Source organism: Bdellovibrio sp. HM001, from assembly GCF_055397275.1.
In genome coordinates this window covers 627,053-684,276 of the sequence record NZ_AP029174.1, presented here as the reverse complement: position 1 = coordinate 684,276, position 57,224 = coordinate 627,053, and the positions used below count along the sequence as shown (strand labels likewise).

54 protein-coding genes and 1 pseudogene (1 of these 55 cut by a window edge) are annotated in these 57,224 nt (G+C 50.0%); 27 read left to right on the top strand and 28 right to left on the bottom strand.

The window, feature by feature from the left end; translation table 11 throughout:
* Positions 1-102 precede the first annotated feature (102 nt).
* The 3 genes from ACZ5ZZ_RS03335 to sfsA form a co-directional block, all read right to left on the bottom strand.
* Entirely contained in the window at positions 103-873 is a 771-nt protein-coding gene (locus ACZ5ZZ_RS03335) for a murein L,D-transpeptidase catalytic domain family protein (RefSeq protein ID WP_464133422.1), read from the bottom strand.
* Positions 874-1,078: 205 nt separating this feature from the next.
* Positions 1,079-2,125 (bottom strand): NAD(P)-dependent alcohol dehydrogenase, encoded by a 1,047-nt coding sequence (locus ACZ5ZZ_RS03330; RefSeq protein WP_464133421.1) that lies wholly within the window; start codon positions 2,123-2,125, stop codon positions 1,079-1,081.
* A gap of 11 nt (positions 2,126-2,136) precedes the next feature.
* Positions 2,137-2,868: a DNA/RNA nuclease SfsA gene (gene sfsA / locus ACZ5ZZ_RS03325; RefSeq protein ID WP_464133419.1), complete on the bottom strand. Its 732-nt coding sequence runs from the start codon at positions 2,866-2,868 to the stop codon at positions 2,137-2,139.
* Positions 2,869-3,196: 328 nt separating this feature from the next.
* Here sfsA and ACZ5ZZ_RS03320 point away from each other — a divergent pair, with 328 nt between their 5' ends.
* The 3 genes from ACZ5ZZ_RS03320 to ACZ5ZZ_RS03310 all read left to right on the top strand — a co-directional run bounded on the left by ACZ5ZZ_RS03320 (position 3,197) and on the right by ACZ5ZZ_RS03310 (position 7,104).
* Positions 3,197-4,813 carry a 2-oxo acid dehydrogenase subunit E2 gene (locus ACZ5ZZ_RS03320; protein ID WP_464141237.1) on the top strand — a complete coding sequence of 539 codons (1,617 nt, stop codon included), beginning with the start codon at positions 3,197-3,199 and terminating at the stop codon, positions 4,811-4,813.
* 64 nt (positions 4,814-4,877) lie between these two features.
* Positions 4,878-6,299: a dihydrolipoyl dehydrogenase gene (lpdA, locus tag ACZ5ZZ_RS03315; protein ID WP_464120184.1), complete on the top strand. Its 1,422-nt coding sequence runs from the start codon at positions 4,878-4,880 to the stop codon at positions 6,297-6,299.
* 79 nt (positions 6,300-6,378) lie between these two features.
* Positions 6,379-7,104, top strand: coding sequence for a substrate-binding periplasmic protein (locus tag ACZ5ZZ_RS03310; protein ID WP_464133412.1), 726 nt, complete (start codon positions 6,379-6,381; stop codon positions 7,102-7,104).
* Positions 7,105-7,137: 33 nt separating this feature from the next.
* Here ACZ5ZZ_RS03310 and ACZ5ZZ_RS03305 read toward each other — a convergent pair whose 3' ends face one another.
* Both ACZ5ZZ_RS03305 and ACZ5ZZ_RS03300 read right to left on the bottom strand, forming a co-directional pair.
* On the bottom strand, positions 7,138-7,872 hold the full coding sequence (locus tag ACZ5ZZ_RS03305) for a hypothetical protein (protein ID WP_464141235.1): 735 nt from the start codon (positions 7,870-7,872) through the stop codon (positions 7,138-7,140).
* 182 nt (positions 7,873-8,054) lie between these two features.
* The gene (locus ACZ5ZZ_RS03300; protein ID WP_464141233.1) at positions 8,055-8,804 is read right to left on the bottom strand and encodes a tyrosine-protein phosphatase; all 750 of its coding nucleotides are present in this window, start codon (positions 8,802-8,804) and stop codon (positions 8,055-8,057) included.
* Between the two features lie 265 nt (positions 8,805-9,069).
* Between ACZ5ZZ_RS03300 and ACZ5ZZ_RS03295 the strand changes: the two genes are divergently transcribed.
* Positions 9,070-10,059 carry an extracellular solute-binding protein gene (locus tag ACZ5ZZ_RS03295; RefSeq protein WP_464141231.1) on the top strand — a complete coding sequence of 330 codons (990 nt, stop codon included), beginning with the start codon at positions 9,070-9,072 and terminating at the stop codon, positions 10,057-10,059.
* A gap of 2 nt (positions 10,060-10,061) precedes the next feature.
* A complete protein-coding gene (locus ACZ5ZZ_RS03290) occupies positions 10,062-12,257 on the top strand; it encodes a TonB-dependent receptor family protein (RefSeq protein ID WP_464141229.1) in 2,196 nt (731 codons plus the stop codon).
* Positions 12,258-12,426: 169 nt separating this feature from the next.
* On the opposite strand, the gene ACZ5ZZ_RS03285 is transcribed toward ACZ5ZZ_RS03290, so the two are convergent.
* Positions 12,427-13,440: a sterol desaturase family protein gene (locus ACZ5ZZ_RS03285; protein ID WP_464141227.1), complete on the bottom strand. Its 1,014-nt coding sequence runs from the start codon at positions 13,438-13,440 to the stop codon at positions 12,427-12,429.
* A gap of 109 nt (positions 13,441-13,549) precedes the next feature.
* Between ACZ5ZZ_RS03285 and ACZ5ZZ_RS03280 the strand changes: the two genes are divergently transcribed.
* Positions 13,550-14,860: an imelysin family protein gene (locus tag ACZ5ZZ_RS03280; RefSeq protein WP_464141225.1), complete on the top strand. Its 1,311-nt coding sequence runs from the start codon at positions 13,550-13,552 to the stop codon at positions 14,858-14,860.
* Between the two features lie 46 nt (positions 14,861-14,906).
* On the opposite strand, the gene ACZ5ZZ_RS03275 is transcribed toward ACZ5ZZ_RS03280, so the two are convergent.
* Together ACZ5ZZ_RS03275 and ACZ5ZZ_RS03270 are read right to left on the bottom strand one after the other, a co-directional pair.
* Positions 14,907-15,635 (bottom strand): Rossmann-fold NAD(P)-binding domain-containing protein, encoded by a 729-nt coding sequence (locus ACZ5ZZ_RS03275; RefSeq protein WP_464141223.1) that lies wholly within the window; start codon positions 15,633-15,635, stop codon positions 14,907-14,909.
* 163 nt (positions 15,636-15,798) lie between these two features.
* The gene (locus ACZ5ZZ_RS03270) at positions 15,799-17,421 is read right to left on the bottom strand and encodes a hypothetical protein (protein ID WP_464141221.1); all 1,623 of its coding nucleotides are present in this window, start codon (positions 17,419-17,421) and stop codon (positions 15,799-15,801) included.
* Positions 17,422-17,598: 177 nt separating this feature from the next.
* Here ACZ5ZZ_RS03270 and lipB point away from each other — a divergent pair, with 177 nt between their 5' ends.
* Entirely contained in the window at positions 17,599-18,288 is a 690-nt protein-coding gene (gene lipB, locus ACZ5ZZ_RS03265; RefSeq protein ID WP_464133394.1) for a lipoyl(octanoyl) transferase LipB, read from the top strand.
* Between the two features lie 140 nt (positions 18,289-18,428).
* Here the strand turns inward: lipB and ACZ5ZZ_RS03260 are convergent, their stop codons facing one another.
* From ACZ5ZZ_RS03260 to ACZ5ZZ_RS03240, 5 genes are all read right to left on the bottom strand, one after another.
* Entirely contained in the window at positions 18,429-18,833 is a 405-nt protein-coding gene (locus tag ACZ5ZZ_RS03260) for a DoxX family protein (RefSeq protein ID WP_464133392.1), read from the bottom strand.
* 94 nt (positions 18,834-18,927) lie between these two features.
* The gene (locus tag ACZ5ZZ_RS03255) at positions 18,928-19,356 is read right to left on the bottom strand and encodes a BLUF domain-containing protein (protein WP_464133390.1); all 429 of its coding nucleotides are present in this window, start codon (positions 19,354-19,356) and stop codon (positions 18,928-18,930) included.
* On the bottom strand, positions 19,353-19,772 hold the full coding sequence (locus ACZ5ZZ_RS03250) for a MaoC family dehydratase (RefSeq protein WP_374034937.1): 420 nt from the start codon (positions 19,770-19,772) through the stop codon (positions 19,353-19,355). Before ACZ5ZZ_RS03250 ends, ACZ5ZZ_RS03255 begins: the two co-directional genes overlap by 4 nt.
* An 18-nt stretch (positions 19,773-19,790) precedes the next feature.
* Positions 19,791-21,134: a PhoH family protein gene (locus ACZ5ZZ_RS03245; RefSeq protein ID WP_464133387.1), complete on the bottom strand. Its 1,344-nt coding sequence runs from the start codon at positions 21,132-21,134 to the stop codon at positions 19,791-19,793.
* Positions 21,135-21,297: 163 nt separating this feature from the next.
* The gene (locus ACZ5ZZ_RS03240; RefSeq protein WP_464120168.1) at positions 21,298-21,807 is read right to left on the bottom strand and encodes a PilZ domain-containing protein; all 510 of its coding nucleotides are present in this window, start codon (positions 21,805-21,807) and stop codon (positions 21,298-21,300) included.
* 92 nt (positions 21,808-21,899) lie between these two features.
* Between ACZ5ZZ_RS03240 and ACZ5ZZ_RS03235 the strand changes: the two genes are divergently transcribed.
* Complete coding sequence (locus ACZ5ZZ_RS03235) at positions 21,900-22,790, top strand: TonB family protein (RefSeq protein WP_464133386.1); 891 nt, start codon at positions 21,900-21,902, stop codon at positions 22,788-22,790.
* On the opposite strand, the gene ACZ5ZZ_RS03230 is transcribed toward ACZ5ZZ_RS03235, so the two are convergent.
* Together ACZ5ZZ_RS03230 and msrB are read right to left on the bottom strand one after the other, a co-directional pair.
* Positions 22,787-23,506: a DUF3750 domain-containing protein gene (locus tag ACZ5ZZ_RS03230; protein WP_464133383.1), complete on the bottom strand. Its 720-nt coding sequence runs from the start codon at positions 23,504-23,506 to the stop codon at positions 22,787-22,789. The genes ACZ5ZZ_RS03235 and ACZ5ZZ_RS03230 overlap by 4 nt on opposite strands.
* Before the next feature lie 63 nt (positions 23,507-23,569).
* Positions 23,570-23,956 (bottom strand): annotated as a pseudogene (msrB, locus tag ACZ5ZZ_RS03225) (peptide-methionine (R)-S-oxide reductase MsrB); the annotation flags it as partial.
* A 119-nt stretch (positions 23,957-24,075) separates the two neighbouring features.
* Between msrB and ACZ5ZZ_RS03220 the strand changes: the two are divergent.
* The 9 genes from ACZ5ZZ_RS03220 (at position 24,076) to ACZ5ZZ_RS03180 (ending at position 34,844) form a co-directional block, all read left to right on the top strand.
* Positions 24,076-24,648, top strand: a complete 573-nt coding sequence (locus ACZ5ZZ_RS03220) for an outer membrane beta-barrel protein (RefSeq protein ID WP_464120164.1) — start codon at positions 24,076-24,078, stop codon at positions 24,646-24,648.
* A complete protein-coding gene (locus ACZ5ZZ_RS03215; RefSeq protein WP_464141219.1) occupies positions 24,636-25,700 on the top strand; it encodes an aminopeptidase in 1,065 nt (354 codons plus the stop codon). The genes ACZ5ZZ_RS03220 and ACZ5ZZ_RS03215 overlap by 13 nt, the downstream gene beginning before the upstream one ends.
* A 251-nt stretch (positions 25,701-25,951) precedes the next feature.
* Positions 25,952-26,488: a protease gene (locus ACZ5ZZ_RS03210; RefSeq protein ID WP_464120162.1), complete on the top strand. Its 537-nt coding sequence runs from the start codon at positions 25,952-25,954 to the stop codon at positions 26,486-26,488.
* 21 nt (positions 26,489-26,509) lie between these two features.
* Positions 26,510-29,218, top strand: a complete 2,709-nt coding sequence (locus ACZ5ZZ_RS03205; RefSeq protein WP_464141217.1) for a hypothetical protein — start codon at positions 26,510-26,512, stop codon at positions 29,216-29,218.
* 3 nt (positions 29,219-29,221) lie between these two features.
* Complete coding sequence (locus ACZ5ZZ_RS03200; RefSeq protein ID WP_464141215.1) at positions 29,222-29,803, top strand: cation-transporting ATPase; 582 nt, start codon at positions 29,222-29,224, stop codon at positions 29,801-29,803.
* Between the two features lie 32 nt (positions 29,804-29,835).
* On the top strand, positions 29,836-30,972 hold the full coding sequence (locus tag ACZ5ZZ_RS03195) for a protease (RefSeq protein WP_464120159.1): 1,137 nt from the start codon (positions 29,836-29,838) through the stop codon (positions 30,970-30,972).
* 32 nt (positions 30,973-31,004) lie between these two features.
* Positions 31,005-32,585, top strand: a complete 1,581-nt coding sequence (locus ACZ5ZZ_RS03190) for a hypothetical protein (protein ID WP_464141213.1) — start codon at positions 31,005-31,007, stop codon at positions 32,583-32,585.
* A 29-nt stretch (positions 32,586-32,614) separates the two neighbouring features.
* On the top strand, positions 32,615-33,622 hold the full coding sequence (locus ACZ5ZZ_RS03185) for a hypothetical protein (RefSeq protein ID WP_464141211.1): 1,008 nt from the start codon (positions 32,615-32,617) through the stop codon (positions 33,620-33,622).
* A 4-nt stretch (positions 33,623-33,626) separates the two neighbouring features.
* Positions 33,627-34,844, top strand: a complete 1,218-nt coding sequence (locus ACZ5ZZ_RS03180; RefSeq protein WP_464141210.1) for a hypothetical protein — start codon at positions 33,627-33,629, stop codon at positions 34,842-34,844.
* Between the two features lies 1 nt (position 34,845).
* On the opposite strand, the gene ACZ5ZZ_RS03175 is transcribed toward ACZ5ZZ_RS03180, so the two are convergent.
* From ACZ5ZZ_RS03175 to ACZ5ZZ_RS03165, 3 genes are read right to left on the bottom strand one after another with little or no spacing between them, the layout of a single operon-like run.
* The gene (locus ACZ5ZZ_RS03175; protein WP_464141208.1) at positions 34,846-35,331 is read right to left on the bottom strand and encodes a hypothetical protein; all 486 of its coding nucleotides are present in this window, start codon (positions 35,329-35,331) and stop codon (positions 34,846-34,848) included.
* 24 nt (positions 35,332-35,355) lie between these two features.
* The gene (locus ACZ5ZZ_RS03170; RefSeq protein ID WP_464120154.1) at positions 35,356-35,835 is read right to left on the bottom strand and encodes a hypothetical protein; all 480 of its coding nucleotides are present in this window, start codon (positions 35,833-35,835) and stop codon (positions 35,356-35,358) included.
* 9 nt (positions 35,836-35,844) lie between these two features.
* Positions 35,845-36,465 (bottom strand): RNA polymerase sigma factor, encoded by a 621-nt coding sequence (locus tag ACZ5ZZ_RS03165; protein WP_464120153.1) that lies wholly within the window; start codon positions 36,463-36,465, stop codon positions 35,845-35,847.
* A 362-nt stretch (positions 36,466-36,827) separates the two neighbouring features.
* Here ACZ5ZZ_RS03165 and ACZ5ZZ_RS03160 point away from each other — a divergent pair, with 362 nt between their 5' ends.
* Positions 36,828-37,178: a hypothetical protein gene (locus ACZ5ZZ_RS03160; RefSeq protein WP_464133365.1), complete on the top strand. Its 351-nt coding sequence runs from the start codon at positions 36,828-36,830 to the stop codon at positions 37,176-37,178.
* 2 nt (positions 37,179-37,180) lie between these two features.
* Here ACZ5ZZ_RS03160 and ACZ5ZZ_RS03155 read toward each other — a convergent pair whose 3' ends face one another.
* The 4 genes from ACZ5ZZ_RS03155 to ACZ5ZZ_RS03140 all read right to left on the bottom strand — a co-directional run bounded on the left by ACZ5ZZ_RS03155 (position 37,181) and on the right by ACZ5ZZ_RS03140 (position 42,076).
* A complete protein-coding gene (locus ACZ5ZZ_RS03155; RefSeq protein WP_464120151.1) occupies positions 37,181-38,113 on the bottom strand; it encodes a diguanylate cyclase in 933 nt (310 codons plus the stop codon).
* Between the two features lie 37 nt (positions 38,114-38,150).
* Entirely contained in the window at positions 38,151-39,368 is a 1,218-nt protein-coding gene (locus tag ACZ5ZZ_RS03150) for a glucose-6-phosphate isomerase (protein ID WP_464141206.1), read from the bottom strand.
* A gap of 223 nt (positions 39,369-39,591) precedes the next feature.
* The gene (locus tag ACZ5ZZ_RS03145) at positions 39,592-40,731 is read right to left on the bottom strand and encodes a hypothetical protein (RefSeq protein ID WP_464120149.1); all 1,140 of its coding nucleotides are present in this window, start codon (positions 40,729-40,731) and stop codon (positions 39,592-39,594) included.
* Between the two features lies 1 nt (position 40,732).
* A complete protein-coding gene (locus tag ACZ5ZZ_RS03140) occupies positions 40,733-42,076 on the bottom strand; it encodes a hypothetical protein (protein WP_464120148.1) in 1,344 nt (447 codons plus the stop codon).
* A 545-nt stretch (positions 42,077-42,621) separates the two neighbouring features.
* Between ACZ5ZZ_RS03140 and ACZ5ZZ_RS03135 the strand changes: the two genes are divergently transcribed.
* Positions 42,622-44,418: an alpha/beta fold hydrolase gene (locus ACZ5ZZ_RS03135; RefSeq protein WP_464141205.1), complete on the top strand. Its 1,797-nt coding sequence runs from the start codon at positions 42,622-42,624 to the stop codon at positions 44,416-44,418.
* Positions 44,419-44,425: 7 nt separating this feature from the next.
* Entirely contained in the window at positions 44,426-46,123 is a 1,698-nt protein-coding gene (locus ACZ5ZZ_RS03130) for a GMC oxidoreductase (RefSeq protein WP_464141203.1), read from the top strand.
* Positions 46,124-46,149: 26 nt separating this feature from the next.
* Here ACZ5ZZ_RS03130 and ACZ5ZZ_RS03125 read toward each other — a convergent pair whose 3' ends face one another.
* The 3 genes from ACZ5ZZ_RS03125 to rlmN all read right to left on the bottom strand — a co-directional run bounded on the left by ACZ5ZZ_RS03125 (position 46,150) and on the right by rlmN (position 49,350).
* The gene (locus tag ACZ5ZZ_RS03125; RefSeq protein ID WP_464141201.1) at positions 46,150-47,058 is read right to left on the bottom strand and encodes a hypothetical protein; all 909 of its coding nucleotides are present in this window, start codon (positions 47,056-47,058) and stop codon (positions 46,150-46,152) included.
* 173 nt (positions 47,059-47,231) lie between these two features.
* A complete protein-coding gene (locus tag ACZ5ZZ_RS03120; protein ID WP_464120144.1) occupies positions 47,232-48,140 on the bottom strand; it encodes a PfkB family carbohydrate kinase in 909 nt (302 codons plus the stop codon).
* Positions 48,141-48,150: 10 nt separating this feature from the next.
* Positions 48,151-49,350, bottom strand: coding sequence for a dual-specificity RNA methyltransferase RlmN (gene rlmN, locus ACZ5ZZ_RS03115; protein ID WP_464120143.1), 1,200 nt, complete (start codon positions 49,348-49,350; stop codon positions 48,151-48,153).
* A 330-nt stretch (positions 49,351-49,680) separates the two neighbouring features.
* Between rlmN and ACZ5ZZ_RS03110 the strand changes: the two genes are divergently transcribed.
* From ACZ5ZZ_RS03110 to ACZ5ZZ_RS03085, 6 genes are all read left to right on the top strand, one after another.
* Positions 49,681-50,856 (top strand): MFS transporter, encoded by a 1,176-nt coding sequence (locus ACZ5ZZ_RS03110; RefSeq protein ID WP_464141199.1) that lies wholly within the window; start codon positions 49,681-49,683, stop codon positions 50,854-50,856.
* 90 nt (positions 50,857-50,946) lie between these two features.
* The gene (locus ACZ5ZZ_RS03105) at positions 50,947-51,702 is read left to right on the top strand and encodes a hypothetical protein (RefSeq protein ID WP_464141197.1); all 756 of its coding nucleotides are present in this window, start codon (positions 50,947-50,949) and stop codon (positions 51,700-51,702) included.
* A 100-nt stretch (positions 51,703-51,802) separates the two neighbouring features.
* A complete protein-coding gene (locus tag ACZ5ZZ_RS03100) occupies positions 51,803-52,105 on the top strand; it encodes a KH domain-containing protein (protein WP_464133352.1) in 303 nt (100 codons plus the stop codon).
* 98 nt (positions 52,106-52,203) lie between these two features.
* Complete coding sequence (locus ACZ5ZZ_RS03095; protein ID WP_464141195.1) at positions 52,204-52,839, top strand: substrate-binding periplasmic protein; 636 nt, start codon at positions 52,204-52,206, stop codon at positions 52,837-52,839.
* A gap of 141 nt (positions 52,840-52,980) precedes the next feature.
* The gene (locus tag ACZ5ZZ_RS03090; protein ID WP_464120138.1) at positions 52,981-53,724 is read left to right on the top strand and encodes a TIGR02147 family protein; all 744 of its coding nucleotides are present in this window, start codon (positions 52,981-52,983) and stop codon (positions 53,722-53,724) included.
* Positions 53,721-54,569: a hypothetical protein gene (locus tag ACZ5ZZ_RS03085; RefSeq protein WP_464141193.1), complete on the top strand. Its 849-nt coding sequence runs from the start codon at positions 53,721-53,723 to the stop codon at positions 54,567-54,569. Before ACZ5ZZ_RS03090 ends, ACZ5ZZ_RS03085 begins: the two co-directional genes overlap by 4 nt.
* Before the next feature lie 31 nt (positions 54,570-54,600).
* Here ACZ5ZZ_RS03085 and ACZ5ZZ_RS03080 read toward each other — a convergent pair whose 3' ends face one another.
* The 3 genes from ACZ5ZZ_RS03080 to rfaE1 form a co-directional block, all read right to left on the bottom strand.
* Complete coding sequence (locus ACZ5ZZ_RS03080; protein ID WP_464141192.1) at positions 54,601-55,080, bottom strand: FKBP-type peptidyl-prolyl cis-trans isomerase; 480 nt, start codon at positions 55,078-55,080, stop codon at positions 54,601-54,603.
* Between the two features lie 202 nt (positions 55,081-55,282).
* Positions 55,283-55,660: a DOPA 4,5-dioxygenase family protein gene (locus ACZ5ZZ_RS03075; RefSeq protein WP_464120135.1), complete on the bottom strand. Its 378-nt coding sequence runs from the start codon at positions 55,658-55,660 to the stop codon at positions 55,283-55,285.
* Positions 55,661-55,676: 16 nt separating this feature from the next.
* Positions 55,677-56,705 (bottom strand): D-glycero-beta-D-manno-heptose-7-phosphate kinase, encoded by a 1,029-nt coding sequence (gene rfaE1 / locus ACZ5ZZ_RS03070; RefSeq protein ID WP_464120134.1) that lies wholly within the window; start codon positions 56,703-56,705, stop codon positions 55,677-55,679.
* 115 nt (positions 56,706-56,820) lie between these two features.
* Between rfaE1 and ACZ5ZZ_RS03065 the strand changes: the two genes are divergently transcribed.
* Positions 56,821-57,224, top strand: partial view of an alpha-ketoglutarate-dependent dioxygenase AlkB gene (locus ACZ5ZZ_RS03065; protein ID WP_464141190.1) — the beginning only. It continues 514 nt past the right edge of the window; only the first 404 of its 918 coding nucleotides appear in the window; the start codon lies at positions 56,821-56,823; its stop codon lies off the right edge, out of view.

Genomic DNA, 57,224 nt, shown 5'->3' with positions numbered 1-57,224 from the left:
TACCATAACTGCTGATCAGTGCTGCATTAATGTGTGGGAACCTCTGAATCTTTATAAATTTTCCCTGTTCTCAAGCTGCGCCGGAACACTGCTCCTGAATGACTATTTGAACGCGTACAGCAGACTGCCGCCCTTGATCAGATTGATAACCTTGTCACGGTTGGATTGGGAGACGGCCGGGCACCCCCAACTGCGCCCTTGGATCACGGCTGAATCCTGAACATAGTTGGCGCCATGAACCACGATCGCCCGAGCGCGGGCATTGGAGTTCGTGGAGGACAAACCATCCAGACGCAATGAATAGCCGTTGCTGCCCTGATAGGTTTCTGCGGTTTTATAAAACCCCAAAGACGAGGCATTGGAACCAGACACGTTACTGAACTTTTCAGCAAAGCCATCATGGTTGCTGTCGGAGCCTTTGCCGTGTGCCACATGAACATTCCACACCGCCCCGGTTCTCATATCGATAAAGTACCAGCGTTTCTGCGTGGACTTCTGACTGAAATCCAGAACCGAAATGACATTCTGATTCTTGAACGAAGTTTTATTCTTATGGAAGTACAAGACCGCCGCCTTCAGCCCCGCTGTCGGCACGATGTGGTTTGGATCCAGATAGTCATATTGCTTTAAAATCGCCTCGTCGCCATCGACGACCTCATCAGGAACTTCTGGCGTTGTGGGTGGGGTCACTTCAGGAGTTTCAACAACCCCGGGTGTTTCCGTACCGCCCTGGGAGCTGTTGTCCTGGCTTGGCATTTCAGCCGCAGGTTCGTTGTTCGGGTCATCAGGCAGCACCGGCAGTCCGGGGCCGCACGCGGCCAGCAAGAACGTCGTCGAAAGTACCAAGAGTGTTTTTGAGTTGATAAATGCCATGGTGATCCTCCGTGATTTTTCACAGAAGCGGATCGGCCACTCATATTTGAAACTTTAAAGACCGTGGAACTGGCTGAAAACTTGCCAGCTTTTCAGAGGGAAACTGTCGAGTTTTCCGACACTTTACGGACCTTGGATAAGGCCTATACAAAAAGAGCGGGGTTTTAATCCGCTCTTGCTAAGACCAGCTAAGAATTCCGCCAACCTACTTCAAGGAGGCAATATCAATCACGAAACGATAGCGCACATCGCCCTTCAGCATTCTTTCATAAGATTCATTGATTTTATCGATGTTGATCAACTCAATGTCCGACGTGATTCCGTGCTCAGCACAGAAATCCAGCATCTCTTGAGTTTCCTTGATACCACCGATCAATGAGCCCGCAAGACTGCGACGTCCCCCGATCAACGGGAAGGCGTGAAGGGCTTCTGGCTTGTCCGGCACACCCAACAACACCATCGTTCCGTCACGTTTCAACAACTGCAAGTGACTGCCCAGATCAATCGGCGCTGACACCGTGTTGATGATCAAATCAAAACTGCGATTGTACTTTTTGAAAGTTTCTTTTTCAGAGGTGGCTGCGTAATTGTGTGCCCCCAAACGATGGGCATCGTCCTTCTTCTTGTTGGAGGAACTGAGCACCGTGACTTCGGCTCCCATGGCGGCGGCCAGCTTCACAGCCATGTGACCCAAGCCCCCCAAACCCATCACCGCCACCTTTTTGCCTGGTCCAACCTTCCAATGACGAAGTGGTGAATACGTCGTGATCCCCGCACACAAAAGCGGAGCCGCCTTGTCCAAAGGAAGCTTCGGGGAAATCTTCAGCACAAAGTCCTCGTTCACCACGATCTGCGTGGAATAACCACCTTGAGTGACCGTCACACCGTCCTTTTCCACCGAGTTGTACGTGCCGACCGAGCCGTTTTCACAGTACTGCTCCAGCCCTTCCCCGCACGAGGGACAAGTACGGCAGGAATCCACCAGACAACCCACACCGACGGAATCGCCCACTTTGAATTTTTTCACCGAGCTTCCGACATGGATGACTTTCCCAACGATTTCGTGACCTGGAACCATCGGGAACTTAGAGCCGCCCCATTCATCACGCACCTGATGCAGATCCGAATGACAAACGCCGCAGAAGTGAATGTCGATCTGTACATCATGAGGCCCCGGATCACGGCGTTCGAACTTGTAGGGCTTCAAAGGCTCTTTGGATTGGTACGCAGCATAGGCATTCACTGGGATCATCGGAACACTCCTTACAGTTTAAGAGGAAGAACTGTCTCTGATAGTTCAATGGATTCCGGGGTTAAGTCCAGAACAAGTGGCGAAATTTTTACGCCTTTTTGATGAGCCTCCCGAAGCAAACGGCCATACTCGGGATCAATGTCATCCGCAGGGGCAAAGGTGCCACAATCGTGACGTTGAACCGTGAATACGATCTCGGCGGTATGCCCCTGATCCATCAAGGCCATAAGTTCGCGCAGATGCTTTTGCCCCCGTTCGGTCACGGCATCCGGGAATTTGGCAACCCCATCTTCCCCCAACGTCACGTTTTTCACCTCGATAAAGTGCAGGGACTCGCTGCCCGACTTTTTCAGGGCAAAATCCAAACGGGTTTCCGCGCTGATCTTGTATTCAGGCTTCACTTCATCAAATCCCGCCCAGTGAGCAAAGGTGCCCACGACGTCCTTTTTTCGACCCACAACATGCTGTAAAGTTTCGCGCACCACGGTGTTCGGCGTGGCGGTGTTAACACCCACCCACGCGCCCGATGGAGATTTAATCATTTCCAGGGTGTACTTCAGCTTTCTTTCGGGATTCGTGCTTTCGGAGAAGAGACAGTGCTGCCCCGGATTATTCACACTTTTAAGGCTGCCTGTGTTTGGCACGTGGGCCGTGATAGTCTGGCCTTTCCACTCAATGTCTGCAAAAAAGCGCTTATAGCGTTTCAGGAAAATACCTTCTTGCAACTTGCTGTGAAACTTCATGAAAACCTCATTTGAAAATCGAATTCTTTCTCATGAAACTAGTCTGTGAGGCGCCCTTTTGTCGATTCCTTTCAAGCCCCGCCCGACACCCTACAGCTTTAGGGCGTCCCTGCAAAAATGACACTGTTGCCTAGCAGCCAGGAAGAGCCCTTCAGATATCCCTTTATGCGGGGTGTTAATGGGTGCAAATACTCTACCGTGAGCATAGAACGGGATGCTGCTCTCAACCCGCCACTTTGATCTTCGCTAAAGTCTCTTCTTTGCGAAAGGCGAGAGCTTTGAATTTGATTTGTTTAAGTTATGCAACAAGGAAAGGAACTTTCTCAACATGGCAACTGATGTAAAACTGCCCGAACTTGGTGAAGGTGTTACTGAAGGTGAATTGGTAAAATGGTTGGTGAAACCCGGCGATTCTGTAAAAGCTGATCAGGCAATCGCAGAGGTATTGACCGACAAGGCAACGGTTGAAGTTCCGTCTCCTGTTGCTGGCGTGGTGAAAGATTTAAAATTCAAAGCCGGCGACGTCGTTAAAGTCGGCTCCACGATGATCACTCTTGATGGCGCGGGTGCGGCTGCAAAACCAGCGGCGCAACCAGCAGCAGCAGCAGCGGCTCCGGCCAAACCTGCGACTGCCGCCCCTGGCAAAGCCCAAGACATTAAGCTTCCTGAACTGGGTGAAGGCGTTACTGAAGGTGAACTGGTTAAATGGTTGGTAAAACCAGGTGACTCTGTCAAAGCAGACCAGGCAATTGCTGAAGTTCTGACTGACAAAGCGACTGTCGAAGTTCCGACTCCAGTTGCAGGTCTTGTCAAAGAATTGAAATTCAAAGCAGGTGAAGTTGTTAAAGTCGGCTCCACCATGATCACTCTTGAGAGTGCAGGCGGCGCAGCTTCGGCTCCAGCTCCGGCAGCTCCAAGTGCTGGTCCAGTGCAGCCTGCGCCTGCACACTCCGCAGCTGCCGCCGCTAAGGCCGCTCCAGTAGCAACTGCCTCCACATCCGCTGGCATCTTCCCGCCTGTGGCTGACTCCAAAGTATTGGCAACTCCGGCGACTCGCCGTCTGGCGCGTGAAATGGGTGTTGATATCAACTCTCTGACCGGTACTGGTCTTGCGGGTCGTGTGACTCGTGAAGACGTGATGGCTTCCGGTGGCGGCACAGCTCCTGCGGCAGCGAAATCTGCTCCGGCAGCAGCGGGCTCCATCTCTATTCCTAAGCCTTCTTACCAAGGCCCTGCAGGTGCCGCGGAAGAGCGCGTTCCTCTGATCGGTATTCGCAAGAAGATCGCTGAAAACATGCAGCGCTCTAAACACGTGATCCCTCACTTCACCATTATGGATGAAGCGAAAGTGGATGCGATGGTGGCCCTTCGTGAAGGTCTGAAAGACCATGCTGAGAAAAACGGAACGAAGATCACTTACCTTCCAATCGTGATGAAGGCTTTGATCGCAACGATCCGCGAATTCCCAATGTTCAACGCGTCCATCGACGATGCGGCTGGCGAAATCGTTTACAAAAAATACTTCAATCTGGGCTTCGCAGCAGACACTCCAAACGGCCTTGTCGTTCCGGTGATCAAAAACGCGGATCAGAAATCCATCCTGGAAATCTCCAAAGAGATTTTGGATCTTTCCAAGCGTGCTCGTGACGGCAAGTTGAAACCGGATGAAATGAAGGGTGCGACTATCACCGTGACGAACATCGGTTCCATCGGTGGAACTTATGCGACTCCGGTGATCAATCACCCTGAAGTTGCGATCCTGGGCATGTACAAAATTGACGAAAAAGTTGTTTTGAAAAACGGTCAGGTTTCTGCAATCAAAGTCATGAACTACTCAATGACTGCGGATCACCGTTTGATCGACGGCGCTGTGGCTGCAAGATTCCTTGCTGCCTTCATCGGCCGCATCGAAAACCCAGGCAAACTTTTGGTGGAACTGGTTTAATCGGCCCCGCCGAAGAGGCTGAAACGCCAGCCGGCGTTTCAGCTGGACTAAATTTGGAGATTATATGCAAAATTTTGACGTAGTAGTTATTGGTGCGGGTCCCGGCGGTTATGTCGCTGCGATCCGTTCTGCACAACTTGGTTTTAAAACAGCAGTTATCGAACGTGAATTCCTGGGTGGCGTGTGCTTGAACGTGGGTTGTATCCCGTCCAAAGCCATGATCACTGCGACTCACCTGTTGCATAAAGCTCAGCACAATTTCAAGGAAATGGGCTTGAACATCAAAGGTGGCATCGACGTGGATATGAAACAGCTTGTGAAATGGAAACAATCCGTTTCCGACAAGATGTCCGGCGGTGTGAATCAGCTTCTTAAAGGTTACGGCGTAACCATCATCAAAGGTGATGCTGAATTCAAATCCTCTAAAGAAATCTCTGTGAAATCCTCTGCAGGCACTGAGTCTGTTCAGGCGAAGTACTTCGTTGTGGCAACAGGCTCCCGCCCGATTGAAATCCCTGGTTTCAAGTTCGACGAAAAAGACATCTGCTCTTCCACTGGCGCGTTGGCGTTTGACTCCATCCCTAAGCGCGTGGCGGTTATCGGTGGTGGTTACATCGGTCTAGAGATCTCTTCTTACCTGCGCAAGCTGGGCACCGAAGTGACTGTGATCGAAGCACAATCGGCTTTGTTGGCGGGTGTGGTTGATCCGGACTGCGCGCAGATCGTGACTCGCAAGCTGACCAAAGCGGGCGTGAATGTTCTTTACGGAGCAAAAGCCAAGGGTCAGAAAAAAGTCAAAGACGGCTATGAAGTGACTGTTGAGATCAATGGCAAAGACGAAGTTGTCAAATGTGACAAAATCCTCGTGACTGTCGGCCGTCGTCCGAATGGCGATCAGGCAAACTTGAAGGCGGCTGGCATTGCCGTGGATGAGCGTGGCTTCGTGAAAGTCGATGCTCAACGCCGCACGAATGTTTCCAACATCTTTGCTATCGGTGATATCGCCGGTCAGCCGATGCTGGCGCACAAAGCATCCCACGAGGGTGTTCTGGTTGCTGAAGTGATCGCGGGCCATAACCGTGTTTACGATGCGAAAACAGTTCCAGCGGTGGTCTTCACCGATCCTGAAATCGCAGCAGCCGGCATGACTGAAGCTGAAGCGAAAGCCAAAGGTCACACCGACCTTCTGATCAGCAAGTTCCCGTTCGCAGCCAATGGCCGCGCGGTGAGCATGATGGAAACAGACGGCTTCGTGAAAATGATCGCTGATAAGAAAACCCACGTTTTGTTGGGCGTTCACATCGTCGGTCCGGAAGCTTCCAACTTGATCTCTGAAGCTGTTTTGGCGATCGAGATGGGTGCACGCATTGAAGACCTGGCGCTTTCCATCCACCCTCACCCAACTTTGGGTGAAACCATGATGGAAGCCGCTGAGGCGACTTTGGGTCACGCGATCCATATCATTCAAAAACCTTTGAAAGCATAAGCTTTCGCACAAAGGCCGGCCGTCAAAAGCCGGCCTTTTTTTTAGCTGCACTCCAACCTCAAGCTGCTATCATCTTTTCATGCGCCATTTTTTGCTGCTGATATCGACATTGCTTCTATGTGGTCCCGCGTGGTCGGCGAAAACCAAAGCTCCGCTCAGGGTGGCTATCCCTTACAGTCTGGCCCCCCCTTTATTGATCACTGACGCGAAAGGCCAGGCCACTGGGATTGTGCGGGACTATATTCATGCCATTGAAAAGCGCGTTGATCGCAAATTCGAATTCATCGTCATTCCCAAGTTCCGTATTCACGAGATGATCAGCAAGGGTTTGGCCGAAATCAACTGCTACACCAGTCCGTCCTGGGTTCCGAACCCTGAAAAATTCACTTGGTCCAAGGTTCTGTTTATAAAAAAAGAAGTGCTGGCCTCACGCAAGAGTGTGCACTCTTATTCCGATATTAGGGGTGAGCGCGTGGGAACAGTTCTGCGCTATATTTACCCGAGTCTTGACCCACTCTTTAAAAATGGCCGGCTGATTCGCGAGGACGTTCCCACCGAAGAACAGAATCTGCGAAAGTTCGTCAATAAACGCATCGACAACGTCGTGGCCGACGAAACTCATCTGGATTATTTCCTGAAGAACGATAAAAACAAAGCCCCTATTTATAAGATGGTTATACAGGAATATCCGATTCACTGCCTGATCGCCGCCAAAGACACTGAGTTGACTGCTTCATTTAACAAAGCCATTGAGGACATCAAAAGCTCAGATGAGCTGGACCGCATTTTTGCTCATTACAAATGATCGGAATCCACGATTCGTAAAGTCGAAAAATCTTTATCGGATTCGAAGCCAGGTCCTTTTCACATTCAGATCCCACAGCCGTTTTCGCAAAGGCTTCTTTCGCGACTCCACTGTGCTGTCAGCGAAGAAAACTTTGGTTGGCGCCGACCGGCTAAGAATGGAGCTGACGTCGGCAAAAATGGCAAAACCACTTTGCCCGGGTTGCACACCACTGTAAAGACCGCCATAACCTGAGACGCCGTTTGAATTAAATCCCGTAAAAAGGTTGGCGATAATCCCGGCACTGATTGCATCTGTGCCCAAGGCATAACCCAGAACCACTTTCGATGCCGCCAGGTCCACATTCAGATAGAGTTTGGAGATACGACTGTCACTAAAGGCGATCGAATACCAATTGTCAGTTTTAACCCCCATCACCGGGAAGAAGGTTCCATTGGGAAGACCTTTTTCCGCCTTCATTGATGGAATCTGCGTCACACGCGTAAAGTTCACCAATAGATCCACTTCTGTGGTTCCGGGAACTGGAGAGTTCACTTGCAGCATACCCAAAATCTCCAGCGGACTGTCAGGGTTATAGATCGGCAATTGGACATTCATAATCTGAATGCTGTTGGAATCCAGATGCGTCTTCAGGCCCACAAACAGGTTTCCCTGCTGGGTTTGGGTTGTCAATTGAGCCCCCTTGATCACACTTTCCTGAGAACAGGCGGCCAAACTGACTATGGCGGCAAGGGCCAAAAACAGATGTTTCAACGGGGATGCAATCATTCGGAGTCTCCTTGTTGGTGCAATTCGCGCACTAAGTTTCGGCAGGCCCGGCCTAGACTTAAGCCCCAGCATCAGAATCTTTGCAGAAAGGAAACAGAGCCAGAATGTGGTTTATGAAGTTCTGGCTCAGAATAAGACGGATTAGGGTCAGTGAGCCCCAATCTCGTGGTGAATCTGAAAAGCTATTCCAGGTATTTATCCTGAAGGGCTTTCAGACGATCTGGTGTTAAATTGAACTCTGCCGCAAAATAGCGATCCATGCTGCCATAGCGCTGATGGATTTCGTGAAAAGCCGCATTCAGGAACTGCTCTTGGACAGACATCAGATAGTGCAAGGTCTCAAGACTTTTACTGGAAAGTTTCTTTTCGTTCTGATTCAGGATCAACTCGCGGAAAGGCTGCAGGGTCTGTTCGGTGCGCAGATAGTCCTCTATGACTGTTTCCTTCTTCACACCCAAAGACATCAACATCAGGGCAGATCCCACACCGGTGCGATCCTTTCCCACGGCACAGTGCTGAACCAGGGCCCCGTTTTGCAAGGGCTCCACCCGCTCAAAAAGACGCTTGTAAGCGTTATTGGAAAACGGCAGCTGCTGATACAGGCTTTCCATAAAATTGCCGGGAATTGCCCGCAAGGATTCTTCGGCATAGAAGTCATGGCCCGCGACATTCACCGCATGAGAGTCCGGATTAGCCGGGCAACATTCATAGTGAGCGCCCTGCCAAATCACGTCCTTATCTTGTTCAGACTCCTTGATGTCGCGATAGTCATGTATGTGGGTGATCGACAAAGCTTCCAACTGAGCACAGTCTTCAGCGGTCAGACGAGAGAGGGAACCTGATCGATATAAGCGGTTCTTCTTCACACGACGGCCATCGGCCGCCAGATATCCACCTAAATCTCGAAAATTAATTCCGCCCTGTAGTTTCATTCCAACTCCTTCCACAAAAGACCATCATAACACGAAGCGCACCTATTTTATTTTCATTTAACTCGGCCCTGATTTGAAAAATACACAAATTCCATCAGTCCACCCGGGTGGCAGATGCAATTAATCGCTATTTGAGGGTCTCTGGCACTTTCATTTGGTTTTCATCTTCAGTCGCTTCTCATTTAGACCCACTTATCAATCATCAGTTGTGAATCGGGCTTCTTTTGAGGTATTTCCTGCGCCATTAACTAAAAGGAGTCTTTCCATGAAAAAGCTTATCGCCGCCGCACTTGTCTCTTTGACGGCTGTTGTTGCTTCTGCAGAAACACTGACAATCTACACGGACCGCCCTACCGCACGTGTTCAACCGATCGCGGATCAGTTTAAAGCACAAACAGGTGGAGATGTTGTGATCGTGGAAAAAGCTTACGCTGACGTTTTGGCGCAGCTCCAGGCTGAAGGCGAAGCAACTCCCGCAGACCTGATCTTCACGAAGGATCTTGTTTTCCTTTCTGACCTGACTCAAAAAGGTTTGTTGCAGCCATTGGCTTCTGCATCCTTGAAATCTCGTGTTGCTCCGGCAATGAAAGATCTGAACGACAACTGGATTGGCATCACTTACCGCGCCCGCACTTTGGTGTATGCACCAGACCGTGTAAATCCGTCTGAGATCTCTGAATACGCAGACCTTGCCGATCCTAAATGGGCTGGCCGTGTGTGCATGAGAACTTCCAAAGGTACTTACAACGTGGCATTGATCGCAAGCCTTGTTCACCACAAAGGTGCTACCGCGGCGAAAGACATCATGGCTGGCATCCTGGACAACCTGGCAGTTGACGTTTATCCGAACGACACAGCGATGATGACAGCGATGGCTAACGGTGTGTGCGATATCGGTATTGCCAACACTTACTACCTGGCGGGCATGTTGGATCAGAATCCAAACTTCCCAATCAAACCATTGTTCGCAAACCAAAACTCCACAGGTGCTCACGTTAACGGCTCCGGTGTTGGTATCGTAAAGTATTCTAAGAAAGCGGCTTTGGCTGAACAGTTTATCTCTTTGATGCTGCAAGAAGATAATCAACTTTGGTTGTCTGGCAGCCACTTGGAATACCCAGCAGCTTTGGGTGTGACTCCAAACACTGTCATCAAAGACTGGGGCACTTTCAAAATTGACCCAACAAACTGGACTGTGCTTGGCGAATCTGTTCCGGCAGCAAAAGAAATCATCAAGGAACTTGACTACAAATAATCATGAACAAGTTTGTTTCCACACTTTTTGTTATTTCCCTCTTCGGCCTGTCTTCACAGGCCGAAGACGTTTCTGAGGTCTCCACTTCAATGTCCGAATTGGGCGCTGTGAAGGTCATTGGCAGTTCTGAAGAGGAGCTGACTCAGCCCAATTCCGCCCACTTTTTCGGCAAAGAAAAACTGGAGCAGCAACAACAGACCGACGTGACCCGCGTACTAAAACAAATTCCCGGCGTTTACGTGCAGGAAGAAGATGGTTTCGGTCTTCGCCCGAACATCGGGTTGCGTGGAACGCATCCTCACCGCAGCCGTAAAGTTGTTATTCTTGAAGACGGCATTCTGATCGGACCCGCGCCCTATTCAGCTCCGGCGGCTTATTATACTCCTTTCATGAGTAAGATTGAGTCCCTGGAGGTCTTTAAAGGGGTCGCCTCTGTTCCTTATGGCCCTAATTCCATCGGGGGCGCGATCAACTACATCACGCGCAGCCTTCCCACGCAAAACCGCGCAGAAGTGGAAGTGGCTGGTGGCAGTTACAACACGCAAAAATATCGAGGCAATCTGGGCTATGTCTGGGACCGCGGTGCCATCATGTTTGAAGGCACACACCTGAAGACAGACGGTTTCAAGAAACTTGATACGGGTCGCAATACCGGCTTTGATAAGAATGACATTCTGATCAAAGGTGAATACAGACTGCCCGGAGACCGCCAGCAGTCCCTTTCTTGGAAGCTTGGTTATGCCGACGAAGCCTCTGACGAAACCTATCTGGGGCTGACCCTGGATGATTTTGCCAGCTCGCCGTTCCGTCGTTATGCCGCTTCTGAAAATGATTTGATGAAGTTCGAACACGAGCAAATGCAGTTGACCTATAAAACCCAAATGACTTCCACTTGGGGCCTGTGGTCCACCGCTTATCGCAACAACTTCCACCGTGACTGGAATCGTTTTAACAACTTCCGTGACACGACCATCGATGTGAACAAAGTTCTGCGTGATCCGACAACGGGTTCTAATCAGCTGTACTATGACGTCATCACAGGCCAAGCGGATTCCTCCAGTGTAGGTGCTGGTGCGGATATCGTGATGGCGAACAACGATCGCTATTTCTACAGCCAAGGTCTGCAATTGGGGTCTTTCTCGGCTCATCAGGCTGGGGAATTCCTGCACCAGGTAAGTCTGGGACTTCGTCTGCATGAAGATCAGATTCGCCGCAATCACACCGAGAACATTTTCTCGATGACCAACGGACGCCTGGTGCGCACCGCCGATGCGGAAAAGAACACCAACAAGATCCAGGACACAACTCAAGCAGTCACTGTCACCGCTTCGGACGAGATTCTGTGGAACTCTTGGAAGTTCACAGCCGCCGGCCGCTTTGAAAGTCTGAACTATGAATCCTACAACGGTCTGACCGGTGTCACCACCGACGGCAGTCAAAGTGTCTTTGTTCCGGGCGTGGGAACGCTGTATCAGTTTAATGAAAACTGGTCCTGGCTTGCCGGGGTCAATCGCGGCATGAGCGCCGTAGGACCTGGCCAGACACAAAGCAATAAGGCGGAAGAAAGTGTGAACTACGAAACGGGCGTGCGTTATTCCAATGCCGATCGCGAGTTCTTTGCTGAAGCCATCGCCTTCCGCGCCGACTACAAGAACATCAAAGACACCTGTTCGTTCTCTTCCGGCTGCACTGGCAATTCATTGGATCAGGAATTCGATGGCGGCAAAGCCTTGATTCAGGGTCTTGAGGCGCGCTTTGCTAAAGGCTTTCAATATAAGAACGTATATATGCCAGTCAGTTTGAATGTGACTGTGACCAAAGCAGAGTTTGCCTCGGACTCTCAGTCTTCCAATCCTGAATGGGGTGTGGGGGACATTCAATCCGGTGATCCATTGCCTTACGTACCGCAAGCCCAGTACAGCCTGAGCTTCGGAACTCAGTACCGCAAGTACACTCAGGAAGTGATCCTGTCCTGGACCGGAAAAATGTACGACCAGACTGTTGAAACTGATCGCTCTGAAATCCCTGCTTACGGGGTCGTGGACTGGACAGCGAAGTATCAATACAACAAACAGGGTAACTTCTATGCCCGTGTTGATAATATCTTCGACAATGACTATCTGGTTTCTTTGCGCCCGTTTGGTGCGCGACCAGGCAAAGCCAGAAGCCTTCTGGTGGGAATCAAACACGTATTCTAAACATGACCATCCACCCGTCGAGGACCCGAAGGGCTGCTTGCAGCACGTCGCTTCGGACAGTCCTCGCGGACGCCCCTCCCCTTGGGAGGGTGCTGCTGTGGAACTTGCGTCGTGCTGCAAGCAGCCCTTCGGGCCCTCGCCGGACGGCGTTCGGTTTCTTTAAGGCTATTTAATTACTTTTTGGGGAAGGCGCGTGGGTTGGACGCTTTTTTGGCAATAGAGCCAGGAATGGGTCTTTGTAGTGGTGCCATAGGGATGTGCGGAAGCGTTCGTTGAGGCCGACTTTGAGTTTTCCTACTTGTTTTGAAAAGATCAGTGTTCCGAAGAGGGCGTCCCAGATTGACAGGCTGACTCCGAAGTTTTTGTCGTAGTGGGCCTCGTCTTTAGAGTGATGCACTTGGTGCTGGATCGGGCTGATCAGAAGTCTTTCCAGGGGGCCGAAGCTTAACGGGATGTGGCTGTGTCTGAGGTTGGCGCCGACTAGGTTAAACAGGAAGCCGAAACCGTTGATTCCCAGTAACGTCCAGATTGAGAAGCTCGAGCCAAACAGGAAGATGAAAACTCCGATGGAGGTTCCCAGGCTTAGACTGTTACGGAAGATGGCTAAGATCGATTCAACCGGATGCGCGCGGTACAGGGTGATTGGCGTCAAGACGCGGGCACTGTGATGGAGTTTGTGGAACTGCCACAAAAACGGAATCTTGTGCATCAACCAGTGGTGGAAGAACCTGAGGAAATCGTCCCAGACGAAGACCCCCAAGGTGAATGCCAGCAAATATCCATTGTTCACCTGAATATTTAAAACATCCCCTTCGCTGAAGCGCACCAGGAAGCGAATCACCACCTGCGAGATCACAAAACTGCACTCAAACAGCGGCACCAGCAGAAAGCTCTTGAACAGAGCATTCAGGAAATAGATCAAATAGTCCTGCTTGGTCGAATGATTCCACCAGTACTTTTTGCGCAGAACCCAGCGGCGCAAAAGAGGCCAAAGCGGAGTCTTTTGCTGGCGCCCCAGAATGAACAGAACCACCAGAATCAGACCCAGGCTGGACAGAATATTGACGTGATAAAGCCTTGATGTGGGCTCATCAAACTGAAAGAGTAATTTTTGCAGCCTTGTCCAATTCTCGGGCATTTCCAGCATGGATTCTTTGTAGCATAAAACGCTGCTGAAGAACACTCGCAAGTCCCGATCCTCATTGGGTTTTCAATTATACAGGGGTCCCTATGAAAACTTGTCATTTCGGGGGTTTTTCAGGCACAAAGAGCCTTTGAAAAGTGAGGAATTCATGATGGCAAAATCTATGATTTTGAAGGTTTCTTTAGGGGCCGCGGCCTGCCTGCTAATGGCATCCTGCTCGGACTTCTTTGACACTGACAAACCCACCACTTCCCGTGGCACTCTACCGGGCAACAACTCTAACAAGCCCCAGGACGGGTCCTTACCTGGTGAGTTCCAAAAACCTAACGACGGTCCTTTCACAGAAGAAAAAATGCTGATTAATATCGGCGTGAATGTTCTTTCCCGTTCAGCTGATAACTTCGCTGCCACAATTCCAGTTCTGAAAAACTCTTTGCGCCAGTACTGTGAAGCTTTGTCCAGTGGTTCTTCCGCGCGCCGAGAAGAAACCCAGGCTCAGTTGGACTGGGAACGCGCCATGCTGGCATTCCACGAGCTGGAAGCCGCCCCATTTGGCCCCTTGATGGATGATGGCCGCTTTCTGAACGATTACATCTATTCCTGGCCTTACCTGAACACCTGTGACATCGACAAAAAGGCTTATGAAAACTCCAACTCATCCATCAGCAGCGATCGCCTGTTGTTCAACGTGCGTGGTCTGAGCGCGATTGAGTATCTTTTGTTTGAAAAGTCCTTGAAGAGCACCTGCAACCTGCGTGCAAACCCAGCGATGAAGGAATGGAATGAACGTCCAGTCTCCCAGAAAAAGCTGGACCGCTGCCTGTGGGCCCAGGAACTGGTGAAGGATGTCGAAGCCAAATCCGCCACTTTGAAATCCCGCTGGTCTGTTGCTGAAGGCAACTTCACCAAAGCGTTGATTGATGGTTCCCGCTACAAAAGTATCAAAGAATCCATCAACGGCTTGACCGATGCTCTGGCCCATATCGAAAAACTCAAAGACGCCAAACTGGGTGCACCCATGGGACGCCACAAAGACTGCGGCGAAGACAAATGCGCTCGCACGGTGGAGCACCTGTACTCAGGACTTTCTTTGGGATCTGCCGAAGCTCAATTGAGAGGCTTCCGTGCGATCTTCACCGGCAGCTTCAGTAACCAACCCGCTTATGGTTTGGATGATCTTCTGGAAAGATCCGGCCGTAGTGACGTGGCTGCCAAGGTTGTATCAGCCCTGGACAAGGCCATTGCCTCTCTTCAAGCGGCTCAGGACAAAGGTTCCCTGTTTGACCAAATCGAAGCCGTGGACCCCGCTCTGTGCAAAGCCACTACAATGACTGACCGTAAAGAGGAAATCTGCGCGGTTCACGCGGATGTCCGCGAAGTGGCCTTCCTGCTAAAAACAGAAGTGCTGGCGGCTTTGGCATTGCGTGCACCGCCGTCTCATCAGGGCGACAACGACTAGCTCCCGGCCCGAACTTCCTGCAAGGGGTCCTTTTCGTGGACCCCTTTTACAGTCTGTCCAACAGCGGACAGCTCCACTGTGTGTGGATACTTGCCAAAACTTCGGATTTCACAAGTTTTGCGTTCCCCGCTTCCTGACGAAATGACATTTCTGCCAACCCCAGCTTCCGGGCCCAACCGGTATAATAATCCATTCTGCTGGGATGAAAAGGCGCCACCGCATTGATCAATGACGGTGGCGATGGCACTTGTGCCACCGCCATGATGATCTTTATCAGATCTTCACGATGAATCAGATTCACCGGAGCAAGCCCGTCGGCCAGCATTTTGCGACCGGCAAGATGATAGACCGGATGCCTTGCTCCACCAATCAAGCCTCCCGGCCGAATGACGATGACTTGATCTTTAAACTTTGCCACAAGCCCCTGCTCGACCTGGCGCAACCATATCTGGGAATCATTCAGAGGCTGCGGCAAGGTGCTCTCGACCACCTCACCCCCCTGGCCACCGTAAACAGAGGTGGAACTGATGAAGATAATCCGTTGTCCTTTTTGAATTGGAATCTTATCGATATAGTCCTCGGGGGACAGGCAAGGAAGTGGTGGCGTGTTCAAGAAAAGAACATCACAGAAATCCCCCGGGAAGCGATCCTTGCCCCAATCAAATTCACCTCGGTGAGTTCCCCAAAAAGGCTGCTCGGCCTGTTCCAGTTCCTGCGCCAAAGCGGATCCCAGCCAGCCCAATCCAATGATTCCCCAAGTCTGTTTTTTTTCCATAACAAAGGCTTACTTTGATTCAAAGTCAGTTTCAAACAAGAAAAACCACCCCTCAAAATCAGAGGTTGGTCAAAAGGGTTCAAGCGCAAGGCGGACAAGGGCCCTCGCAGCGCAGGCGTGCGCCAAGCACGTCGGAGCGAGAAGGCCCTTTTCACCAACCGACCTATTTTAGGCAAGAGTAATAAACTTCGTAGTTACCTTGAGGCAGCATCTGGTCGAACACCAGGTTAAGACCTTCCATTTTTCTTGTTCCATCATACACCTGCCCGTCTTTCAGGACCAGGATCGAGCGCATGGCATCGACCACGGGCGCACAGGACAACGTGATGGACTTCAATGTTTTGCGTACACCTTCTGCGATCCCCTGCACTTGCGCAGCATAGTCTGTCGCACAGACGTCACCAATCACACCGCCAGTAAGTTTGGAAATCTGCTCATAGCGGAAGCCGGCAGAATAACCTTCACCCTTCAGACATGCCTGGTCCCCAGGACGTGCAATGATGGAATGGAAGCTCATGGCCTTCTGGGAGCCAAAGCTGTCCTGCACGAACTTCACAAAGTTGGCTGGATCATTCTTAGCTCCATTGGCGGATTCGTCTTCATCTGAAATAACCACCACAGCCAGCTGCGAGTCATTGCGGATAAAGTTGGCATTGCCACCGGTGGCGCTCAGGGATCTTTCTATCGCTCGATAGGCGGCATAGATGCCCTGTTCACTTCCGCTGCCTGTTTCACTTCTTTGCAGAGTGTTGCTCAAAGTGTTTCTGGCATCTGTGTCATTCATGGAAGATGTCAGAATGTACTGACCCGGCTTGTTGGCAAGTTGCACCAGACGACCGTCACCCAAAGTCTTATGAACCGGATCTGTGGTCGTCACAGCAATCTGCCAATCAAGACCCTTCACCACATCCAGGAAGTTGCGTACACGCGACGCCATGCTTTTTTGTTCATATTCCATCGAACCGGAGTTATCGACCACGAACAAAATATCCACTTTCTGATACTCGTTCACACGCACATTGTTCACCATCTGTTTGTACATGGACGACACTTTAAAGCTGACTGATTTTTCTGAAGCATTCCCCAGCTTGTCTTTGGCGGCCACCTTCAATGTATAGTCGCCACCGGCCATTTTCGGGAACGTGATCTTGTTCGTTCCCGCAGCACAGGACTTCGTGGTCGTGCCGAACGAGCATGTCACACTCGCCACCCCGGCTGGCACGTCAGAAACGGTGAAGACAATCTCCACATCCAACCCCTCTTCCACCGGAGCAGATGGATACTTGGCAAAAATGATTTCCGGACCTGCCTGGTCAATATAAATGCTTCGGGTATAACAAGAACTGGTTCTGCCGTCATGGTCGCGGAACTGCGCACTGACTGGAACATTCTGATTGATCTTAGAGCTGTTCAGAACGCCGGAATCCACATAGTCCACCCAGGTTCCTTTGGCGCAGGTATCACCTTCAGAAACTTTCACATAAGCTGCAACAAACGGAGAGTAGAAATCCAGAGTCAACTTGGCGGACCCTGTCAACGTAGCACCTTTGTTTATTTCAAGCCCTTCAGTCACCGGCACAGGAGGAGTCGTTGGAGTGGAACCACCCCCGGCGCTGCCCTCGTCGGTATTGCCGCCAGAGTTGCCGCCACCATCTTCCGGATCTGTAACAACACTGAAGTCTCCGTTATTGAGGTCTTGTTTGACCTCGGAGCCACCACCGTTATCAAGACACCCTGTCAATGCGATCATCGCCACCAAGATGCCCATCAGTCCTAGATTTTTCATAAGATCCTCTCCCTGCTCTATGTGATCCTGAATTCATTGTGACGGCATCTTTTGGGGCTTTTCAAACGAATCTCATTTTGAAATTTTTGTGACCAAACCCTTTACACACTCAAAAACATTGCTGTCTAAAGATTTCTCACTCCCCTCTGAATTGGACCTTCGAAGAGAATACATGACATGTCCAAAGATCAGTGGCACAAAGAATTCATGGCAGATCTGATTTTTCAGGATTGGGGTCTCATCGACTATGAAGAGGCTCTAAAAAAACAAAATGAGCTGGTGGAAAAGGTCCATAACAACGACCTTCCCGGCTATCTTGTTTTCTGCTCTCACCCACCGGTTGTGACCGTGGGCAGAGCCACCAAGCCTGATGATGTTTTCGCGTGGGAGGGCCGCATCGTTGAAGTCACACGCGGAGGCCGCGCCACTTATCACGGCCCCAGCCAATTGGTTGTGTATCCAATTTTGAATCTGACAATGAATCGTAAGGGACGCCAGGAACGCGACATTTCCGCCTACCTGCGCGTTTTGGAAGAAGCGATTGTTGACGTGGTCAGAAGCTATGGTCTAACAGGCGTGGAAAGCCGTTCGTCGGCAAAACATGTCCAGGCTCCGGGTGAAGCCGACGAAACCGGCGTGTGGGCTCAGGGGAAAAAATTGGCGTCCGTCGGTGTGGGCGTGCGCAAATGGGTGAGCCTTCATGGCGCCGCCATCAACATCACTCACGACCCCAAAGCCTTCCAGGGACTTCACCCCTGCGGCTTCAGTTCAGACACCATGATCAGCCTGGAAGAGCTGCTGAAACAATCCGTTCAACTGCCAGAGTTGAAGGAAAAACTAAAAAGACGTCTTCTCGACGTCCTTTAAAAAATCCTCACACCTTAAATCCGTAAAAAAGATTCCAATGCAAGGCGGAGCGAACAGACCCTCCGACAAGAATAGCAGGAAGCTATTCTTGTGCGTCAGCGCGAGGCACAACGCAGTCAGGTGGGCCTTTTTAGCGTTTTTTACTTAGAGGTAAGTTTGTGATCGATGGACCAGCGACCAGCACCGTGAATTACGAAGAACAAGCTGGCGAACAGATACAAAAGCGACATTTCCTTTTTAATAAACGGATCGGCCGCGTGGACCCCAAAAGCTGCAACGGCCATCGTGAACACCACAAACGCTGCTGCAGGACGAGTCAGAAGACCCAACGCCAACAAGATTCCACCGACAAACTCAGCTAGGCCCGCACACCAAGCGAAAAACTCTGGCATAGGGAACCCCAGAGAAGCGACCCCACTCACCAGCATCTCTGGCGGGGGCAACTTACCCAAACCGTGAGAGAACGCCATCGCCAGACCGATGAACACACGTAAAATCGTCAGTGCCATATCGTCATACTTGGTGTTGAAATTTCTTGAAGACATGATTTTTTTAAATAGAGATGTCATGAGGAAAACCTTTCTTTCGATGTTTAACTAATGATGCATTGGCGATCCCAAAAAAGAACCAGGAACCTTTTTACTTCAAATCAGGGGCAGAGGCGCGGAATTTTCTCAGAATCGGCATAATCAGATTTTTCTTAGTCATGCCACCTTCCAAAACCGCTTCAAACAAATCCACCAAATGCTGCGTGGAGTTCGTCGAAATGTCTCCGTCGTAAAAGGCCATGGACCAACCCTCAAAAAGGCGGTCGGCACTTTCTGTTTCAATCATCACGCGGATAGAGTAATTGCGATCATCTTCACGGATTCTGTTTAATATATCCCGAACGTCTTTTTCTGCGCCTTCCAGAAGCTGCAAAAAGAATCCATCCCGAAAAATCAGCAGGCCGGTAATGCCCAGGGCGGTGTTGTTCCGCCGGGACACATCGAGGATCTCACGGATGTCCGTGTAACTAAGATCCTCGGCTGCCTTGCTGTAGTAGACAAGATGGAAAACGGAACTCATATGCCTGCAGGACCAGTGGATGACATCATGATAACAGCATCACCCTTCACCACAACATCGCCATTCAGCTTCGCGACGTTGGTTTCAACAGTGGCGATGCCTTTTTCTTTTCGAAGACCTGTGATTTTGATGGTGATCACAATCGTATCATCAACAAAAACAGGATTTACGAATTTCATGTTTTGCGCCAGATAAATGCCACCCTGACCGATGCCATCAACAAGCGCTCTGGAAATCAGAGCGCCGACGATCATACCGTGTGCGATACGACGACCAAAACGTGTCTTTGATGCATATTCATCGTTCAAATGAATAGGATTGTGGTCTCCGGATAGCTCCGCAAATTGCTGGATCATTTTGTCCGTCACTTGCACAGTTACCTTTGCTTCGAATCCTACATCAATCACTTCAGCCATGAAAAAACTCCTAAAAAACTACAAGATATTAGCTGCCAGTTCAGCCAGCTCAGATCTTTCACCTTTCGTCAGAGTCACATGGGCAGCAATTGGATGCCCTTTGAATCTTTCGACCGCGTAAGTCAAACCACTGTTCGCGGAATCCACGTAAGGATTGTCGATCTGATAAACGTCACCCGTGAGGACAACCTTCGTCCCACGACCGGCACGCGTAACAATTGTCTTGATCTCGTGCGGAGTCAAGTTTTGTGCTTCGTCGACGATCAGGTATTGCTTCGGAATGCTGCGACCGCGAATGTAAGTCAGCGGCTCAATGTTCAACATCCCTTGATTGATCAATTCCTGTGCACGGCCCGCAGCTTTTTTGTCCGCACCCATCAAGAACTCAACGTTATCAAAGATAGGTTGCATCCAAGGATTCAATTTCTGCTCGATGTCACCCGGAAGGTAACCGATATCGCGACCCATCGGGAAGATCGGACGAGAAACCAACAATCTTTGGAACTGACCTTGATCCAAAGTTTTATGAAGACCCGCCGCGATTGCCATCAAGGTTTTACCTGTACCGGCTTTACCCACCAGCGATACGAACATAATTTCATCATTCAACAAACAGTCTAATGCGAAGGCTTGCTCGACATTTCGTGCATGAATACCCCAGATCGAATCGGCCGCCTGCATCAAAGGCACAATCGCTTTTTCAGCCAGGCTGTAACGACCAATCGCCGAGTGATTCGGATTCGCCGTGTCCTTCATGATCACGTACTGATTACCGTAAAGTTTCACATCCGTGACGAAACGTTTTTCTTTGTAGAAAGCATCAATCTGGTCAGGTGACACCATGATTTCTTGATAACCTTCATACAGATCATCACGGTTGATGTCGTTGGCATCGTAGTCATTGGCGATGACTCCATAAACGTCAGCCTTGATACGAAGATTGATGTCCTTGGTGATCAGCTCCACCTTATAGCGCGGATGCTGCTTCTGCAAAGCCAACGCCGTATTCAGAATACGGTTGTCCGCTTTTTGGTGATCCAGTTCTGATGGCATACCTGCCAACATCAGATCCGTGTTGATGTAGACCATCGTTTCTGAATTGTCGATCTGAACACCACTGGCCAAGGAACCCTTGGAGCGCAAAACGTCGATAAAGCGGCTGAACTGACGGGCATTGCGTCCGTTCTCACCCTGATCTCTTTTGAACTTGTCCACTTCCTCGATAACAGAGATAGGGATATGAACATCTGCCTCTCCAAATCTCAAGATTGCCTGAGAATCGAAAAGGATTACGTTCGTATCGACCACGATTTTTCTGCGTTTTGCTTTACTCAATGGACACCCTCCGTAGTTATAGTCCATGTGATCTGCCGCTTGAGAGCTGCAGATACTCCACAGCTAAATTGCAACAAATCGCAGGACCAAAGTCCACGTAAAAAGCATCACTAAGCAGACAGGTCAAAATCACCGTCTGAAAAATAAAAAAGCGAGGGGACTGTGATCCCCTCGCCAGTTATCAAAATTTTTAGGAAATATGAGATACGAGCACGTCGCCCGTGTCGGTTTTCAGACTTGCACTGACGTTTTCAATGAACTTCACAAAATGATGAAGTGCAACATCATTCATCGTGCCCTTTACAAAGCCCGCACCATGACGAACAACGCCTTCGTCTTCAATCGCACGGCTGTTGGACACAACAATCGTGAATGGGAAGTACGTTGAATGATTCAGGTACACGCGCATTGCCACTTCATCCCCTGGCGCAAAACCACCATCGGCCAACTCCAGGTCAAAGGCCATCCCGTTTTCTGAGATGTCATACAAAGCGGCCTTCAAAAGACCCCTTTCAGGCAATACGACAAAAGCTCCTACAAATTCAGTTAAAATGGTTCTTTTTACATCACGGCGATCGCGGCTCAGAATCTCTTGACGAGCCTCCGTAATGTCGAGCACCTCCGCACGAGCCTCAATTCCCTTTTTTTCTGAAGAATTTTGAGATCTTAGGCGTGGTGTGATATCCAGAATTTTCCCCATTTGTCCCCCTGTGACCTAATTCTTATCGGCAGGATGTGTTTCAACTTTAGCCGTCTTGCCCTTAGGTCTAGTTTCGGCTTAAAATGAGACACATGGCGGTTGTCAGGGCGATTCTATGCAGTTTTATGTTCCATTTGCTGGTTATCATCGGCCTGATCTGGCTTGCGCCCAAACTGCAAATGCCCGAACCCGAAGTGATCGAAGTCACTCTTTCCCCAGAACAGGAAATCCTGCAGGCGCTCAAACCCAAAGATCGCAGCGTGGTTCGTCAGGCTTTGGTTCCCGAAAAGGTGAAACTTCCCGAAGACGACACGCTGGCGCGATTTCTCTCTGAAAAAAATCAGCGCGTGAAAGAAGAAACTCAAGCTGCGAAAACCGGGATGACTCAAAACCGCAGCAACCGTGACAGCAGCGTTCCACAACAAGACCCCAACAAAGCTCCTCAAGTGGCCGAACAAAAACGCGAGCAGCTCAAGACTGAAGAAACCGACAAAGATGGCTATCGCAATGTGGATATCAGCAAAGAACTGGCTGAAATGAAGCGCTTCAATGATGGTTATTCCTCCGTCGGTGAATCTCTTCCCACGGACGTCAAGGTGGGCTCGTTCACGGCCCTGAACACGGACCGCTATTTGTTCTACACATTCTATGCACGCGTGGAAGAGCTGATTCGCTTCCGTTGGGAGACCCGGGTCCAGCAGGCCATCGACAGTTTCGATCGCATTGATCGTATCAACGCTGGCAACCGCAACTGGGTGACTCAGGCCGAGTTCATTCTGGATAAAAATGGAAACCTAAGATCGGCTTTGATCATGAAAAGTTCAGGCATTAAAAACTTTGATATGGCCGCGATCAATGCCTTTAAAGAGGCCCGCATCTTCCCCAATCCCCCGCAAGAGATGGTCAAAGAAGATGGCTTTATTCATCTGGTGTTTTCATTCACAGTGCGCTACAGCCCCCCAGCTCTGGTGAACCGCAACTAAGGCTTGTCGGTCATTCCCACCCTGCCGACCATCGGAAGCTTCAAGGCCGGACGCCAGAAGTCGACACCGAAATTCAGACCCAGCAAATTAATCTCCACGCCTTCATGCAGCCCCACGGTCAACCCCAGCATTCCCAGCAGTGAAAACTGCACGCCAGTTCCGGACTCACTCCAACCCACGACATCAGCATCGTTGATCCAGTCCTTGCCGATGGCGTTGGGAGGAAGCTCCACCGTCAACTCGGGAACATTGCGAATGATATGTGAAATGAAAGTGTTGCTGTTCGGACCCGGATAAGCCCGGTAGGTGTTTTTATAAACATAGTTCCGCGCCAGTTCGTCAATCTTGGGAATGGCCGCCTCGGCCCTTTCGCCACGCAGATCCTCGATAAGTTCGGGCTTGGCTCCAAACCAGTGACGGTCCGGGATGTCGTTTTCGATTCTGACGGACTCCAGCCCCCGCTTCACGCGCCAGCCGATCACGTGATAGGTGGTGTATTGGGAAGCGTCTTTGGCTTTGGTTGCAATCCAGGAGTGAACGGAAAAGTACCCGCGCCAGCTGAAGGTGCGTGCCGCATAGACCTGCACCACGGCCTGCTTTTCTTCCTGAGGGGTCGGCGCCAGATGAGCGCTTTCACGCGTGGCGGTTCGCCAATCCTGAGCAAAAACTTGAGAACCCCAAACGAACAAAGAAAGAAAAAGTCCGAACATTTTCATCGTCACATTATGGACGATTTTCCCTTCCTTGCGGAAAAAAAATGCTGAGCCCGCCTCAGCACATCAGGACTTCTTGGGAATAAAACGCAAAGACGCCGAATTGATACAATAGCGCAAACCTGTCGGGCCGGGGCCATCGTCAAACACATGCCCCAAATGCGAATTGGAATCCCTGGAGCGCACTTCAATCCGGGTCATACCATGGGAATGATCCACAATTTCCTGCACAGCCGCCTTGTCAATAGGGCGTGTGAAGCTGGGCCACCCCGTTCCGGAATCAAACTTGTCCTGACTTGAAAAAAGGGGCGTGCCAGAAATCGCATCGACATAAACCCCTTCCTCATGATGATTCCAATAAGCATTTTGAAAAGGTCTTTCCGTGCCGTTTTGGACCATGATTTGAAATTGCTCAGGGGTCAGTAGTTTTCGCAGTTCCGCCTCATCCGAGGGCAATCCGCATTTTAAAGTCTTTCCATCCATACTTTGGTTTTACCCGGTCCAGCAGCTTTAGTCCAGAGTGTGAATGAGGACATGTCGTTCGCCATTCAACCTTGCTAAGATCTAAGGATATGAAGAAGTTTTTATCTCTGACCACTCTGGCCGTTTTACTGTCAACTTCCCTGCCCGCACACGCCCTGTTTACTGAACTCGGGCTTTCCTACGGAAGAAAAACCACCACGTTCGACCAAGACAACTCCTTCGACTCTGAGTCCATCACCGGCTCGCTTTCTCTTTACTTCCTAGAGCGAATGGCGCTGGAGCTCAGCTACACCGATGCCAAAGGTGTGCGCGAAGAAAAAGCCAGTGCAAGTGATGCTCGTCGTACCACGACTCAAAAATCACAAATCCTGGGGGCCGACTTGATTCTGACCTTTGCCGACCGTAAAGCGCTTTTCCAGCCCTACATCAAAGGCGGCGGAGCCCAGATCAGTCGATTCCAACAAATCAAGATCGAAGGGCAGGACACCTATACCATTGAACCTGAAAGCGTCACTGTGCCCAGCTACGGAGCCGGTTTGAAAATTCAAGTGACCGAGTCACTGGGAATCAAGTTGAGCTATGATGTCTGGAAAACGCCCATCGGTGGCGGCCTGCAAACGGATGACAGCTCCGTGCGTGCGGGTGTGACTTGGGCTCTGTAAAACAGCTCCTTCCTGTGACTCTGCTGGCAATGGCCCTGCTCAATAGTGGCTGCCAGATGGGCTATCTGATGAAGTCAGGGTACGGCCAGATGAAACTTCTTGGCAGTCGCGTTCCTCTGAACGAAGCACTGGAAGATCCGAACCTGGACGAAGCAAAGAAAAGAAAATTGCGTCTGGCCGAGGAAGCCCGCGTGTTTGCCGAGCGGGAGCTGCATCTGGCCACCTCTAAGAATTACACCGCTTATGTCGAACTCGGGCGCCCCTACGTCACCTACGTCGTCAGTGCCGCTCCGAAGTGGGAACTGAAGCACTATCAGTGGTCGTATCCCTTTATGGGGAAAATGCCCTACAAGGGTTTCTTCAATGAAGCCGATGCTGTGGAAGAGGAAAGATCCCTGCAGCAAGAAGGGCTGGACACCTACATGCGCGGTGTTTCTGCCTATAGCACCCTGGGATGGTTCAACGACCCTATTCTGAGTTCGATGCTTCGCTATGACGACTATGATCTGGTCAACACCATCATTCATGAAACCGTGCACGCCACTTTGTACATCAAACATGCTGCGGACTTCAACGAACGCCTGGCGACTTTTCTGGGTAACAAGGGGGCCGAACTGTTCTATCTGAAAAAAGAAGGAGCTGACTCAAAAACCCTGAAGCAGATACAGCTGGAAAATGAAGACAATAAACTGTTTTCCACCTTCATTTCCTCTGAGCTAAAACTACTGGAACAATGGTACAAAGAACTTCCACCCGACGAGCGAAAAGAAGAAAAACGCAGCGAACGCATTCGTGAAATCCAAAAGAAATTTGCCGCAGAAGTCATTCCGCAACTGAAGACCGACAACTACAAAAAATTCGGCGAGGCCCGCCTCAACAACGCCCGCCTTCTGGTTTATAAGACCTACCTTCAGGATCTCAGTGACTTTGAATCTCTCTACAACCTGGTAGGACAAGACTACTCAAAATTCATTGAAAGTTGCCGCAGCCTTGAAAAAACTCAAGATCCAGCCTCCGCCCTCAAGGCTATCCTTGCAAAAATGCAACAATAGAGACCATTTTCCGTGTCTAAAAATGGTCAAACATTCACATTCTCCTGTGAAAATTTAAACAAATAAAAGTTTCTAAAACGACGTAGCCCATTCGGGCTACTCCATGCGGTAAAAAATTCTTTACACTCGCCAAGTTTACAGTGGCGAAACGTGAGGATTAGGACTAAAACCCAACCACTTTTTAAAAACCTGTCAGGAATCAAAGGTACGTGCACGGCACCTGACGGATCACAAAAAAATCGGAGAGCAATATGAAATTGAAGTTCCTTGCTGCAGGCCTTGTCGCCTTGGCAATGTCCCTGAACGTTCACGCAGATGAATTCGACGGTGGCAGCCCAGATTACGATCCTCGTCCCAACCCACACTACTCTGAAGCCGAGATTCAACGAAAGATCGAAAACGAAATGGCCGTTGCTTGCCGAGGCAACCTTTGCTCTATCGTGGGCACCGATGGTCACGGCGAAGGTTGGACTGTCAGCTTCCAGGTTGGCTACGGTAACAACCCAAACTCCGGCGGCAACAACTTCTACATCGGTGATGGCAAAGGCTCTCAACAGCAGGATGGCTCCGATTACTACGCGGGCATCACTGTGACTTACAAGAACTACTCCTGTAACTCCACCCTGCGTGTGACTCCATCCGTTTATCGCTTCGTGAACACCTACATGTACAACATGGTGAACTCTGACGGCTCTACAAAACGCAATTTCTCTCCGGCTGATCAGACTGTGATCCTGTTCTACACAACGATGTTGAACAAAGTCGATAACTGCAAAGCACTAAACTAATTGCTCACTGACTGAGGACTCATGAAGATCACTGCAAAGATCTCAATTCTAATTTCCGGATTTATTCTGGCAGGATTCGTCCCTGGAATGGCGCTGGCACAGGTGCCAGCGCACCAGACGACACTTCTGAGTCCTCTGAATTTCACCAACAGAGCGCAATGTGCCTTGGATGCTGACAAACCGACTTCGTCAGTTTTGGTGATGATCGATGGTTACAACGCTGGGAAACTGGCTAACTCCGTCGCAAAACTTCAGGGCTTTGCCCCGGAAGAGTACAGTAACAAGGCCATGAAAGAATTCCGTCTTTCTGTGGCTTACATGACCCTGAATATCATGAACAAAATGATTCGTGGCCATTTGCCGGTTTTGCCAACGAATCTGAAAACGGCCCAGCTTCCCAAGTATGTGGGCGCCTCCCAACGATGTGAAAAAGCCGGCAACAACTGCAGCGATATGAACGACTATCTGGCGGGCATCTGGGCCCGAGCTGGCAAACGTGCGGACCTGACCGCTTATGATCGCTTCACTCAGGACAACTTCCCTCTGCATGCCTCCAAGGACCGCCTGGGCTGCTACTACATTAAAAAATTCTCGGCCCTGCAAGGGCATCTTCACAACTCAGAGGTCAACAAAGCCAATTTGCAGGATATCGCCTTGGCGTATCTTAACGAGGCGGACTATCTGACGGGCTGCTTTGATTCTGACGACAAACTGCCGAATCGTTTTGTGACTTTGCAAATCGACTGGGAAACCAACAAAAACTCTCTTGAAATTCAGGGATTCGATTTCTGGAACAGTCTGAAGATCTACCTGTCCTGGGCATGGCGCAACACCAATGAAGTGGAAATGCTAAGCCCTTCCTTTGGTCGTTTGTTCCGTTCTATCGCGCTGGAAGAATCCATCATGTTCTCTCCAAACGGCTGCAAGAGCATGACCAAGCCTTCCTGTGACAGCGAATATCTTTCCGTCAACAGTGTTCGTGAACTGGCCAAACTCAGTGACTCCGTGACTCCGGAACAATTCGACAATGTCCCGGTGGGCACCGAGCTGGAGCTTCTTGAAAAAGGAGTTCGTGGCGTCAACAACGACTTCCTGGGCACGCAGTCTCATGACACAGCTCAGGGCTGGCTTTCAAACTTCCGCAAGAACCTGATTCAGTCTCGTGCGCTGATCAAAACCAAATACCAGGCGGCCACCATGCATCTGAATCTGTTGCAGGATCAGTTGGGCGTGGACCTCTTGACCCATGGATTAAACAAAGAACTGGCCTCCAACGCTTCATCGGAAAATCTGATGAACGAGCTTTATTATCTGTGCACGGAAGTGCGCCTGGCCGGTGATAACTCTTTGGATTTCCTGAAATCCAATATCGACCGTATTGCTGAACTTAAAAACATGACTCAGATGCAGTATTCCGAAAGAAGACCCATCAAAGAGCACATTGATTTCTTCAACAAGCTTGCCGCTCCGATTCTGGCGACCTGCAATCAGCTTGAAAAACAAAATTTCTGGAATAAACCCGGCTACACCGTCAGCAAAAACGGTTTTTCCGCCTGGGCCAAAGAAATGCTGCAAATCGGTCCAGATCCCGAGGCCGCTCCGTTTGTGCCAGCCACATTCTCTGGAAAGCCAACTCTTTCCTGGAGCAGTCAGACTGTCGGCGGCGCTCAAGCCCTCTGCAGCAGCTCCATTGACTGCGCCCGTTTGGCCGTGAAAAGCGTTGTCGATCTTTATGCGGTTTCCGTCTATGCGGATGCGTTGATCCCACTGGCTGGTAAATCCTCAGATCCCAATCTGTTCAACCCGTATGCGGAACTGACGACTTGCAAAATGTATGATCCGTGGTTCCAAACCCAGCGCATGAACAAGGTCTTCATGATCGATCTTGCCAACACAGCCCTTTTCGGCTGGAACATCCTTCCCATCTATCTGGATGTGAATTTCACCGCACCCAAAGTGGTGTCGTTCAATCAATTGATGAAGAATGGGGTTCTGAAGTTTGATCCTCGCCTTGAAAAATCCAAAGCACAAACTTCGCTGGTTGCTGATTTCGGTCCTTTGCTGGGAGCCCCTTGTGCGGTGTCCTTGAACACCAACGGGATCAAGCACTATAACTTCTATTCATTCACAGGTCTGACCGTGAACTACTGCGATTCCAAACAAAAAAGCGAAGTCATCTCGTTGAAAGCAACAGACTTCGCCAACGGGGCCAGCACCGAGCGTTCTTTCTGCGGAGGCTGCACCTTGAATTTCACTGCGGTGGCAGCGGCCTCTACGGCGAGCTGGAGTGGTGGCGTGAACCCTGCCAAGTTCATCGTTTATCTGTTCCGCACCTTCCAGAAGTACTTCAAGGCAAAAAAAGACAAGGTCAACATTCCGCGTGGATGGACAGTGAACCCGGCTTATGCCGCCGAGGTTTACAAAAAGTATGGCGAGATCCCTACTCACTGCGTGGACATGCTGGGAAAAGGTCTCAACTGCTTCGCGGACACGTGTGCCGCCAAAGCCGCGCAATACTTTGAGCAGACCTATAATGCCAAGGTTCACAGCGCCTACATCCACAATGACGGGGACTATCAAGGTTTGAGCACAGACACTGTCCTAAGAACCAATCTTTGCGAAGGTGATATTTCTATCACCGCATACTGCAACGAAAACCGTCTTGAGAAGTTCCGGGTCACAAGTGTTTACGGCTGGAGCAAAAGCTGCCGCAGAGCTTTGGGGAAATAGACTATGAAGCATTTTTTGACCGCCCTTATTCTGCTAGGAACCATAAACGCCCAGGCTTGGACTATTGAATCCAAAGTTCAAGTCGGCCCCAAAGGGGAGTTCATCGACACCGTGACTTTGTTCTGCCGGGCTGATGAAAGCCTGTGTGAAACCGTCTGCAGTGACAAAAACGCCTGCCACAAAGAACAGGAGCTTTGCTTCAACTGCCTGGGCACAGCCAACCCGGTTTTGCGCACAGTCTTCACTGAGGTGGACCGTCTTTATCGCAACACCCTTCAGGCTGTTCCGGTGCAGGATACGGCCAAAGTTTTTAAAAGCAGTCACGTCTTTATTGCGGCTCGAAGCATTTATAACTTCTATTCGGCTATCGACAGCGTTGAAGTACAGACTCGTTTCCAGAATCTGTGCCCCAACCCTTCCGCGCAGCCGTTGCTGGTTCTGGAAAAGAACCTCAACAATGAGCCGACTCGTATCAAGTACGTCATCTGTGACGGTACGGGTCCTTATAATCAGGAAATGCAGGTGCTGGAATACTCACCCCGAGTCGAATCTAGTGCCCAAGAAATTAAGTTAAACAAACCTTAAAAACAGAACGTTAGATCAACAAGGAGAAAACAATGACTAACATTATGAAATTCGCAGCAGTAGCTATGCTATTGATCTCTGCACAAAGCGCGAACGCAATTTCTTTGCGTTTCAAATTCAAAACTTTCAGCTCTGGTCCAAGCATCTATGCTTGTAACGCGGGTATCCGTGCAGCAGCTCAAACTGGCAAAGTTTGCTACAACCAAACAACAGGTGCTTCCTGTACTCCAACTGCGTGTGACACAGCCAAAGAAATCTGTGACACTCAGTGCGTGTGCTCTGGCACAAACGGCGGCGACACTTTGATGAACTACATGAAAGTTAGCTATGCTCCTTGGACAGATCACCCTTCTGCTGGTTCCGCTGGTCAAGCTTTCACTAACACTGTAACTAGATCTTCTGAAGACGGTGGTGCATGGAACGCCTTGTTCAACGGCAGCAACGGTGAAAACGAAGCCTATGGCAACCGCATCGGTGACCTTTCTTTCAACTTGGGTTCTGAGCTTTATATTGCTGAGTACTTCGTTGATATCTGCTACCGTGGACCACAGATCGAGTACAATGCTGACAATGTTGTTGCTAACTTCAACATCATCGCTCAGGTTTCTGCAACTGACTTCCTGAACTCTGCAGTTGGTCACGCACAAGACGGCACTGGCGCAGTAGGTACTCCTGGTTTGGAGCAAGCTACCGCTGAAGCTTTGAAATACACTAAGCTTTCCGGTCTTCAAGTTAAAGCTCACGTAGTTTGTGACCAACAAGGTTTGGGCAGCTTGCAAAATGCGGCTAACAACCAAGGTTACTATGACACTACTATCAACGAAGCGACATTCCAGTTCAACGCTTCCAAAGCAACTGAGAAACTTGCTGGTGACTTGTTCGCAACTGCAACACCTGCTTCTTCCTCTTCCTTTGGGACAACTGATTTTGGCAGCAGCGCTTTGAACCTGAACTTCTCCGGACTTCAGTCTGTTGGTGGAAACAACGGTCAATGGTTGAACGTAAACAACACAAAAACTCCACGTTTCTGCAAAGTTAGATACGTATTCACAGAGACTAACGGTCGCCAGACTTTGAACTCTGCAAATGCATTGAAATTCAACTTGAGAAAATGGCAGCGTCACGGCGCTGAGCTTTGCACTCACACAACTATTGAAGAAGTTCACTAGTCTCTGACACCGGATAGCTCCAAGAGGATGTTATGAAATCAAATGTTTTTAAAATATTTATCTTCGCGACTCTTCTTGGGGTTCTGGTCTCTGCATCGTCGGCCTTTGCGGTCTGCAAAATGCAGAATCTCGGTGCCTTGAACATCTTTTTGAATTCCGAAACAGGTGCCGTTGGACGATTCTCCAACGGTGCCAAGACTTCCCAAGTTCCCTCTCTTGTTGAACACTGTGCTGCTACTGACGGTCCTTTCCTGATGTTGGCAGTCGGCATTGTTTCACCTCAGGTGGATGCCAACTTTTCCGATTTGGTGTTTGACGGTAAAATGGAAGCACCCCGCTGCTCCTTTAAATACTCTCCGTTCCAGCTTAAGGAACCGATTTATCCCACAGCCAGTCTGGTGGCACGACAGCATCAGATCCTGAAATCATGCACCTATCTTTCGGTTGCTGATCTCGAAGGCCGCGCTTTAAATTTCAAAGTTGATCAAAAAGCCTGCAAAGTCACCAATGACAACCGCGGCTACATTCGCATGGAAGGCGACTATTGCTTCCTAAGACTAAGACCCTTCAACCGAGTTTCCATCAGTGTGGCTCTGAAGGATGAATGTCGAAGTCCTGAGTTCCTCAAAACTCATGGCATCAATCCCCAGGACATACCCTTTGCACTTAACTCTTATCTTTCCGGGGACGACTCCGGTCTGAGCCCTGATTTGACGGCCCTGGGTACACGCCAAGGACGTCTTTATATTCAACCCTCTGAGCAACTTATGGCGTTGACCGAAGACAATGGTGAAGAGAATCCACGTTTCCCAACCGACTTCATGGTTGACACACACATGGGCAACATCAGCATCACGGGGCAAAACAACACCTACACTATCATCACATCTTTGGCGGCTTCAAACCTTGGCCAGAACAGCTGCAAGCAAGGCAACTGCTCGACCCCAAATAACTTCATGGCTCCGGTTGCGGCAGAGATGGAACTGTATCGCATTGCAACCAACGGCAAAAAAGAACTTGTCGATTCATGGTGGTATGCTGACTTTATCTTCCCACAATGGCAGGGCCTATTAAAAACGGTCCCTCATAATCTGCAAGAAACTCACATCGAAGCCGGTGACGAATACGAATTAGTCACTCTGTTCGTTGACCCCCTTGACGACTTTACCATGGCAACTCAAGACTTCTTCCAGTTCCTGATCAATATCCAGGGAACGCTGGGAACTGCGGGCATCGACCCTATCAGTTCTTTGCCGGGTTTCACGAGCAGTCGCGGCTTAAGACCGGTTGCAGGTTTGCCCTCTTTGAGTTCAGGCGATGCCAATCAAATCGTAGAGCAGGCTATTCAGTCCCTGCGCATGTTTGGCGACAACAACCAATGGCCGTCTTATTACAAAAAAGTCTGCAATCCGTCCAAGTCATCCTGTGCTGATGCCGGGAAAACTAAATTCTACTCCAAGCTAACAACGCGCTTTAAGGTTCTGGAGGCAGACGCGTCATCTGGGGCCCTGAAACTGGGTCAGTATACTTACAAACGTGAATCTCCAGTGCTGGGCAACTATACACAATCTTTCCAACAAGACCCTGCTGTAAACTGTGAGGCCCCAAAATGATTCGTCTTTTTACTGCTATACTCTTGACCTTGGGAGTAAGCCTGCAGGCCTTTTCCAAGGTGAATATCAAAAATAAAAAAGACGAACCCCTTCCAAATGGAACATATTCGGAAGATATTTACTTGTGCAATCTGGGAATTTCTCACCCACGGCAACCGGCTCAGAATTCCGAGGCCTGCGAAAACCCCCTTTGCCAGTCAGAAGTCATCACCAACCCGATGGCGGGAAGTGACTCCCTGACCTTCGAACTTTCTGATCGTCACAACAATCCGATCGATAAAGATGTACTGGTGTCTTCGTCGGAGCCTCAAGTTTATTCCCCTCCACAAACCCAGTGGTTTAACAACATTACCGAGCTGACTGTGAACTTGGCCAGTGAGCACTATGGAGCCACCTACCACCTTGATTTCTGCTATCTGGGGCCGGTGTATGAAACGCCTTCCAAAAATGGAATTTGCGACAAGGGACTTAAAAAAAGCAATGGCAATTGCTATGGCCAGTTCAAGAATCCTGACCATGCCAACGACCCTGAAAGTGTCGACAATGAAAACCCTGGAAATGGAAACGGCCCCGGGGGCAATGGCAATGGCAATGGCAATGGCAATGGCAATGGCAATGGCAATGGTGGTTCCAATCCGTTGGAAGACTTGTCAATTGGTAAATACAGCATCCAAACTCTTTTGGGGGCAACGAACCGCAAATACATTCAGAATTCGGGCCTGCAAGTTCGCTCTTACTATGTTTGTGAATACCGCAGCAACGGCGGGCCGCGTGAGTTGAACGAAGTGTCCGCTCCGGGCCTGATGTTGGGTAATTCCAGCGCGCCTTTCATGAACTTCCCTTCTCTGCAAGTGACATTCTATCGTCTGCTTTTGAATTCAAACCCGATGAATGTGCCTCGTTTCTGCCTGATTCGTTTCGAATTCCAGGAAACCAGCCAGGCCCCCCGCAAGAACACAGAAGATCAGGTTGAATTCACCGTCGGCACCGACATCATCAAAGAGGCCACGGAATCCTCCTGGCCCGGATTGAACTAACACGATGAAACAGCTGGTTCTTTGGTCGTTGTTTCTTCTGCTGCCGTCGTGGGGACATGCTGCCGTGTGGAGCATCCAGCAATCGTGGACTCCACAGCATGAAGTGGCCTTTTCAGTTTTCATTGAAAAAGATTTTCACGCCGAGATCTTTTCATCCCCCACTTCGCCATTCTATGGTCTGAAAACTGACTGTGCAGATGCCGTCTATGCCGCGCGAATTATCTTTGCGGCGAAAAATGGTCTGCCGGTTCAATTTGCCGACCCGACTAAAAGTGGCAGCTACATCACGCAGAAGATGTCTCGCTGGGATCATCTGCCCGAGGCACAGCGCCTGCGCGGCTTTCTGGAATATGTCAGCGATCTCAGCTCCACCTACACGCTGGAGCTGGACACCTATCACGTGCAGATTTCCAAAGAAGGCTTCCGCCCAGGTGTGATCTTCCTAAGCCCCCACCTGTCGGACGAGGAAAAGCGCCGCACGGGCTTTAATGGCGGACATGCAGAGTATGTCAAATCCATCACCGACACCGGTTTTGTGGAGGTGATTTCATCAACCTCTCCGAGGCTGGTGCGCACTTTGAGTCAGAGCAAAAATCCGTATATGGCACCGCTTTTAAAAAGAGCCGGTTACAGAATCTGGAAGCAACCTGGTCACTATGGCCAGCGCCCGGAAAATCTGCCCAATTTCGGTTTGAATCAGTTTGAGCTTGCAGACTGGGCACCGCTAAAACTGATCAACCGCCGTCAGATCTTTCAATGGCACGAAGAAATCCGCCGGCTGCTGCGCACGCGCATCCCGACTTTTGAAGAACGTGTGGATGTCGTCGTGGAAAGTATCTGTGGCCTGCTAAAAACTCGCGCCAAACTGGTTCATCAGGGATGGAGCCAAGTCGCCAGCAATGGCAACCGCTGCCTGTCGGGTGACTTGCGCGACGAGTTCTCAACCGACAGCCGCGACAAACGCATCCGGGATGCTTACCTGCAAGTGCGCGATCTTTATGACTGGAAGAAAAGAACTGATGGCGATGCCGATCTGGCTGGTGATATCAGCGATGGCCAGGCTCTACTGGAACAGTGCCGCTTTGAGCACTGGCCCGGCCGACAGACATCCGCCTGGGAAATGGCCTCCAGATCCCTTCAAGGGGAACTGGTTTCTTCAGCAGACTATGCCCCCGCCGTACGCTGGGGGGATCGACGTCCTGCCGGGAAAGACTGCCGCTAGTTTATTTTTCCTCGATCAGCTTGGGTGAAGGCAGCGGCTTGGTGGCCTTGGGGCTGCCTTCAGGATTGGTCAGCATCGTCTTGATTCGATTGGTAAGATCCTGCTTGATTTGCAGATACTGCACCATGCGCTCTGGCCCCAGCAGAGTCTTAAGCTTGTCGAACTCTTCTTCGCTCATACGACCATAACTCTGCAAGGATTTGCGATAAGAGGTCAGCTCCTCCTCTTTGGCTTTGGCCGTCGCCGCTTTATTCATCCTTTCAACAGAAACCTGAAGCTCCTGGTTGAATTGGGCTTTCTTTTTATTGATCTCCCGGACGATGTCGGAAAACTTCTTTTCCTCAGCGGTGTTGAGCTTTAGCTCATCGCTCAGTTTCCAGATTAATAGTTCCTCGAGTTGGTTGCGTTTCTCCGCAGCGTGGGCCGCCACGGAGAAAGCCGAATTTAGACAGAAAATTGAAAGTAAGAACAGAGTCAGTCTGCGCACGTCTTATCACCCGAAGTCAGGGTGTTAGCGTCCGCTTTCACCCATGATTTTATTGAATTTATCTACAGATAAATTTTCGAATGATTCGCGAGCTACGTCCATAAAAAAGTCAGATTCGCTCTGCGTGGAGATCAAGGTCTGGGAAATTTCCTCTGGGGACAAAAGGGCCTCAGAGACAATTCTTTCATGGCCATCACTCAGCAGGCCGGCGCGGGTCATCGTCTGGTTTACTTTTGACACCTGAGGGATCAAAAGTGACGCCAGTACGAACAGGGATGCTACGCCGCTGACGGGATAAAGCCATCCTCGCCAGTGCGAGCGCAGCAAGTTTCTGGGGGTCATCAACACGGGGGTGGGTTGAATCACGGTTTGTTCAACCTCAGCCATGATCTTGTCGTGCAAACGATCGAAGAAATCATCGTTCATGGGCAGTTCAAGATCATCGGCTGACTTCAACCCCTTTCGCACTTTATCCATGCGATCCATACGGTCCACTTTGTCCATGTGCTATTCCTATCCTTCTGCTTCCGCAAATCTCTGGTTTACTTCGAGGAAGAAGCCACCTACTTCTTCCGTCCAGTTTTTGAGCTCTGATTGTTGCTCAAAAGTCTGACGAAGTTTCATCAACGCATGTCTGTAATTCGCCTTCGCTGTGTCGTATGGACATTCCATGATATCAGCGATCTCGTTAAAGCTGAGATCCTCGTAAACACGAAGAACCAGGGCTGTTTTCTGTTTAAATGGCAACTTTTCTACTTCATTCTTAAGAATGTCAGAAACCGCCGTATGAACCAGTGTCGTTTCAGCTTCCGCATCCACTGCCAACTGAACATCATCGATATCCACGGTGTCTCTTTTCCACTCGCGAATTTTGTTCCTGGCAGTGTTCACTGCAATCTGGAACAACCAGCTCTTGAAAGAAGCGCGACCTTCAAAGGTATTGAGCTTCTCGTAAGCTTTGATGAACGCTTCTTGCGTCACATCCTCCGCTGTGTCCATGTCCTTTACAAACCTCAAACTCAACCGCAGCACACTTCTTTGATGTCGTTTCACGAGTTCGGAAAAAGAACGTCTGTCCCCAGACTTAACTTTTTCTACCAGTTCAAGATCCGTCACGTTTAGATCTCTCTCCATACTTTGACTCGTTTCTGTCTAAATTCGGTTAACGTCCTGAATTTTTTTCCCAGAAGAGCCATTCTGCCCCCCTCAGCCCCCGGTAAATTCGCCCCCAAACCCGCGGTGCCTACACTCTTTCACTACTGCAACGATGATGCCTAAATGACAGGAGTCAAAGTGGCTCTAAATATATGAAATATCTTAGAAATTACGCATTTTGTTATGACGCCCATAAGCATCACTTATGGGCTGGACCAAGGTCTATAACGTTGCATTCTGCTTTCTGCGCAGCAGTGTCTGACCCGTCCTCTATATAATATGTTAAAGCCGCCGGCTTTCTTGGATAGAGTTTCAGGGAGCCCTTAAAAACAGGAGGCCTCGTGAAACACCTGTCTGTCTGCCTTTTACTGATTCTGCTTTCTTCGCTGAGCCATGCCACCAGTGTGCGCGCTTTCCGCATTTATTCTGTGCGGGAGCTGACCCCTGTTGTGGATCGCTATTACGGTCAGGATGGTTCTGCCTTTGCGACCTTGTTCTGCAATGACAAAACGTCTGAGGTCATGTTTGTGGACAGCCGTTATTCTGATCTGGATGGCAAAGTGTTTTATTTCAGTTCGCAGGAAGCCTGTGCAGAGGCCCGCCGAGTTGCCAAAACCAGCCGCTGTGGCGCAGATCTGGTTTTGAATACAACAACCACCGGAGCCGCCATTACAGCAGCCCGATGCAAATAGTTTTATGAAACAATCGTGGTGCGGTTACGGCCGCCCTGTTTGGATTGGTACAAGGCCTTATCGGCACGGTCGTATACTTGAGTCCACTCGGTCTCGTTCGGAAGTTTTGTGGCAACCCCAACAGAGATTGTCACCGGAATCTTCTTCCCTTCAAAAACAAAGTCATGGGCCTCAATAGTCTGGCGAATACGCTCGCCGACTTCGCCAGCAGTCTTTGACGGAGATCCGGACAACAGCAAGACGAACTCTTCTCCGCCATAACGGGCAAAGAAGTCATTGGAACGAATCAGTTTCGTGATCACGATACGGCACAGCTCTTTGAGAACATAGTCACCGCCCGGGTGACCAAAGCTGTCGTTGATTTTCTTAAAGTGATCAATATCAAAAGTCACAAGGCTGAAGGGTTCATTCAGAACTTCGGCGCGCTTCATGGCCTCAGGTCCCTTATCCAAAAGAGCCCCTTTGGAATGAGCCCCGGTCAAAGCATCCTTCTGCGCACGATCGTACATCGCCGCGTTGGTCATGGCTTCAATACTGCCTTTTTCCAGGAACTTGAAAATCACGTTACCAGTTTTGATCTGATCATTGTTTTTCAGAAGACAAGAGGCCAAAGGCGGAATCACCTGTCCATTCACGATAGTTTTATTGGTGGAGCCCAAATCAATGACAGACACTTCACTTCCGTTCACGGCAAATTTCGCGTGAGAACGGCTTAAACTTTTATCATCAATGTAAACCTGGCTTTCAACAGAGCGGCCAATCACAATGTCACTGGCCGTGATGGGATATTGTTTTCCGACGTAACCCGGAGGTCCAATCAATACAACAATTGCCGGAGGCACATCATCGGCCTCCTTCAAACGACCTTTGAAGGTGTCGCTGGCAACAATACTGGTTTTTTCTAAGTTGTCTGAATTGTCATCATTGTGAGCCATAGGAAAAAGTATAAGTCCCCGAGGCGACGAATGACAATCATGCTTTCTTCAATTTCTCTTTCGCTAGTCTCTTGCCCAGCTCGACACCGGGTTGATTGAAAGCGTCGATCTGCAGATATTCCCCCAGACCCGCAACAACCAGCTGCCAGTACATGAACATGTACCCCAGACTGTGTTCGTCTAGGACCTTCGTCTTAAGAGTCATCGTTGAAATCCCATTTTGACTCAAAGCCTCTTGCGTGGCCAAACATTCTGCCCGCAGAAGCTCACCCATCGTACGACCTTGAAGATCCTGCGTTTCTTTAAATTGAGCCCGATGAATTCGCTGAGAGCCGCCTTCGGATTCCTCCACACGTTGGAAGATCACAAACTTGTCTTTCGTGCCTTCCATCACCTGCTGCAAAATGGAGTGCTGATCTGAAGCCCCCACCGCACACATCGGAGTGCTGACGCGTGCTGCTGGTTTCCCGTCACGTGTGACAGGCTTCCCCAAAGACTCTGCCCAAAGTTGCTGATACCAAGCTCCGAATGATTTCATACGGGAATTATAGATCCACAACAACGTGATCCATTCATCCCGCTGATAACTTTGCACCACTTGCGCCATGGTCTGAGTAATCACCGCCGTATCGTTCAGGGCCCGCATCGCGCCCACACGGAATTTTTCCAGGTCCAAGCCCAGGAAAGCCGCCGGCATCATTCCCACAGGAGAGAGCACAGAAAAACGCCCTCCGATATCCAGTGGGATTTCACAAATAGCCACAGAATTATCACGCGCCCACTTGGTCAGACTGCTGTCTTTGGTTTCAGAAATAACAACACTGTTGCGTGCAAGGGACAGCCCTTCCTCCTGATAGATCTGATCCACCAGTTCCAGAGCACACAAGGATTCAATCGTCGTTCCGCTTTTGGAGATAAACGCCCAGGCGACATCTTTCAGATCGCCCAGTTCCTCGATCATGGCTTCAAAATCCAAAGCATCGACATTATCAACAAAGTACATGTTGCGAGCGCGAAAAACCTCGACAATCACACGAGTGCCCAGAGAACTTCCGCCAAGACCGACAATCACCAGTTTCTTAAACTTCTCTGCCAGCTCCGTACCCACTTTATAGGACTGCTGCCACAAAGAAACCCGCTCCATCAGTTGCGGAAATCCAATCTCTTTGCGCTGTAAAAACAACTTCAAAGACTCCTGACACTTCCCCAAAACAACTGGATCCACCTTATGCAGCCCCTGAGTAATCTCCAACATACCAATGTCTCTTTTCTGAAATATTAAAATCCTGTTTTAAAAAAAGGGATTATACCCAAAGCTGAAGGTCAATCAAAACGGTCCAAGCGCACAAAAATGCCCTGGCATTTTTGAGGCGAAGCCCACGCGGAGGGAAACCCTCGCAGCGCAGGCGTGCTCAAAGCACGTCGGAGCGAGAAGGTTTTCCGACAACGCAGTCGATCGGGCTGTTTTCATCGGCCGGTTAGGAAATGGCTACGTCTTCTTCGATTTTGTGATAACCCTTCCACTCCTTCAAACGCCCTCGCGGTCGTCCTCCGTCCTCCGGGTACTCGATAAGAACATAGGTCAGCTTCGTGATTTTTCCCAAAGACACGATATCCAAAGATGTGACTTCAGTCCATGTTCCTGTGTTGAAATATTCTTTATTCTCTGACCACTGGCGATACTGATAGACGTGCGTGTGGCCAAAAACCACAGTGTGGACACGTTCATCGTTCAGAATCTTGCGGGCGGATTCACTCAGATCAGGGAAAATGGCACTTTCGGCGATCACCTGGATGATCCGCTTTAAGGGCCAATGGCGTCGAGGATCCTTCACAAAGGCACTTTTAATAAAGTATCCCACGGCCATAAAGAAGGCCTTGATCATGGTCCCTGTTTCATTCAGGAAAGCCCAGCGCAACATCTTTCCGAATGGACGAATCTTGTCCACATGCGGATAGTGCTGCTTGATCTTCAGCACGACCTCCAGGAAAAAGTGAGATCCAAAAGGCAGATTCAAGATGGGCTCCACCAGATCCTTTTTCAGGAAGAATTTCTTGGGGTCCATGCGATTGGCAGCCTCGTGCATGTGACCATGCTCGATGTGCACGCCATCAAAGAAGTACACGATATTTTTAAAACGAATCGGCGTGCCAATAACCTGATTCAGGTAAGCACGACAAGCGGGCCACAACATGCCTTGGTCATGATTGCCAACGATATAGGTGATGGTGTTCCCGGGTTTGGCGGCAAATTCGGCCAGCGCGGCGAAAACATTGCGATGACCGTTCACGCAGTCTTTCAGAATTTCAAGAGTGACCGCTTCTGTGATCACAGAAAGAAAATGCCCTTTGTAGTCGCACTGCAGGAAATTCAGGAAGTCGCCGTTGATAATCAATTCAACTTCGTAGTCACGATAGATACCGGTGGAATAGTAGTGGATGAACTCCACCAGTTTTTCACCATAGTAGAATTCTTCCAGCGAGTTGATCCCGCCCTGTTCCAATAGGCGACCCTTCCCCAAATGGAGATCACTGATAATGACCTTAACCTTTTTAATGGGAGCGGGCTTCGCGACGGCGGTGCCTTCGCTACTCTCAACCTGGGAAGTGGCTTCCATACTACTCAGCTTTCTTCAACGGAACGAGATTCTCTTCCTTCGCCTCCAGGTTCGTCAAAGCCAAACGCAGTGCGCGCTCGGTTCGTTTGACCTGATCCTGATTGGCCTCGATCGTCTTGTTAAGCTCAAGACATTTCTTACGGTAATTATCGAGTTCCTGAGAGAGCTGATCAATCTTTCTTTTCTGTTCTAAAATATACTCATCTTTGGACCGAACAAGGGCGGACTTTTCCGCACGGAGCAATTCCAGGCGGTTTTCCAGCTCCCGTTCGCGAACGCGGATCTTCTTGAAGTCGGATTTTAGTCTAGCTTCAAGCTCTTCCACCTTGATGCGGGCCTTGGCCACTTCATTTTCTTTGTACTGAAGGTTGCCCTTCAGAATCAGAATCTCGCTTTGTGCGGATTCCTGCATTTCAATTTTTTCTTTTTCAATCTCGGAAATACGGACGGTCAGGTCATCCGTGCGGGAGCGGATGATTTCGCCGGCAGAAGCCAGTTCTTCATTTTCCGCACGCAGGAATTCCACTTCCTTTTCCAGTTCCAGAATGCGCTGCTGCGCCAGCTTCAGGTTTTCAGCCTGAGCCAGACTGGCATCCACGGACGTCATCACGTTGGCAGAGCCACGGCTGCCGCGGAAATTACCCACGCTGACCTTAACATCCACTTCCGGAGCCTTGCGGGCACCGACACGGGCATTGGCAAAACCTTCGACCGCCACAGTCTTGTCGGCATCAGTGCCTACCACAGAACTGGTCGCACCAAAATCCTGCTGTATGGAAACTGTTTTATCTTCCCCCGCCGGAGCCGGAGAACTAAAGACCGGACGAGTGGAGTCATCATCCATCGTCGGAGTCGGAGGGGACGCAAGATCCTCTGCGGACTGATAGCCCGCATCTGCGGAAGGACCGTCAAAACGCTCCTCCTCACCCACGGACGGGCCCACCATGAAGCGCTCGGAGGCTGGTATATCACCAAACCCTTCGGGCATTTCAAAGTCACCAACATCCTCTGAATCTTCAGAGCTTTCAAGAACGGCCTCTTTGAAAGAGCCCTCGTAAGAACTTGCTTCGGGATCTGCCGAATAGTCTGCCCCACCAATAAATTCTGAGGCATCCAGTTCCTTGCTGGGATCTTTGCCGATATCTTTTTCAAGACTGTCCCAAAGATTCCCGGCCGAGGTTTTCTCCAGACGGTGTTCATCAGCATCAAGACCCGGCAAGCCGGCAAAATCATCATCAGAGCCGCCCGCACGATACGAGGACTCGGATTGAATATCCTTGAGGTCATCCATCAATGACTCAATGAGATTCTCAGCAGCTGAAGATTTCTTTTTCTTTTTGCTCATGTCTAAGGGAAATATCGGAATTTTCCGGACTTCCCTTTAAGCCTAAAACAAAGCCGGATCAATATCAGGATCTAGGTCGAGCCTGTTTCATTCCGAGACATCCGGAGGCTAGTCCACATCCTTCTTCTTCTTCTTTTGCAAATAATCCAGAATGAAAAACGCTGAAACCAGCACAACCAGAGGGATAAGAATAACCAAAAGGTTCACGAACTTCTGAGGAAGATCCATGGGCACTCCTTATGATGGCGACCCTACCATCCATAAACTTCCGGAACCTAGTGCCCCGGAACCCAAAGATTCCTTTACTGATGTAAAAATAGATTAACAAATAAACCACCTCATGTCCGCATCAATCGGCTTTTTTCAAGCTGCGTCTTTTTCAATAATTACAACTTTCCATGTCGTTTGATCGGCTGGTGCGTTGTGAACAGTATTTCTTTTTGCGTCCGCGAAATCATCGCTGCGTCCATGAAACCTAGGCTTGTGACGTATTTACTGACCGGCGAAAAATACGTAATTTGAATCAACAAACAAAGGATTGTTGTATGCCCAAGCAAGCCACAGCACTCGAGTTTCAAGAAAGAATGTCTGGATTCTTTGTCTCGAAGAAGTTCACTCTGTCGCCATCTTCTCCCCTCTCACAAAATGAGTTTGAACAAGAAGCTGAACGTTTTGACCGCCTGCCTTTCGAGTTCAGTTTAACCATTCAAGTTCCGAATCTGGAAAAATTCTTCGACGACAACAGCGCTCCTTCGACTGTTGCGGGCACTGTCACAGACATTCGTTTTGGTGATTCCTTGTCTATTGAAGAAGGATATTTTCATCTCTTTACCCGCCCCGCGGCCAGCCCGGACCGCAATACAGCCAAAGAAATGCACTACACCCTCTTTTTCACAGACCGAGAGAAAAAAAAGTGGACCTTGTTCGGATACAAGAACCTGCTGAAGGAAAGTACAGCGGACATCTGGTCCCAAACCACAACATTGTACTTCTATCTGTGGGAAGGACATTCGCTTTATGAAAACTTCAGTAACAAGGCCATCGCCGGTGTCGGCGTTCTAAAAATCAATCCCGCTGATTTCTTAAAGCAGCTTACGACTTTCAGAACCAACGCCGCATCCGCCATTAAAGACAAGCAGTTGATCCTGAAATACTTCAAAGCTTTTCTGGGAAATCTGTGGGAGGTCTACGCACCCTTCATCTTCAGCACAACCACGCAACGCTGGAATGAACACTTTTTCCCGCCCCAGACCATTCAAGGTGTGCATCAAGGTGAATGCACTCTGCACCCTCTGGACACCCGCGACGGGCTGAGTATTTCGATCCAGCGCTTTAAAACCCAACCCGGTCAGGATGTGGTGCTCTTAATTCACGGACTGACGTCTTCCACAGACATGTTCATCATGCCCGAGCATGAAAATCTAGTGAATCACCTGCATAAATCCGGCTTTGGTGATGTCTGGTCGCTGGACTGGCGAGGCAGCGGCCGCTTTACTTACAATCTGACCCCCCATCGCTACACGATCGATGATATTGCAAAGTACGACATTCCCCGCAGCCTTCAGTACATCCGAGAGCAATGCGGAAGGGAGGTGCGTATTCATGTGATCGCCCACTGCGTGGGATCGCTGGCGTTCATGGCCTCCTATGCCGCTGGGTATGTGGATAACATTGGCAGTATCACGGCCAACAGTGTTTCTCTGACTCCTCAGGTTCATCGGCCCGCGATGATGAAGATGATGGTCGGGCCCGAACTGCTTGAGAATATTCTGGGATATCCTTATATCAGTCCACGCATTCCCTACATGCCCGGGACCACCTTCGGAAAATGGATTCCCGCCATGGAGCGATCATTGCGTCGCGAATGCAAAGAGCCGGCCTGCCATATGATCAGCTTCATGTGGGGCTGGGGCTTCCCGGCAGTTTTTAACCATCGCAATATCCATCCAACCACCCATCGCAGACTGTCAGATCTTTTTGGTGGCACCAGCTTTCACTACCACAAGCATATTCGAAAGATGTTGCTGCAAAAACAATCGGTTTCTTGGGACGGGCGGATCAACTATCTGGAAGAATTAAAAAAACGGAAGCTCCCCCCGACTCTTTTAATTTCCGGTGCCGAAAATCATATCTTCCCCCAGTCCAACAGACTCACCTTTGAAGCCTTCAAGGGAACTCTGAACGAAGCGCAAGTGCAGTACCGGGAGTTCCCTCAATATGGCCATCAGGATATATTCATGGGGCAGTTCTGCGATCAGGAGATCTTCCCGGAACTTGTTCAATTTCTAAAACAACACTCTGTTCAACAACCTCAGACAAAGGCACGCTTGCGCATTGCCTAGGATTCTTATGAACTTGGACTTTGACTATATCGTGATTGGTTCGGGATTCGGCGGCTCTGTCATGACCTGCCGTCTGGTGGAAAAAGGATATAAAGTCTGCCTGCTAGAGCGCGGTCGACAGTGGAGGATGAATGAATTTCCCCGCCGCCCCCACGACATCCAACAACGGATGTTTTGGGACCCGGAAGATCAGAAGTTCGGTTTGATGGAAATTCGTGACAACCCTGACAGCGATGTTCTGACTTTGACCGCCAGTGGCCTTGGGGGCGGCAGCCTTATTTATGCCAATGTCCTGTATCGCATGCCGGACCGGTTCTTCAAAGGTTGGCCGCAGATTTACCGCCGATCTTCCCTGGACAAATACTATGACCGAGTTCAGCAGATGATGGAAGCCAAACCCTACCCCTTCGAAAGTCAGAACTACTATCGCAACACTCCAAAGACGGCTTTGCTCAAACGTCTTTCTGAAGAAATGCCGGCGCCAGAAGGCAGCACAGAACCGCCTCGTTTTGCTCTGCCCGCCTTGGCGGTGCGTTTTGAGGGAAGCTTCCCCGGCCATCAAACACATAACATTCACGGAGCTTTGCAAAGTAAATGCAACAAATGCGGCGACTGCGACATTGGCTGCAACATCCAGGCTAAGAACACATTGGATTTAAACTATCTGTTCCGAGCGCGCCATCTTCGCAGCGGCCCGGACGCTCTGGATATTCGAACTCACGCCCAGGTCACACGCATTGAATCCGTAGGCGATCACTATAAAGTGACTTATGTGATCCCGGAGTTTCCACAGCAGGAAAACAGCTTCACCTCCCGCAAAGTCATTCTGGCGGCGGGATCTGTCGGCTCCACATCATTGCTTCTTAAAATGAAGAAACACGGTCACCTGCCACATCTGAATCGCTGGCTGGGAAAAAAATGGAGCGGCAACGGGGACCTTCTGGGGCTGATTTTTGGTTCCAAAGAAGATGTAGATGCAACCAACGGTCCGGTGATCACAAGCGCCATTGAATACAACTTTCAAGACTATGCCGATGGCTATCCGCACGGTATGTATCTGCAAGAGGCTGGTTTCCCCGTGGGCTTTGCGTGGTACTTGTCGGGAAAAATCCCGCAACTGCACGGACTGGCTGGACTGACCAATTTGATAACACAAAGTCTAAAGAAATACGCCTTGAGAATCCTTGGCGCCAAAGATACCGGCCCCGTCAATGTCGGAGAAGAGTTCGCCCGCGCCATTGATCGCGCCGAGTTCACGAAAAGATGCTTCGTTCTTTTGGGAATGGGACGCGATAAACCCGATGGTGAAATGCAGCTACGCGAGGACAACCAGGCGGTGATCAAATGGAAAATGGAAGGCAGCCAGGAACACTTTGATCGTCTCAGAACACAGATGAAAAAGATCGCAGAAAGAATTGGCGGATTCTTTGTTGATAACCCTTTGACCTACTTAAACAAGGTCGTGGCCGTTCATCCCCTGGGGGGCTGCCCGATGGGAGAGACCCCCGACACGGGCTTGGTCAGTCCCTGGGGTGAGGTTTATGGACACCCCGGCTTGTACGTAGTCGACGGCAGCATTCTGCCCACTTCCACAGGCCCGAATCCCTCGCTGACCATTGCCGCCATTGCAGAGTACATCGCCGAACAAATCCCCACAAAGGCTGTTGCCACAAACAAAGAGACCCTGGAAGCCCAGAGTCTCTGAAAATTTCATAGCTTTTGAATCCAATTCTAGTTGTTCACACCCGGCCAGTCCGGGTACTGATCCAAGCCACCTGTCGGATCTTCATTTTCATCCGAGATCATGACTTTGATGCTGAAGACAGGTTCAGCCCAGAATGTTTCACACCACACATAGTAGTCATTAAAGGTGCCACCAACGCGCTCTCGGGAGGCCGCTAGATCCGCCGGAGCATTCGCATTCGCAGCGCGATCAGGAGTCGGAAGGTCATTGGTCACCAAATAGTTCACGCCAGCGCCATAATAAGAGCGCAATTTATTTTCTGAATCCAAGTTGTAGCTGGATTCCGGTGTCACCTGAGGCAGGAAGTAGCGACCCGTATTTTCCGGGAATCCCTCCACCATGTGAGGAGCGGCACCACCAAAACACAGAGCCTCTTTGCCATCAGCGCAAGACAACTCGGTGTCAGAGCCCGAAGGTGTATAACCCGGAGCAGTTTCATCGCCCGGTGTTCCCGGATCATCCGCCACCGGCGAGGCCGCTGACTTCTGATAGTAATACGGACGGAACTTCAAAATCGGGCAAGAGGCTGCCGCTTTACTTCCCATTCTAAACTGAAGAGTGCTGTAGTAGAGCTGCCCCTCTGGAACCGTGAAGCTGCAGGTGATATCCGGTGTGACAGACGTCACAACACAGTCCCCACTTTCGGCGCGACTCAGATTCGTAAAGGCGGAATCTTCAGCAGCCGATTCCCATTTGATCCCCAGACGGAAATACAAGCCGGTGCCATCCGGAACTGTCGCATCCAAATCTGTCCCTGTGTCTGTTCCCGGATCGGTTCCCGGATCTGTGCTTGGAGTGTCCGTCACGGACGGAAATGCCGCTTCGTCTCCCGAACAGGAGATCGTTCCAAACATAGTAAGACAGAGAACCCATGCTAAGATATGCTGTGTTTTCATATACACATCTATCGGCAGAAGTTCGCATCTTATTGATACGTCAGAATATTTTTACCTAAATTTTGTTTCGTTTGCCTGACCAAGCCAGACCAAGGATCAGAAAAGAGGGGGAATTGTCGCGCAAGAACCAGACCAAGGGCCTTCTGGACAGAAGACCCCCGACTTTACAGACATTAAACTGTGATGACTTTCTTGTATTCAGCCAATCGTTTTTCAAGATCACCCAGCGTGACATTCGCCAGCGCCTTCACAGAGAAATCCTGAATCGTGTGAGAGGCCATCATGGAACCCATGATGCAGGCCTGCTTCAGATGCGCAATCGTTGGAACTTCTTTTTGAGCTGCCAAGTAGCCAAAGAATCCACCGGCGAAGGTGTCCCCAGCGCCTGTTGGATCTACAACGGTTGGAATCGGCATTGCCGGAAGGATGAAGTAACCTTCGTCCTTAGAGTACATGGCAAAACCGTACTCACCGCGTTTAATCACAACAGCCTTAGGGCCCAACGCCGTGATCAAAGGAGCCGCCGAGATCGCATTGGCCGCGCCCGTCAACATCTTCGCTTCACCTTCATTGATCAGAACCAGATCCACCTTCTTCAAAACTTCCACAAGCTTGTCTTTCTTGATGGAGATCCAGAAGTTCATGGTGTCCATGCCGACAAATTTCGGGGACTTCACCTGTTCCAAGACCTGCAACTGCAGTTCCGGCGCAATATTCGCCAAGAACACAAAGGAAGAATCTTTGAAATGCTCTGGCAACTGTGGATTGAAATCCGCAAAGACGTTCAGATCGGTTTTCAAAGTCTTGGCTTCGTTCAGGTCCCCTTCATAAGAACCTGCCCAGTGGAAGGTCTTCCCCGGAACCTTGGACAAACCCGCCAGATCCACACCACGGTTGTTCAGAAGATCATAGTCCTTCTGGTCATAGTCCTCACCCACAACACCGACAACACGAACTTTAGAAAACAAAGACGCTGCCAAAGAGAAATAGTTCGCGGAACCACCCAAAGCGCGGTCCACTTTGCCGGATGGAGTTTCAATGGAATCGTAAGCAAGACTGCCGACAACAAGAATTTCAGACATAATGTTACCTCTAGTGTTGATTGTTTTGTTCTGCTTCCTGCGCAGCCAAAAGTTCACGTTTATATTTAGGAAGACCCGCCAGACGAGAGTTGGAAATATCCATCGTCTGAGGACGCTCTTTCACTGTGGTCAACTGACCGCAAGCTGCAAAGATGTCACGACCCATGGAGCGACGAAGAAGAACATGCGCCCCCAGGTTCATCAGCTCGGTGTGGAACGCCTGGATCGTGTCATCGTCAGGACGCTCGTAACCAGAGCCCGGATGTTCATTGAACGGAATGATATTGATTTTGCACGGAACGTCTTTCACCAGTTTCACCAACTGACGTGCATGTTCCAGTTGATCGGTCACGCCTTTAAGCAAAACGTACTCGAATGTGATCTTGTCTTTGGAAACACGGTAGTGCTCTTTACAAGCATCCAGAAGTTCTTTGATGTTCCAGCGTTTATTGATTGGCATCACCTGAGAACGGATTTCGTCGTTCGGACCATTCAAGCTGACTGCCAAACGAACTTTCGCATCCGCCACACGCCACATTTCAGGCACGATACCGGATGTCGAAACCGTGATCTTCTTGCGGGACAGATTGATACCCCAAGGGGAATGGATCACGTCGATGGTTTTAAAGACCGCTTCTGGATTGTCCAGCGGTTCACCCATACCCATGAACACGATATTGGTGATACGCTGACCTTCACCCAAGCGATCATGCACCTGCATGAACTGACCAACGATGTCTTCAGTGCGCAAACGGCGTTTTAGTTTTTGTTTGCCGGTGAAGCAGAACTTGCAGGCCATGTTACAGCCCACTTCAGAGGAAATACACAAAGTCAGACGGTCTTCGGAAGGAATGACCACGGCCTCAACAGACATGCCGTCTTTCATGTCGAACAGGAACTTCTGAGTGCCATCGACAGATTTCAAGTGCTGAAGCACCGGAGGAAGATCAAAGGACAACAAACTTGGCAACGCCTGACGGAATTCTTTGGACAGATTGGTCATCTGTTCCGGATCGGTCACACGCTGTTCATAGACCCATTTGAAAATCTGCTGAGCACGAAACTGCTCTTTGCCTTTGCTTTTGATATAGGCTTTCAGATCTTCCAAAGTCAGGGAATAGAAATTGACCGGTTGATTTTCAAGGGGTTTGGCGACGTTGTCGTCAGAATAATTAACGGGCGCAAGAATGCTGCCGGCGTTTGCTTCCATCTTCGGGCTCCTTGGCTTGTTACAGCCGTGCTTGTTACAGCTGGGATCTTCACCGATCTGTCGGCCGACCCCGTTTGGTTAAAGGATTATGTGTGCAGGGTTTGTAGCATAAGCCCCCTTCATTTCCTAGGGATTTCATATAATTGAGACATCAAGAAGGGGGTTTTTGAGGGCTTTTCGGGAAAACTTACAAGGAATCAAAGCCATCTATAGCCTTAAAGCCACGCCCAATATGAGGGCTCGGTCACAAGCCGGTCGGCACCTATGGAAAGAATCCAGTTGCAAACTTCCTCTCTTGTTTTTCCCAGGCGCATCTCTATATTGAAGGGCATGATTTGGCCCTTTATTTTCCTGTCCTATGCCAGCCTTTTTGTTTTCGGTCTGACCGACAATATCCGAGGGCCCCTCTTCCCAGAAATCCTTAAGCAGTTCGCCGTCAGTGACGGCATGGGCTCTTTGATGTTCGCTCTCAGCAATATCTCGGGCTTGATCTCCAGCTATGCCTGCCGCTATCTTTTGCGCCGTTATGATCGCCTGACCGTTCTAAAAGGTGGCACCATCGGACTGGTTGTTTCACTTTTGGGCCTGGCGGCTTCACCCATCTTCCCGGTCTTTTTGATCTTCAGTTTTGGCTTTGGATTCAGCATGGGAATCCTGGGATTGGTGCCGAACGTTCTGGTCCCGATGGGCTCCAGCCCCGAACGCAAGCAGCGGATGCTGGCCGGACTTCACACCATGTATGGACTAGCAAGTCTGATGGCGCCTTTGCTGGCGGCTTCCATCGAATATCTGACCGGCAGCTGGCGCTGGACTTTTGCGATCGCCTCGGTGGGGCCTTTGTGCCTGCTGGCGTATACCTATCACCCCAGTCACAAGTCCCTGCATTCCCGCTCGACCGTGACGGACGATGAACATCGCGCCAATAAGAAAAAGAATCTCAAGCCGCAGCTGTTTCTGGCCATCATGCTCAGCTTCGCCGTCGCGGCAGAGATTATGATCTCCTCGCGCCTGGCTCTGTACATGCAACGCACCTGGAGTTTCTCGATGGAAGCTTCCAGCCTGTATGTGACTTACTTCTTCGTGTGCATGATGGTGGGGCGCCTGATTTTCGCGGTGATTCACTTTCACCAGTCTGCACGCTTTCTGCTGTCCGCGTCTCTGGTCGGAAGCCTGATCCTGATGCTGGCGGGGCTTTACATTCATCCTCTTTTCCTGGCGGGATCGGGTTTGGCCGTGGCTCCTTTTTATCCGTTGGCAATCTCTTGGATATCTTCCGAGTTCCCGCAGGATCTGGACACCGCCGTCACTTATATGATGACCACAGATTCCTTGATGCTGATTCTGATGCATCTGGCGATCGGAAAACTGACAGACTTTATCGGAATCCAGAATGCCATTTTGGCAGGGTCCTTCTTCCTGATAGCCTCCCTCGTCATGGTCAACAGCTACGCTTGGTTTTTCAAAAAACCTTCCCTGCTGGCGCAAGCCTCCACACTGGCCCGTTAATATTTACAATTTCCATGATTTCAGAGGAAATTCGCACCCATTTTATTTAAAAACAAGCCCATGCGCTCAGGGCTTTTTTTAATCCTTATTTTGATTTCGCAATTTGCACAAGCCACTCTGGTGAACTTGCCACCCGAGGCTCAACTGCCGGTCTTGATGCTCAACCAAAACGACGAACAGCTTTACCTGCGCGGAATCATCCCAGGGAAAGGACCCAGCTCTTTGTGCGGTCCCGCCAGTGCCATCAACTGGTTGCAACTTGAATACGGTAACTTTAATAAGGACCAGCAGATTCGACTGCTTCAGCAGGCCGAACAACTCAGTCGAACTCAAGGAGTCGATATTCACCGCGGGCTGATCGAACCGCAATTGATTCAATACATGCAAAATTTGGATGCACTGCTTGGAAGAATACACCGCTATGCAGGCAAGGGGCGTTACTTTTCCGACAGCGAGCTGACTCTGAACGATCTCTTGGTTCCAGAACCACAGATTCTTTTGCTGCGCTATGATTCTCGCCCATCACCGCCTCCCCCTATGGGACGCCGTGATCGCGGGCCTCGTGGAGGCGATCCGATGATTCCTATTCTTGACGAAAGTGAAATCCGCGGATTCCATTTTGTCCTAAAAGTGACGGCTGATTCAAACGCTCAGGAAATTCTGTTTTTAGACCCCGAAAACCCTTCCCGCTATTCACGAGCCCGACTGGAAATGCGCTTAAATCCCCGCAATCAAAAGCCGGAGCTGCGCCTGCTGCCACTGTCGCGTGAAGACCTTGCCAGCTTTACCGGTGGCGGCCCCCTGCTTTGGACTGCGCTTTCAGCGATCGAAAAAGATCTTCCATAGCTCGAGGCTTTTGCACAAAGCCCCAGTTTCAATTGTTCGATAGTCGCGTTCTTTTGCACACCATCTGCACATCCTCGGGGAACTTGCGTAAGCTGATGGCATGAATACACCAAAGATTGTTGCCAGCTCGGATGACTCAAGTCTTTCACAACACCGGGAAGACGGACGCCAACTTCTTTATGATCTTGTGAAAGAACTTGTGACCGACAGTTCCAGCATTCAAGTCAGCCTCGAGGTGGGGGAGCGCACCACAGTTTACCATGTGGCATGCAGCAAAGACTGTATCGGTCAAATTTTGGGATCCAAAGGAAAAAACATCTCTGCGGTCAGAACACTTATTGGTTCTATCTCTGCCCGGAAAGGATTTCGCGCCATAGTTGAAATTCCCTTCTTTCAAGACTAAGATGGCGCGTGCCTATTTGGAGAATTTTATTTCTTTTATTTTGTCTGAATCAGACTGCGCAGGCCGCATCGTCGCTAAAAACGGTGATCGGCGAAAACATGTCGGCGCCATGGTATATTGCCAACTCTCAAGGGACCCCCAAAGGAATTACCGCAGAATATTTGCTTGCTCTGAGTAAGGAAATAAACCAAAAGATCGAGATTCTGGTGCTGCCAAAATTTCGCATTAAGGAATACTCACAAAAAAATAAAATTGATCTGAACTGCTACACCTCCCGAGAATGGGCCCACATCAGCGATGAAGACGTCTTCTGGTCCGAGCCTCTTTTCGTTTCAAAAAATCTTATTGTTTCAAAGACGACGCCGCCAAAATCCCTTGATCAACTGACGGGAGAAAGGATCGGCACTGTATTAAAGTACAATTATCCAACTCTGCAAGACAGGTTCGATTCCGGAAAACTGATTCGAGACGACTCTTCCAACGAAGAAACGAATTTGCAGAAACTCGAAAGCTCCCGCTTCAACTATGCCTTGGCAGAGGCCGTTCATCTGGCCTATTACCTCAGTCACCACAAAAATTCCAAAATTCAAAGCCGGGGCTTGGTTGTGGAAGAAGTACCCGTGCGCTGTTGGTTGCGCAAAGGCGCCCCTCTGTCCATCGGGGAACTTAATGCCGCCATCCGCAAACTGAAGACCGACGGAAGCCTCGAAAGAATCTTTGCCAAGTACCGCTAAGATCACAAATTTTAAGCCCCCCCAAGACTGACTCTGAACCTTGTCAGACCTACCGCAATGCGCCATGTGGCTTTGACTCAAGCCACATTTCCTATGGGCGCCGCACTTTTTTGTTTAAATGCAAGGTGGAGTCATGAATTAATGAACTCCATGACTGTACAGAAATTCATGCAATCTCAGCTGAAGAAACGCCAAGAGAAGAATCCCAAGTTCTCTCTAAGATCCTTCGCCCGCCTGCTTAAAACGGACCCCAGCTCTCTGTCAAAGATCCTCAATGGCCTGCGCATACCTTCGGACGAAACGGTGGCCAAGTGGGTGGATTGTCTGAAGCTTTCTGCGGAGGAAGCCGACGCCTTAAAAAATGCCGTTGCCGAAACCCACTCCTTCAATCCGTTGAACGCAGAGTTCTTTGAGTCCACCTACAGCTGGGTCCATCCCATTTTGTTGGAAGCCCTGAAGCTTCCGAACACTTCCCGCAACCTTCCGATGCTGGCTGAACTTTTTGGCATGTCCATTGGTGAGGTTGAGCAGACTATTGCATTCCTGGAAAACCATCAAATTCTGCAAAAGAACACTCAAGGAACGGGATATACGCCTTCAAATCTGACCACGGTCCAAATCCCCTACACAAGTGATCTGCGCCGCAACCTGCAAAAGAAGTATCTGGAGATGGCCCAAAAAGCGCTGGACGAAGTTCCCTTGGAAAAACGCGACAACAGCACACTCACCGTTGCAATTCACACCGATGACATCCCGGCGATGAAGGACATTATCCGTGAAGCGCGTCTTAAAATTCATCGTCTGGCTGAAAAAAGAAAAAGCCAACTGAACGCAGTCTATAACTTTAGCAGCGCCTTTTACCCCGTCAAAGAGGACGGTCTATGAAACTGACACTGACAGCTTTACTAATCTGTATTCTGAGTTTCTCAACCCACGCATCAGCCATAAATGACGGTCAGGAAACCAACGGCGGTGACCCCTTTGTGGCTGAGTTCTTGCTCGTTTTAGACTCGACGCTGGACCGCCTGCCTTGGACGTTACCTCTTGAAAACGGCGCCTCTATCCACCGCGAAGTTTTGGAGCGTGCCAAAACCACGGTGGTCTTTTCTTCGGTCGATAAACTTGTGCTGGAAGGTCGAGAAGTGGCGGCCATCAATCAGCCTCTGGCCGTTCCTCCCCGAATTGTGGTTTCACGAACCGCCTGGAAAAATCTCAGCGAAAAACAGAAAACTCTTCTGGTTCTGCATGAGCTTCTGCCCATCGTTGGAATCTTTGACGAAGACTACAAGAACTCCATCGCACTTTGGCAGCTGCTGCAACCGGACAGTCCCCTTTCTTTTGCTACAATGGAAACTGCAATCATGCAGTGCAATCGCGAGCAGCTAGAGTCCGTGCCTGAACAACGATTTAAAAGAATGATAACCCCATCTCAGATCGAATCTTTGATCTTCCGCGCTCTGGATTACGAGTGCCCGGCCTTTATCGGCAAAATGAAGGACTGGAACATCAATATGGATCTTTGCGTCGGCTCAATCAGCCTGACCAACTGGTTTTTACGAAGCGACATCCAAAGTGCCCCAGCCGCCCTTGAAATTCTGCAAACACTGCGAAGCCAGGGCGTTCCGACATCCAAGATATGTGCACATAAGGTCAATGATAGCTGCGAACAAGTCAAAAAGACGAAGCTTCCATTTCAGTCTGAGCTCCGCACCGTCATGGGTTGTGAATAAAAAGGGCGTTTGAGGCCCTTTTTATCATTCATCAGTGCAAGACAATACCTTCATCCTCTTCAGGAAGTGACTCCCGGATCTCTTCCGGCGTGGCCTCCCGAACCTCCAAAGCCTCGATTTCAAAAATCAGATCCTGGCCGGCCAAAGGGTGATTGCCATCCAAAGTGATTCGGTCCTGCGACAGATCGGTCACTCTGAACTTTTCCACCTTTTTGCCTTCACGGGCAAAAAGAACACTTTCCCCCACTTTTAATTGAGAGCCTCCGACCAAAGATTCCCGCGCCACCTCCAACACCTTGCTGGTGTCGTAGAACCCGTAGGCTTCTCCAGCGCTCAGTTCAATCTGGCGCTTTTCACCTTTGCGGATATTTTTTAAACCAACGGATAAACCCGGCAGAGAGTGATCTGCACCCGGCAAAGAGGTCAGAACATCGCGGTTGTAGGTCGAACTGATGACCTGACCCAGCCTGTTTTTAAGAACACAGTGAAACGATACAATCTGAACGTTCATAGCATGTCCTTTGTTGGCGAAACATTGTTGGGTTCAAAACCCTGATGCATTTGCGGTTCAGTATCTAAAAAAACAGCTAACAAGTATCAATTTGAGTCACGTGGATCACATGGGCGACCTGGCAAGAACTGCGGTCTTGCTTGCCAGTATAACATCCTATCGGCATCTGGCCAGTCCAAATAAAGAAAAAATAACACGAAGATTACTTAAATCTATCGTATTTGAGCTCTACGGCCGGGCCCAGCCACAAGGCCGCCTGAGTATGGTCATACAAATCATCCCCGGTCAACTCATGCACCAGGACCGAAAGCTCGCCGCGCTCATGCATCAGCCACAGAACAACTTCCGTAAAATGCTCTTTGGGGAAATTGATTTCAAACATAGGTACGGGGTGAGGTCCGATGGCTTCGGGAATCATCTCACCCACAAAAACTTTTTTACCTTCAAACATCCGAATGGCTTCATCACGCAAGTGAGCCGCCTTTTCGCGATGAGCTTCATCAAAGTAAATGTGCGCATCAAATTCACGGGGAAAACCTGCTGGCAAAAGCTTGCTGTTCACAGTGTAGGTCTTTTGCATCGCTCCCCCCGATCGCTTAGTGAGCTGTTTGGATATACTCTTTTAGCTCAGGAATTTCACACGGAACACAGCCCACTTTGCCAACAACCACACCTGCGGCGTAGTTTGCCAACATACAAGAGTGAACCAAAGAAAGGCCCGACATCAAGCCCAACGCCAATGTGGCAATGACGGTGTCACCGGCTCCGGTCACATCGAACACCTTGCGGGCGTAGGTCGGAACTTCCGTGATCTCGTCACCGGACACGATGGTCATTCCATCTTTTCCGCGAGTCAGAACAACTTCCTTCGCACCGGTGATTTTTTGCAGTTCACGCGCCACTTCGATCACCTTATTTGGATTGTCGCGCAGATCATTGAAGTCCTTGCCCGTCAACACAACAGCTTCATCGTAATTGGGCTTGATCAAATCCACACCCTGATAGAATGAGCCATGATTGTTGCGGTGTGGATCGACCATCAGCTTTTTGCCGTGCTTTTTGCAAATTGCAGACACTTTTTCCACCACATTGCGAGAGATCACACCCTTGGCGTAGTCTTCGATCACCACACAGTCTGCTTTGGCCACATTCTTTTCCACAGCCTCAATCAAGCGGGCTTCGGCTTCGGCAGAAAGATATTTTTTTAGCTCGTAATCCACCCGCACCAGGTGATGGTGTTTGGCCATCACACGCGTCTTGCGGGTTGTCGGACGGGCTTTATCCACGATCATGTATTCCCAGCTGACGCCATTTTTTTCAAACAATTCACGCAGCAGATTCGCCCCGGTGTCGTCGCCGACAACAGAAATCAACATGGCTTCCCCACCCAGGCTGGCGACGTTCTGAGCGACATTGGCCGCCAACCCCAAACGCATGTCTTCTTCTTCCACCTCAAGCACCGGAACCGGAGCCTCGGGGCTGATACGACGAACCTGACCCATGACGTATTCGTCCAGACCGACGTCGCCAATAATCAGGATCTTTTTACCCTTCAGAAAGGGGATCTGATTTAAAAGAAGCTCTTTTTCCTGAGGGCCTACGGTGGCCTTTACGGGTGTTGTCATTTTTTCAATCTCCGGAAGCTGATATGGCTCTTTTGTAGCCCATGGGGACGGGACTGTCACCCCTAAAACCCCGGACTTGGCTCTGGGGCGGGCCTCGTGATAGAACCTGCAGCCTATGTTCAAACCCAAAGGCAAGTTTCAAGGCAAATCCCCCGCCCACAAAGGCGCCCCTGTTCGCAACCACGGGACCGAGCGCTCCTCGGAAAAAAACCTGCCCTATGGTTTGATCTATAAACAAAATTACATCTCTGCCCGGGAAAAAGCCGAGATCATGGAATACCTGCGAACACTTTATCCGATCTGGGAAATGCGCTATTCCAAAAACAACCCGCCTCCGGAAAACCAAAAGCAGAGGCCACTTCTGCGCCCGGTGTACTGGCTGGGGAACTGGCAGTTTGCCTGCCTGAACTACTATCACCCTCCCAAAGGAATTTATAACCGCTGTGTCACTGCGGAAGGTTACCCGCCGATCCTGGAATACCTGATTCAGAAAATTGAAGCTCTGATACACGACACCTA

Coding starts and splice junctions, on each gene's coding strand:
- ACZ5ZZ_RS03335 (WP_464133422.1), bottom strand. CDS start 873: ATGGCATTTATCAACTCAAAAACACTCTTGGTACTTTCGACGACGTTC.
- ACZ5ZZ_RS03330 (WP_464133421.1), bottom strand. CDS start 2,125: ATGATCCCAGTGAATGCCTATGCTGCGTACCAATCCAAAGAGCCTTTG.
- sfsA (WP_464133419.1), bottom strand. CDS start 2,868: ATGAAGTTTCACAGCAAGTTGCAAGAAGGTATTTTCCTGAAACGCTAT.
- ACZ5ZZ_RS03320 (WP_464141237.1), top strand. CDS start 3,197: ATGGCAACTGATGTAAAACTGCCCGAACTTGGTGAAGGTGTTACTGAA.
- lpdA (WP_464120184.1), top strand. CDS start 4,878: ATGCAAAATTTTGACGTAGTAGTTATTGGTGCGGGTCCCGGCGGTTAT.
- ACZ5ZZ_RS03310 (WP_464133412.1), top strand. CDS start 6,379: ATGCGCCATTTTTTGCTGCTGATATCGACATTGCTTCTATGTGGTCCC.
- ACZ5ZZ_RS03305 (WP_464141235.1), bottom strand. CDS start 7,872: ATGATTGCATCCCCGTTGAAACATCTGTTTTTGGCCCTTGCCGCCATA.
- ACZ5ZZ_RS03300 (WP_464141233.1), bottom strand. CDS start 8,804: ATGAAACTACAGGGCGGAATTAATTTTCGAGATTTAGGTGGATATCTG.
- ACZ5ZZ_RS03295 (WP_464141231.1), top strand. CDS start 9,070: ATGAAAAAGCTTATCGCCGCCGCACTTGTCTCTTTGACGGCTGTTGTT.
- ACZ5ZZ_RS03290 (WP_464141229.1), top strand. CDS start 10,062: ATGAACAAGTTTGTTTCCACACTTTTTGTTATTTCCCTCTTCGGCCTG.
- ACZ5ZZ_RS03280 (WP_464141225.1), top strand. CDS start 13,550: ATGATGGCAAAATCTATGATTTTGAAGGTTTCTTTAGGGGCCGCGGCC.
- ACZ5ZZ_RS03275 (WP_464141223.1), bottom strand. CDS start 15,635: ATGGAAAAAAAACAGACTTGGGGAATCATTGGATTGGGCTGGCTGGGA.
- ACZ5ZZ_RS03270 (WP_464141221.1), bottom strand. CDS start 17,421: ATGAAAAATCTAGGACTGATGGGCATCTTGGTGGCGATGATCGCATTG.
- lipB (WP_464133394.1), top strand. CDS start 17,599: ATGTCCAAAGATCAGTGGCACAAAGAATTCATGGCAGATCTGATTTTT.
- ACZ5ZZ_RS03260 (WP_464133392.1), bottom strand. CDS start 18,833: ATGTCTTCAAGAAATTTCAACACCAAGTATGACGATATGGCACTGACG.
- ACZ5ZZ_RS03255 (WP_464133390.1), bottom strand. CDS start 19,356: ATGAGTTCCGTTTTCCATCTTGTCTACTACAGCAAGGCAGCCGAGGAT.
- ACZ5ZZ_RS03250 (WP_374034937.1), bottom strand. CDS start 19,772: ATGGCTGAAGTGATTGATGTAGGATTCGAAGCAAAGGTAACTGTGCAA.
- ACZ5ZZ_RS03245 (WP_464133387.1), bottom strand. CDS start 21,134: ATGGACTATAACTACGGAGGGTGTCCATTGAGTAAAGCAAAACGCAGA.
- ACZ5ZZ_RS03240 (WP_464120168.1), bottom strand. CDS start 21,807: ATGGGGAAAATTCTGGATATCACACCACGCCTAAGATCTCAAAATTCT.
- ACZ5ZZ_RS03235 (WP_464133386.1), top strand. CDS start 21,900: ATGGCGGTTGTCAGGGCGATTCTATGCAGTTTTATGTTCCATTTGCTG.
- ACZ5ZZ_RS03230 (WP_464133383.1), bottom strand. CDS start 23,506: ATGAAAATGTTCGGACTTTTTCTTTCTTTGTTCGTTTGGGGTTCTCAA.
- ACZ5ZZ_RS03220 (WP_464120164.1), top strand. CDS start 24,076: ATGAAGAAGTTTTTATCTCTGACCACTCTGGCCGTTTTACTGTCAACT.
- ACZ5ZZ_RS03210 (WP_464120162.1), top strand. CDS start 25,952: ATGAAATTGAAGTTCCTTGCTGCAGGCCTTGTCGCCTTGGCAATGTCC.
- ACZ5ZZ_RS03205 (WP_464141217.1), top strand. CDS start 26,510: ATGAAGATCACTGCAAAGATCTCAATTCTAATTTCCGGATTTATTCTG.
- ACZ5ZZ_RS03200 (WP_464141215.1), top strand. CDS start 29,222: ATGAAGCATTTTTTGACCGCCCTTATTCTGCTAGGAACCATAAACGCC.
- ACZ5ZZ_RS03195 (WP_464120159.1), top strand. CDS start 29,836: ATGACTAACATTATGAAATTCGCAGCAGTAGCTATGCTATTGATCTCT.
- ACZ5ZZ_RS03190 (WP_464141213.1), top strand. CDS start 31,005: ATGAAATCAAATGTTTTTAAAATATTTATCTTCGCGACTCTTCTTGGG.
- ACZ5ZZ_RS03180 (WP_464141210.1), top strand. CDS start 33,627: ATGAAACAGCTGGTTCTTTGGTCGTTGTTTCTTCTGCTGCCGTCGTGG.
- ACZ5ZZ_RS03170 (WP_464120154.1), bottom strand. CDS start 35,835: ATGGACAAAGTGGACCGTATGGATCGCATGGATAAAGTGCGAAAGGGG.
- ACZ5ZZ_RS03165 (WP_464120153.1), bottom strand. CDS start 36,465: ATGGAGAGAGATCTAAACGTGACGGATCTTGAACTGGTAGAAAAAGTT.
- ACZ5ZZ_RS03155 (WP_464120151.1), bottom strand. CDS start 38,113: ATGGCTCACAATGATGACAATTCAGACAACTTAGAAAAAACCAGTATT.
- ACZ5ZZ_RS03150 (WP_464141206.1), bottom strand. CDS start 39,368: ATGTTGGAGATTACTCAGGGGCTGCATAAGGTGGATCCAGTTGTTTTG.
- ACZ5ZZ_RS03145 (WP_464120149.1), bottom strand. CDS start 40,731: ATGGAAGCCACTTCCCAGGTTGAGAGTAGCGAAGGCACCGCCGTCGCG.
- ACZ5ZZ_RS03140 (WP_464120148.1), bottom strand. CDS start 42,076: ATGAGCAAAAAGAAAAAGAAATCTTCAGCTGCTGAGAATCTCATTGAG.
- ACZ5ZZ_RS03135 (WP_464141205.1), top strand. CDS start 42,622: ATGCCCAAGCAAGCCACAGCACTCGAGTTTCAAGAAAGAATGTCTGGA.
- ACZ5ZZ_RS03130 (WP_464141203.1), top strand. CDS start 44,426: ATGAACTTGGACTTTGACTATATCGTGATTGGTTCGGGATTCGGCGGC.
- ACZ5ZZ_RS03125 (WP_464141201.1), bottom strand. CDS start 47,058: ATGAAAACACAGCATATCTTAGCATGGGTTCTCTGTCTTACTATGTTT.
- ACZ5ZZ_RS03120 (WP_464120144.1), bottom strand. CDS start 48,140: ATGTCTGAAATTCTTGTTGTCGGCAGTCTTGCTTACGATTCCATTGAA.
- rlmN (WP_464120143.1), bottom strand. CDS start 49,350: ATGGAAGCAAACGCCGGCAGCATTCTTGCGCCCGTTAATTATTCTGAC.
- ACZ5ZZ_RS03110 (WP_464141199.1), top strand. CDS start 49,681: ATGATTTGGCCCTTTATTTTCCTGTCCTATGCCAGCCTTTTTGTTTTC.
- ACZ5ZZ_RS03100 (WP_464133352.1), top strand. CDS start 51,803: ATGAATACACCAAAGATTGTTGCCAGCTCGGATGACTCAAGTCTTTCA.
- ACZ5ZZ_RS03095 (WP_464141195.1), top strand. CDS start 52,204: ATGTCGGCGCCATGGTATATTGCCAACTCTCAAGGGACCCCCAAAGGA.
- ACZ5ZZ_RS03090 (WP_464120138.1), top strand. CDS start 52,981: ATGAACTCCATGACTGTACAGAAATTCATGCAATCTCAGCTGAAGAAA.
- ACZ5ZZ_RS03085 (WP_464141193.1), top strand. CDS start 53,721: ATGAAACTGACACTGACAGCTTTACTAATCTGTATTCTGAGTTTCTCA.
- ACZ5ZZ_RS03080 (WP_464141192.1), bottom strand. CDS start 55,080: ATGAACGTTCAGATTGTATCGTTTCACTGTGTTCTTAAAAACAGGCTG.
- ACZ5ZZ_RS03075 (WP_464120135.1), bottom strand. CDS start 55,660: ATGCAAAAGACCTACACTGTGAACAGCAAGCTTTTGCCAGCAGGTTTT.
- rfaE1 (WP_464120134.1), bottom strand. CDS start 56,705: ATGACAACACCCGTAAAGGCCACCGTAGGCCCTCAGGAAAAAGAGCTT.